The sequence below is a fragment of the Hymenobacter lucidus genome (genome assembly GCF_020447265.1).
Classification (GTDB): domain Bacteria; phylum Bacteroidota; class Bacteroidia; order Cytophagales; family Hymenobacteraceae; genus Hymenobacter; species Hymenobacter lucidus.
Genome location: NZ_JAJADR010000001.1, coordinates 1,432,821 through 1,490,491 on the forward strand (window position 1 = coordinate 1,432,821; position 57,671 = coordinate 1,490,491).

General features: G+C 59.9%; 43 protein-coding genes (1 of these 43 only partly in view). 23 read left to right on the forward strand and 20 right to left on the reverse strand.

Annotated features, from left to right (window positions below; genetic code table 11):
- The 11 genes from cyoE to LGH74_RS06185 all read left to right on the forward strand — a co-directional run.
- A protein-coding gene (gene cyoE / locus LGH74_RS06135) for a heme o synthase (protein ID WP_226173386.1) crosses the window boundary here: on the forward strand, positions 1-382 show its end. 470 nt of this gene lie to the left of the window's left edge; 382 of the gene's 852 nt are visible here — the last part of the coding sequence; the start codon falls outside the window, past its left edge; it ends in the stop codon at positions 380-382.
- A 9-nt stretch (positions 383-391) separates the two neighbouring features.
- Positions 392-979: a cytochrome c oxidase subunit 3 gene (locus LGH74_RS06140; RefSeq protein ID WP_226173387.1), complete on the forward strand. Its 588-nt coding sequence runs from the start codon at positions 392-394 to the stop codon at positions 977-979.
- 22 nt (positions 980-1,001) lie between these two features.
- Entirely contained in the window at positions 1,002-1,775 is a 774-nt protein-coding gene (locus LGH74_RS06145; protein ID WP_226173389.1) for a cytochrome c oxidase subunit 3, read from the forward strand.
- A 65-nt stretch (positions 1,776-1,840) separates the two neighbouring features.
- Positions 1,841-2,182 carry a cytochrome C oxidase subunit IV family protein gene (locus LGH74_RS06150; RefSeq protein WP_226173390.1) on the forward strand — a complete coding sequence of 114 codons (342 nt, stop codon included), beginning with the start codon at positions 1,841-1,843 and terminating at the stop codon, positions 2,180-2,182.
- Positions 2,183-2,186: 4 nt separating this feature from the next.
- Complete coding sequence (locus LGH74_RS06155; protein WP_226173392.1) at positions 2,187-2,861, forward strand: SCO family protein; 675 nt, start codon at positions 2,187-2,189, stop codon at positions 2,859-2,861.
- Positions 2,836-3,393: a DUF420 domain-containing protein gene (locus LGH74_RS06160; RefSeq protein ID WP_226173394.1), complete on the forward strand. Its 558-nt coding sequence runs from the start codon at positions 2,836-2,838 to the stop codon at positions 3,391-3,393. The genes LGH74_RS06155 and LGH74_RS06160 overlap by 26 nt, the downstream gene beginning before the upstream one ends.
- A gap of 40 nt (positions 3,394-3,433) precedes the next feature.
- On the forward strand, positions 3,434-3,679 hold the full coding sequence (locus tag LGH74_RS06165) for a hypothetical protein (protein ID WP_226173396.1): 246 nt from the start codon (positions 3,434-3,436) through the stop codon (positions 3,677-3,679).
- A 68-nt stretch (positions 3,680-3,747) separates the two neighbouring features.
- Positions 3,748-4,059, forward strand: coding sequence for a DUF983 domain-containing protein (locus LGH74_RS06170; RefSeq protein WP_226173398.1), 312 nt, complete (start codon positions 3,748-3,750; stop codon positions 4,057-4,059).
- A gap of 127 nt (positions 4,060-4,186) precedes the next feature.
- Positions 4,187-7,945 carry a sensor histidine kinase gene (locus tag LGH74_RS06175; protein ID WP_226173400.1) on the forward strand — a complete coding sequence of 1,253 codons (3,759 nt, stop codon included), beginning with the start codon at positions 4,187-4,189 and terminating at the stop codon, positions 7,943-7,945.
- Between the two features lie 21 nt (positions 7,946-7,966).
- Positions 7,967-8,491 (forward strand): flavodoxin family protein, encoded by a 525-nt coding sequence (locus LGH74_RS06180; protein WP_226173402.1) that lies wholly within the window; start codon positions 7,967-7,969, stop codon positions 8,489-8,491.
- 92 nt (positions 8,492-8,583) lie between these two features.
- Entirely contained in the window at positions 8,584-12,105 is a 3,522-nt protein-coding gene (locus tag LGH74_RS06185) for a DUF8818 domain-containing protein (RefSeq protein WP_226173404.1), read from the forward strand.
- Between the two features lie 98 nt (positions 12,106-12,203).
- On the opposite strand, the gene LGH74_RS06190 is transcribed toward LGH74_RS06185, so the two are convergent.
- Complete coding sequence (locus tag LGH74_RS06190) at positions 12,204-14,327, reverse strand: beta-N-acetylhexosaminidase (RefSeq protein WP_226173406.1); 2,124 nt, start codon at positions 14,325-14,327, stop codon at positions 12,204-12,206.
- A gap of 138 nt (positions 14,328-14,465) precedes the next feature.
- Here LGH74_RS06190 and LGH74_RS06195 point away from each other — a divergent pair, with 138 nt between their 5' ends.
- Entirely contained in the window at positions 14,466-16,262 is a 1,797-nt protein-coding gene (locus LGH74_RS06195; protein WP_226173407.1) for a hypothetical protein, read from the forward strand.
- Positions 16,263-16,279: 17 nt separating this feature from the next.
- Here LGH74_RS06195 and LGH74_RS06200 read toward each other — a convergent pair whose 3' ends face one another.
- The 6 genes from LGH74_RS06200 to LGH74_RS06225 all read right to left on the reverse strand — a co-directional run bounded on the left by LGH74_RS06200 (position 16,280) and on the right by LGH74_RS06225 (position 23,163).
- Positions 16,280-17,629, reverse strand: coding sequence for a DUF58 domain-containing protein (locus LGH74_RS06200; protein ID WP_226173408.1), 1,350 nt, complete (start codon positions 17,627-17,629; stop codon positions 16,280-16,282).
- Between the two features lie 72 nt (positions 17,630-17,701).
- Positions 17,702-18,763: an AAA family ATPase gene (locus tag LGH74_RS06205; protein ID WP_226173409.1), complete on the reverse strand. Its 1,062-nt coding sequence runs from the start codon at positions 18,761-18,763 to the stop codon at positions 17,702-17,704.
- 165 nt (positions 18,764-18,928) lie between these two features.
- The gene (locus LGH74_RS06210; protein WP_226173410.1) at positions 18,929-20,353 is read right to left on the reverse strand and encodes a DUF4350 domain-containing protein; all 1,425 of its coding nucleotides are present in this window, start codon (positions 20,351-20,353) and stop codon (positions 18,929-18,931) included.
- A 13-nt stretch (positions 20,354-20,366) separates the two neighbouring features.
- On the reverse strand, positions 20,367-21,095 hold the full coding sequence (locus LGH74_RS06215; RefSeq protein ID WP_226173411.1) for a DUF4129 domain-containing protein: 729 nt from the start codon (positions 21,093-21,095) through the stop codon (positions 20,367-20,369).
- A 132-nt stretch (positions 21,096-21,227) separates the two neighbouring features.
- Positions 21,228-22,196 (reverse strand): hypothetical protein, encoded by a 969-nt coding sequence (locus tag LGH74_RS06220; protein ID WP_226173413.1) that lies wholly within the window; start codon positions 22,194-22,196, stop codon positions 21,228-21,230.
- Between the two features lie 13 nt (positions 22,197-22,209).
- Positions 22,210-23,163, reverse strand: a complete 954-nt coding sequence (locus tag LGH74_RS06225) for a stage II sporulation protein M (RefSeq protein WP_226173415.1) — start codon at positions 23,161-23,163, stop codon at positions 22,210-22,212.
- Positions 23,164-23,403: 240 nt separating this feature from the next.
- Between LGH74_RS06225 and LGH74_RS06230 the strand changes: the two genes are divergently transcribed.
- Positions 23,404-24,123, forward strand: a complete 720-nt coding sequence (locus LGH74_RS06230) for an RDD family protein (protein WP_226173417.1) — start codon at positions 23,404-23,406, stop codon at positions 24,121-24,123.
- Positions 24,124-24,286: 163 nt separating this feature from the next.
- Here the strand turns inward: LGH74_RS06230 and LGH74_RS06235 are convergent, their stop codons facing one another.
- Both LGH74_RS06235 and LGH74_RS06240 read right to left on the reverse strand, forming a co-directional pair.
- Positions 24,287-26,284 (reverse strand): DUF4394 domain-containing protein, encoded by a 1,998-nt coding sequence (locus LGH74_RS06235; protein ID WP_226173419.1) that lies wholly within the window; start codon positions 26,282-26,284, stop codon positions 24,287-24,289.
- Between the two features lie 241 nt (positions 26,285-26,525).
- Positions 26,526-27,257 carry an SDR family oxidoreductase gene (locus LGH74_RS06240; RefSeq protein WP_226173421.1) on the reverse strand — a complete coding sequence of 244 codons (732 nt, stop codon included), beginning with the start codon at positions 27,255-27,257 and terminating at the stop codon, positions 26,526-26,528.
- A gap of 147 nt (positions 27,258-27,404) precedes the next feature.
- On the opposite strand from LGH74_RS06240, the gene LGH74_RS06245 reads away from it, so the two are divergent.
- From LGH74_RS06245 to LGH74_RS06255, 3 genes are all read left to right on the forward strand, one after another.
- Positions 27,405-27,698: a hypothetical protein gene (locus LGH74_RS06245; protein ID WP_226173423.1), complete on the forward strand. Its 294-nt coding sequence runs from the start codon at positions 27,405-27,407 to the stop codon at positions 27,696-27,698.
- A gap of 268 nt (positions 27,699-27,966) precedes the next feature.
- Positions 27,967-29,418, forward strand: coding sequence for a T9SS type A sorting domain-containing protein (locus tag LGH74_RS06250; RefSeq protein ID WP_226173425.1), 1,452 nt, complete (start codon positions 27,967-27,969; stop codon positions 29,416-29,418).
- A 638-nt stretch (positions 29,419-30,056) separates the two neighbouring features.
- Entirely contained in the window at positions 30,057-32,606 is a 2,550-nt protein-coding gene (locus tag LGH74_RS06255) for a T9SS type A sorting domain-containing protein (RefSeq protein WP_226173427.1), read from the forward strand.
- A gap of 413 nt (positions 32,607-33,019) precedes the next feature.
- On the opposite strand, the gene LGH74_RS06260 is transcribed toward LGH74_RS06255, so the two are convergent.
- Positions 33,020-34,561: a bifunctional GNAT family N-acetyltransferase/carbon-nitrogen hydrolase family protein gene (locus tag LGH74_RS06260; protein ID WP_431357442.1), complete on the reverse strand. Its 1,542-nt coding sequence runs from the start codon at positions 34,559-34,561 to the stop codon at positions 33,020-33,022.
- Between the two features lie 307 nt (positions 34,562-34,868).
- The gene (locus tag LGH74_RS06265; protein WP_226173431.1) at positions 34,869-35,978 is read right to left on the reverse strand and encodes a T9SS type A sorting domain-containing protein; all 1,110 of its coding nucleotides are present in this window, start codon (positions 35,976-35,978) and stop codon (positions 34,869-34,871) included.
- 233 nt (positions 35,979-36,211) lie between these two features.
- On the opposite strand from LGH74_RS06265, the gene LGH74_RS06270 reads away from it, so the two are divergent.
- Complete coding sequence (locus LGH74_RS06270) at positions 36,212-39,775, forward strand: hypothetical protein (RefSeq protein ID WP_226173433.1); 3,564 nt, start codon at positions 36,212-36,214, stop codon at positions 39,773-39,775.
- 74 nt (positions 39,776-39,849) lie between these two features.
- Here the strand turns inward: LGH74_RS06270 and LGH74_RS06275 are convergent, their stop codons facing one another.
- The 8 genes from LGH74_RS06275 to LGH74_RS25065 all read right to left on the reverse strand — a co-directional run bounded on the left by LGH74_RS06275 (position 39,850) and on the right by LGH74_RS25065 (position 50,251).
- Entirely contained in the window at positions 39,850-40,509 is a 660-nt protein-coding gene (locus LGH74_RS06275; RefSeq protein ID WP_226173434.1) for a CoA transferase subunit B, read from the reverse strand.
- 118 nt (positions 40,510-40,627) lie between these two features.
- Entirely contained in the window at positions 40,628-41,326 is a 699-nt protein-coding gene (locus tag LGH74_RS06280; protein WP_226173436.1) for a CoA transferase subunit A, read from the reverse strand.
- A gap of 301 nt (positions 41,327-41,627) precedes the next feature.
- Complete coding sequence (locus LGH74_RS06285; RefSeq protein ID WP_226173438.1) at positions 41,628-42,581, reverse strand: bifunctional riboflavin kinase/FAD synthetase; 954 nt, start codon at positions 42,579-42,581, stop codon at positions 41,628-41,630.
- Between the two features lie 50 nt (positions 42,582-42,631).
- On the reverse strand, positions 42,632-43,444 hold the full coding sequence (gene truB, locus LGH74_RS06290; RefSeq protein WP_226173440.1) for a tRNA pseudouridine(55) synthase TruB: 813 nt from the start codon (positions 43,442-43,444) through the stop codon (positions 42,632-42,634).
- Entirely contained in the window at positions 43,441-44,229 is a 789-nt protein-coding gene (locus tag LGH74_RS06295) for an undecaprenyl-diphosphate phosphatase (protein ID WP_226173441.1), read from the reverse strand. Before LGH74_RS06295 ends, truB begins: the two co-directional genes overlap by 4 nt.
- On the reverse strand, positions 44,230-44,559 hold the full coding sequence (locus LGH74_RS06300; protein WP_226173443.1) for a DUF3098 domain-containing protein: 330 nt from the start codon (positions 44,557-44,559) through the stop codon (positions 44,230-44,232).
- 94 nt (positions 44,560-44,653) lie between these two features.
- On the reverse strand, positions 44,654-45,547 hold the full coding sequence (locus LGH74_RS06305) for a cell division protein FtsX (RefSeq protein WP_226173444.1): 894 nt from the start codon (positions 45,545-45,547) through the stop codon (positions 44,654-44,656).
- Between the two features lie 90 nt (positions 45,548-45,637).
- Positions 45,638-50,251 carry a translocation/assembly module TamB domain-containing protein gene (locus LGH74_RS25065; RefSeq protein ID WP_226173446.1) on the reverse strand — a complete coding sequence of 1,538 codons (4,614 nt, stop codon included), beginning with the start codon at positions 50,249-50,251 and terminating at the stop codon, positions 45,638-45,640.
- Positions 50,252-50,492: 241 nt separating this feature from the next.
- Between LGH74_RS25065 and tsaD the strand changes: the two genes are divergently transcribed.
- From tsaD to LGH74_RS06340, 6 genes are all read left to right on the forward strand, one after another.
- Positions 50,493-51,503 carry a tRNA (adenosine(37)-N6)-threonylcarbamoyltransferase complex transferase subunit TsaD gene (gene tsaD, locus LGH74_RS06315; RefSeq protein ID WP_226173448.1) on the forward strand — a complete coding sequence of 337 codons (1,011 nt, stop codon included), beginning with the start codon at positions 50,493-50,495 and terminating at the stop codon, positions 51,501-51,503.
- Positions 51,504-51,625: 122 nt separating this feature from the next.
- Complete coding sequence (gene smpB, locus LGH74_RS06320; RefSeq protein WP_226173450.1) at positions 51,626-52,099, forward strand: SsrA-binding protein SmpB; 474 nt, start codon at positions 51,626-51,628, stop codon at positions 52,097-52,099.
- A 169-nt stretch (positions 52,100-52,268) separates the two neighbouring features.
- A complete protein-coding gene (locus LGH74_RS06325) occupies positions 52,269-53,072 on the forward strand; it encodes a C40 family peptidase (protein ID WP_226173452.1) in 804 nt (267 codons plus the stop codon).
- 354 nt (positions 53,073-53,426) lie between these two features.
- The gene (locus LGH74_RS06330; protein ID WP_226173454.1) at positions 53,427-53,924 is read left to right on the forward strand and encodes an HNH endonuclease; all 498 of its coding nucleotides are present in this window, start codon (positions 53,427-53,429) and stop codon (positions 53,922-53,924) included.
- A gap of 257 nt (positions 53,925-54,181) precedes the next feature.
- A complete protein-coding gene (locus LGH74_RS06335) occupies positions 54,182-55,249 on the forward strand; it encodes a fatty acid desaturase family protein (RefSeq protein ID WP_226173456.1) in 1,068 nt (355 codons plus the stop codon).
- A 195-nt stretch (positions 55,250-55,444) separates the two neighbouring features.
- On the forward strand, positions 55,445-56,512 hold the full coding sequence (locus tag LGH74_RS06340) for a fatty acid desaturase family protein (protein WP_226173458.1): 1,068 nt from the start codon (positions 55,445-55,447) through the stop codon (positions 56,510-56,512).
- 84 nt (positions 56,513-56,596) lie between these two features.
- On the opposite strand, the gene LGH74_RS06345 is transcribed toward LGH74_RS06340, so the two are convergent.
- Complete coding sequence (locus LGH74_RS06345; protein ID WP_226173460.1) at positions 56,597-57,478, reverse strand: alpha/beta fold hydrolase; 882 nt, start codon at positions 57,476-57,478, stop codon at positions 56,597-56,599.
- Positions 57,479-57,671: the final 193 nt, after the last annotated feature.

Consider the following 57,671-nt stretch of genomic DNA (forward strand, 5'->3'; position numbering starts at 1 on the left):
GGGCACTGAGGCCTGGGTGTTGTTTGGTATTCAATTCATGTGGCAGTTTCCGCACTTTTGGGCCATTGCCTGGGTTTTAGATGATGACTACAAGAAGGCCGGCTTTAAGATGCTGCCCACGCCCGGTGGCAAAGATCTGCGGACGGCTTTCCAGATCATGACCTACACGCTGCTCCTGATTCCGCTGAGCTTGCTGCCCCTACAGCTGGGCATGGCGGGTAAAACCTCGGCCCTGATTGCTGTGGTATGCGGTGTGCTGTTCTTAATGCAGACCTTTTACCTGATGCGGACCTGCTCGAAAAAAGCGGCCATGCGCATTATGTTCGGGTCGTTTCTCTACCTGCCAATCGTGCAGATTGCGCTGGTTTTCGACAAAATTTAACGTTTCAGGATGGCAACTTCCGAAATATTGCAAGACAAAGAAGCCGGTACGGGCACGCACCCCAAGCGGCTGCTACTGTTGCTGATGATGATCAGCATTACCATGATTTTCGCCGCCTACACCAGTGCCTACATTGTGCGGCGCGAGGAAGGAAACTGGCTGGAATTCGACCTGCCACCCGGCCTGCTCTACACCACCGTTGTTATTCTGTTCAGCAGCGCCACAGTGCAGTGGGCTTGGTTTGCAGCCCGTAAAGATGAAGTACGCCAAGTGCAAATCGGTCTGGCCCTGACATTTATCCTGGGTCTGGTATTCCTGATCGGCCAGTGGAACGTGTGGGTTGACTTGGTGGCTCACAAAATCCACTTTGGGGGCGTTGACGCCAACCCATCGGGCTCTTTCCTGTATGTGCTGACCGGCGTGCACGGTTTTCACCTGATTACGGGCCTTATTTTTCTGCTTATCGTATTGCGTAAAAGCCTGAACTATCAGGTGCATTCCCGCCAGATGCTCTCCATTGGCAATGTCACAATCTACTGGCACTTCCTGGGCGCGCTTTGGTTGTACCTGTATTTGTTCCTACTTTTGAACCACTGATTTCGTTTTCACTTCGCTCGTTATGTCCACCACCTCCACGACGCAGACGCTTCCCCACAACGCCTCCATCGAACGGCCCCGCTCCGGGACCTGGGATGGCGGCAACGAACCTTTCAAGGCTAGCTATGGCAAGCTGATGATGTGGTTCTTCCTGCTGTCGGATGCCTTCACGTTTGCCGCCTTCCTGACAACCTACGGGTTGATGCGCCACCGCCACCTCGCCTTCACCGGCGACCATGCCAAGTTTGAGTTCTCCACGGCATACTGGCCCATTCCGGACAAGGTATTTAACTCCTTCCCCGGCCTGCACGGCATGGATTTGCCGCTGGCTTTCGTGGCGTTGATGACGATGATTCTGATCTTCAGCTCCGTAACGATGGTACTGGCCGTAGAAGCCGGCCACCGCATGGACAAGGCCGACGTGCAGAAATGGCTGTTGTGGACGCTGCTCTTCGGTGCTACATTCGTAAGCTGCCAGGCTTGGGAGTGGAGCCACTTTATCCACGGCACCGAGGAAGGCACCAAGATGCTGGACGGCACTATTTTCCACGGCGCCAACCTGCAGATGAACCAGTACGGCCCCGTGCTGTTTGCCGACCTGTTCTTCTTCATCACCGGTTTCCACGGCACCCACGTATTCAGCGGCTTGGTATTGCTCACCTACTGCTTCATTGCTACCACCAACGGTACGTTCGAGAAGCGCGGCCACTACGAGATGGTAGAAAAAGTAGGTCTGTACTGGCACTTTGTAGACCTGGTGTGGGTATTCGTATTTACCTTCTTCTACCTCGTATAAGTACGAGTCAGAAGTCTCTCGTTTCCGACCTAGTCGTTCCTCTTTGTTTTTAACCTACTACCTATATGGCTCATCACGCAACTGACCATAACCAGCCAATCGGTGAGATTCCAAAGCCCGTCACGGGCTGGATCTGGAAGACGTTCTTTGTTCTGGTTGGTGTTACGGCGCTGGAATTCGCGGTGACGTTCATCATGGACCCTAGCACGTTCCGCAATTCCATCTTGATCATCCTCACCATTTTCAAAGCCTTCTTCATTGTGGCTGAGTTCATGCACTTGAAGCATGAAACCAAAGGCCTGATCTGGTCGATTCTGGTACCTATGGCCCTGCTGATCTGGCTGATGGTGGCCCTGATTACCGAGGGTTCGGCCATTGGCGAGGCCATTTACAGCGCCTTTAGTTAAACTAATGCGGCCCAAGCAAACCCTGATTCTGGGCCTCATTCTGCTGTTGCCGGTACTGGCGTTTTTGTTTCTCAAAACTTTCGGTACCAATCGTTTCGCGCTGCCAACGTACCTGCCCGACCGTGTCGATTCGACGCAGGTTGGCGGGAAGTGGCAGCGCGATACTGTTTTTCATACCCTAGCTGATTTTCGGCTGCCGTCCCAATCGGGGCGTGTGGTGAGCCAGCAGGATCTGAATGGCGGGCTCTATGTGGCTAGCTTCTTTTTTGCCACCTGTCCCGGTGCCTGCCCGCGCATGAACAGCCAACTGATGCGGGTGCAGGAGAAATACCGCAAGGAACCCCGGGTGAAGCTCGTATCCTTCACCGTCGACCCCGAGCACGACTCGGTGGCCGTGCTGGCTCGCTACGCCGAGCAGTACGGCGCTATTGCCGGCAAGTGGTTCTTCCTGACTGGCAACAAAGCGGAATTATACCGGTTAGCAACGGAGGAGTTTCGACTGCCGGCTCCCTCGGGCGCGGCACCGGGTATCGTGCACAGCCAAAACCTGTTTCTGGTCGACCGGGACAAGCGGGTGCGGGGTATTTACGATGGCACGAAGGCGAAGGAAGTAGAGCGCCTCATCACCGAAATCAGCGTTTTGCTGTACAACTATGACCACGACAAGTCCGGCCAATAATCCTGCTGGCAGCAATGCCCGGATTAAGACCATCATGCTCATCCTGGCGGCCGTGGTGCCGCTGCTGGTGGCAGTTTTGCACTATTTTCCCGAGTCCTTCCGGATTCCTGGGGCTCAGGTGAAGTTTCTGCCTGCTCTGAATGCCGTACTGAATTCTTTGACGGCGGTTTGCCTGCTGCTGGGCTTCTATTTCATCCGGCAGAAGCAGGTGCTGAAGCACCGGGCCATGATGGGCACGGCCTTTCTGTTGGGTTCCCTGTTTCTGGTATCCTACGTGGTATATCATTCACAGGTAGCCTCTACCAAGTTTGGCGGGGAAGGATTGATTCGGAGCGTATATTACTTCGTTCTGCTCACCCACATTCTGCTGGCGGCCGTGACGGTGGGGTTAGTGCTGTTCACGCTGTACTTTGCCCTCACCGAACAGTTTGCCAAGCATCGGCGGATTGCCCGTTGGACCTTCCCGATCTGGCTCTATGTTTCCGTAACGGGCGTTGTCGTGTACTTCATGATTTCGCCGTACTATACGTAGCCTGTAAGAACCTTTCCGCTCGTAGCTGGTTGATAAAGAGATGAAAAAGACTGTAGGAACCGGATTATTTGCCTTGCTCGTAGCCGTGCTGCTGAGCCTAGCCCCGCTGGCCGCCCAAGCCCAGTGCACTATGTGTAAAACGCAGGTGGAGTCGGCCCGCACCGAGAAGGACTCATATGATACCTCGGGTCTGAACAAGGGTATCGTGTATCTGATGACCATTCCGTATTTACTGATCGGCACGGTGGGCTACCTGTGGTACCGCAACAGCCACAAGAAGAAATAGTGGCCGAGCCTTCTTCCACGGTACTGGCCCTGCTGCAATTGAAGTGCCCGCGGTGCCACCGCGGGCCTTTGTTTAAGTACTCAGCGCTGAGTCTGACCAAGTTCGACGACATGCATGAGGCCTGCCCCGAATGCGGGCAGCACTACGAGCCGGAAGTGGGCTTTTACTGGGGCGCCATGTACGTGAGCTACGGCTTCTCGGTGGGTATCGTGGTGTTGGTGGGCGTGCTGCTTTATTATCTGGCCCACGACCCGCCGGTGTGGGTGTACGTGAGCACCGTGGCCGTGACGGTACTGCTGCTCACCCCACTGCTGTTTCGCTATGCCCGGGCCGTAATGCTCTACTTCTTCGGCGGTATCGACTTCCAAGCCACCCGCTGAAAAGTCGCTTCAGCTGCTACCGTCGTAACGGGCTAAGAATAGGAAATGCCGCCGTTTGGCGGCATTTTTGTTTGGGCTACCTCTTGTTTTTATCTGTTGCGCCCACCCATTCCAGCTCCCTCCACTATTGAAGTCGTCCCGCTTTTCTCCTTTCGTATTGCTGCTGGCGGCCTCCATCTGTTTTGTGGGCGCCTACCTCAGCAACCGTTTCGGAACCCGGGCCTCCGGTGTGCTGGTGCATACCGATGTGGTGCGCCTGCAGAACCTGATAGAAGGAGCGGAGCGCGTGGCCGAGCGGGACGGGGCTGAAGTAGCCCGACAGCTGCAAAGCGGGGAGCTCAACTTCAGCTCTCTGGTGGGCCACAGCACGTATCCGTGCTTTGTGTTTCGCGGCGAAAAGCTGCTCTACTGGTCGGATCATACCACCCGGCCCGAGCCCGAAAACGCCGGGCAGAATTTCCGGGAAAAGCTCGTGGAAATGCGCTTTGGCCACTATCTGGCTCTGCGCCGCCCGGCCGGCCCCTACGTGGTGCTGACCTACGTGCCGCTGGAAAAACGCTACGGTATCAGCAACCGCTACCTGCGGGAAGGCTCCGAAAAGGCGCTCTTCAAGGGCCTGAATGTGCGCATCATGCCCAATATGCCCGGCTCCCGGCTGCCGTGGCTGCGCTCAGCCGAGGGCAAGTACCTGTTTTCGGTGGAGAGCCTGCAACCCAATCCGGTTACAGGCAAATACCTGCTGCTGGCGCTGCTGGCCCTGGGCACGGGCCTCTACGTAGCGGGCTGGCTGCTGCTGGCCAGGCGGCTGCTAGCCCAGGGGTGCATTGTAGAGGGCGCGGCCAGCATTGTGTTGCCCCTGATGGCCTACCGAGCGGCGCTGCTGTATCTGGGTCTGCCCTTTTCAGTAGTCGAGCTGCCTTTGTTTGACCCGCGCGTGTATGCCGCCTCCTGGCTTTCCCCGTCTCTGGGCGACCTGCTCATCAATGCGCTCCTGCTGATGCTGACGGCCTATTACGCGCTGCTGCTGTTTCGGCGCTACGGGGTGGTGCGGCAGGTGCGGCACGTGGAGAGTTTAGCGGGCCGTACGGCGGTGGGCACCTTGGTGGTGTTTGCCTTCTTGGGAATGCTGGAAATGCTGTTCCAATTTTATTCCAACAGCTTCAACAACTCCCAGCTGGTGCTGGATATCACCCAGAACATCCAGGTTTCGGGGTTTAAATTACTGCTCGGCCTGGCCATTGTGCTGCACACCGGTGGGTATCTGGTAGGGTTTTACATTCTTTCCCAGCTTTTCATTGCCATTGGCCGGCCCGTTACCAAGCGGCTGGGTGCCGGGCTGCTAGCCGTTTCAACGCTTATTTTTCTGCCGGCCGGCATTGTGCTGGGCGAGGCGCATATTGTGCTGCTGGGCCTCACGCTGCTCTTTTTCGTGGTGGTGCGCATTACCGGGCTCAAGCAGATTGCGTCTATCATGCCCTATCAGATTTACCTGTTTATCTTTCTGATGCTGGGTATCAGCTCGGCGGTGGGCGCGCTGGCCCTCTATGAGCATTTCGACCGGCAGCTGGTGCTTACCAAGCAGAAAATAGCGGGCAATCTGCTCGTCGACAACGACCTGCAGGGCGAGTACCTGCTGGCGGAGCGCACCCGCGAAATGGCCGCCGACCCGGGTATCCGGACTATGCTGGCCAGCCCGTTTGCCAACCAGGACGTGGTGCGGCAAAAAATCGTGAAGTACTACCTGCGCGGCTACTTCGATAAGTATGAGGTAAGCGTAACCTTATTTGACCCCGCCGGCAAGCCTATTCAGGAAGCCCGCACTAGGCCAAACCTGGCGCCTACGCGCCGGCAGCTGCTACGCGCGGCCCTGCCCACCGACCAGCCTAACATCTACCTGATTCGCAACCCCAGCTCGTTTAGCACACGGCGCTACGTGGCTTTCGTGGGCGTACCCGGTACGCGGGCAGCAGTTGGCGGTGCGGGCCGGGCGGGCGTAAGTACAGTGCTGCTCGAGCTGTCATTGAAAAAGCTCACTACCAACAGCGTGGTACCTGAGCTACTCGTCGACCAGAAATTCTTTCAGCCCAGTCTGGGGCCCGAGCTAAGCTACGCCGGCTTCGAGCAGGGGCGGCTGGTGTACAACGAGGGCGACTTCGACTACGTGAATCAGCTGACAGCTCAGCAGCTGCGCGACCCGCGCCTCTACAGCATCGGCTTGTCGGTAAACAACTTCCACCACCTGGCCGTGCGCGGCCCCCAGAACCGCACGGCGGTAGTCACAACGGCCACGTACTCGTTTACCAACTGGCTGGCCAACTTTTCCTTCCTGTTTCTGCTGCATACTTTCTTCTGGCTGCTGGCCATTGGGGTGTATATGCTGGCCCGGGGCCGGTATTTCGAGGCGTTTCGCACCAACTTCAGCACCAAGATTCAGCTGTTTCTCAATTTCGGCATTCTGGTGCCACTCATCGTGGTCAGCATTGCCACGGCCAGCCAAGTAACCAACTCCTACAAGCGCGACCTGCTGCGCACGTATGAGCGGCGCGGCAAGGCAGTGCAGGAAAACCTGCTGAAAAACCAGGCCGTGCTGGCCGACTCTGCCAGCCGCACCGCCCTCGTGGACTTGGCCGAAAACGTGTCGGGCCTCACCGAAACCGACCTGAACCTCTACAATGCCCAGGGCGAGCTGCTGGTGAGCAGTCAGCCGCTCATTTTTGAGTCGGGCCTGCTGAGCCCGTTGATGAACCCGGCCGCCGCCGCCGCCCTGGCCGAGCAAGCCCAGCCCCGCGTACTGCTCACCGAGCGAGCCGGCTCCCTGTCGTTCAACTCGCTGTATCTGCCGCTACGGGCCGTAATGGGGCCCGAGCGGGCCAACGTGGTGGTGGGCTATGTAGGCATTCCGTTCTTCGACTCGGAGAAGGAGCTGGACAACAAGCTGATTGAGCTCATTTCGACCATTCTGAACATCTTCACCGTGATGTTCATCCTGTTTCTGGTACTCACCTTCATTGCCTCGCGCCTGCTCACCTCGCCGTTGAAAGTGCTGACCGAGAAGCTTAAACACACCACGCTCACGGGTCAGAACGAAATGCTGGCCTACGAGTCGTCGGATGAAATCGGGCTGCTGGTGCGCGAGTACAACGCCATGCTGCTGAAGCTGGAGGAAAGCAAGCAGGAGCTGGCCACCCAGGAAAAAGAGGCCGCCTGGCGCGAAATGGCCCGGCAAGTAGCCCACGAAATCAAGAACCCGCTGACGCCGATGAAGCTCAGTCTGCAGTTCTTGCAGAAGGCTATTGCCGAAAACCGGCCCAACGTGGAGGAGCTGATTGGCCGAATTTCCCAGACGCTGATTACCCAGGTAGATGTGCTGAGCGACATTGCCACCTCATTTAGCAACTTCACCAATCTACCCGCCATGCGGCCCGAGCGCCTCGATGTGGCCTCTATTCTGCGCCGCTGCGTAGGGCTGCACCAGGGTGGGGCGCGGGGCGGCAAAATTGAGTTGGAATTGCCCGCCGAGGCGGAAGCTGGCGAGTATGTGGTATTTGCCGACGAAAACCTACTGGTACGTACTTTCAACAACCTGCTCATCAACGCGCTGCAGGCGGTGCCGGAAAGTCGCCGCCCGCTGATTACCGCTTCCCTGCAGCTCGTGCCCGATTCGGATCGGGTGCGGGTCTGCATTCAGGATAACGGGGCCGGAATTGCGGAGAACGTGCGCGACAAGGTGTTTGTGCCGAACTTTACGACCAAAGAATCCGGCTCGGGCATCGGCTTGGCAGTAGCCCGGCGTGGCATCGAAAGCGCGGGGGGGCGCATCTGGTTTGAGACGGAAGAAGGCGTAGGTACCCTGTTTTGTATTGAGCTGCCGCTGGCTCCGGCGTAGCGGGTTAGATTCTGAAAAGACATGAAGCAGCCAATTCTGATTCTGGGGAGCGCCCGGGGCGAGAGCACAACCCGCGGGTTTGCGCAGCAGCTCCTGGGGGCAACGCCACACACGGTTATCGATTTGCGGGAGTATGCCGTTGCGCCCTACAGTTACCAAAGCAACTACCCGGCGCAAGACGAGTTTCTGGCCCTAATCGAGCGGGTACTCGAGCATGACCCAGTGATTTTTGCCACGCCCGTGTACTGGTACTCGATGAGCGGGTCGATGAAAACCTTCTTCGACCGGATTACCGATCTAACTAGAATGCGCAAAGACCTGGGCCGCCGCCTGGCCGGCAAGTCGGTGCTGCTGGTGGCTACGGGCTCCGACGCCGAGCTGCCGCCGGGCTTTGCTGTGCCCTTCGAGCTGACGGCCGCTTACCTGAACATGCCGTTCGGCGGCGCGTTTTACTACTCCGACAAAACGCCGCTGCCGGAAAGCGTGGCAACTCAACGGCCCCGCTTCGTAGCCGCGCTGACAAAACCCAACCCGAATAATTCCTGAGCCGGGGCCAGTTCATTGGCACGAAACGCCCGGCTTCGCGCGTTGTTGAGCCGCCCCGTTACCTTCTGCCCCCAATCCGCTTTCAGCACCGAATGATCAGCAGCAATACGCTTCGAATCCTGCGCATTTGCCTGCTGCTGCTCGGAGGAGTGCTGGGAACCATAGCGGCGCAGGCCCAGCAGCAACAGAATGTGCCTTCGTCGCGCCGGTGCCGGTGGCTGCGCCTGCCGCCCAACCGCGCCGACACGACCAGCTTTGCCCTCACTGATTCGCTGACCATCGTGCCTTCCTCGGTGAGTGTGCAGGGTCGCTCGGTGGCCTACGATTTTCGCACTGGCCGCTACCGGCTAACCCAAGCTGCTGCCGCTGACTCGTCCGCCCCCGCCGGGCCCGACTCGGTGCTGGTGTGCTACCGGGTACTGCCGCTGCAGCTCGCCGCGCCCCGGTTTCGGCGGCCCCGCGGGCTCATGGACAGCGTGAGCTTCGGCCGTAAGCCGTTTGGCTACGACGATTTCGCGGTGAAGGAGCAGATTCTCAACACGCCCGGCATCAACAAAACCGGCAATTTGTCGCGGGGCGTGTCGTTTGGCAACACCCAGAACGTGTTTGTCAACTCCTCGCTCAACCTGCAGCTCGACGGCAAGCTCACCGACGACATAACCCTGACGGCTGCCATCAGTGACCAGAGCGTGCCGTTTCAGCCCGAGGGCAACACCCAGCAGCTCCAGGAATTCGACCGGCTCTATATTACGCTCACCCACCCACGCTGGAATCTGACGGCCGGCGACGTGGTACTGCGTAACAAGCCCGACTACTTTCTGCGCTTCTACAAAAATGTGCAGGGCGCCGCCATTGAGGGCAATGTAAGCGTGAAGCCCGGTTACCGCAGCACCACTACCGTGGCGGCGGGCGTGGCCAAGGGCAAGTTTGCCTCCATTGACATTGCGCCCATCGAAAACGTGCAGGGGCCCTACCGCCTGCGCGGACCCAACGGCGAGCAGTTTATCATCGTGCTGGCCAACTCCGAGCGGGTGTACCTCGATGGCCGCCTGATGACGCGCGGCTTCGATTTCGACTATGTTATCGACTACAACCAGGCCGAAGTCACGTTTTCGCCCCAGCACCTGATTACCCGCAACTCGCGCATCAAGATTGATTTCGAGTATTCCGACTTCAACTACGCCCGCTCGCTCTACCACCTGAGCCACTACCAAGAAATAGGCAAGCTGAGCGTGCACGCCAACTACTACCGCGAAGCCGACAACCCCGACAACTCACCCAACCTGACTCTGGACGACTCGACGCGGGCCCAGCTGCAGCGCGTGAACGAAAACGTGAGCCAGGTGAGCGTGCCCGGGGCCACGGCCGACTCCTACGACCGGCGGAAGCTGCAGTACAACCAGGCCATTATCCTGGACCCGACCACGCAGCTGCCGGTGGAAACCTACACCTACCCGCCCGATTCGACCAAGCAGGTATACACGGTGCGCTTCACAGATAAGGGGCCGGGTGGCGGCAGCTACAACCTGAGCACGCGCTACACCAATGCCAATGGCCGCGTGTACGAGTACGTAGGGCCGGGTCGGGGCCGTTACCTCGACGAGCGGCTGCTGCCTACACCCTTGCAGAAGCAGATGGTGACGATGGGCGCCACCTACCGGCTCGACTCCACCACCACGGTTTTTGCCGACGTGGCTTCTACCAATCTGGACCTAAACCGGTTTTCGCCCGCCACCGACCAGGGCCAGGCCATGCGCGTGGGCTACGCCGTGCTGGACCGCACCCTGAGCTTGCCGGTGCTGAAGTCCTACAAGTTTCGCAGCGCCCTGGATTACGAGTATACCAGTCACCGGTTTGCGCCCATCGACCGGTACCGCGACATTGAGTTTGACCGCAACTGGAGCACTGCCAGCACCGTGCAGGGCAACGCCACGCGCCGCGCCGCCCGGGAAGACAACGTGCTCAACTTCTCGGTAGGGGCGGTGAAGGATGCCAACAACCTGATCAACTACCGCGTGACGCGCCGCTACCGGGCCGGCGAGGTGAATGGCCTGCAGAACTGGCTGGATGTGGCCCAGAAGCTGGGCGATGTGGAAGTGCGGGCCGGGCTGTTTTTGCTCAGCACCGACGCCGGGCGGTTCCGCTCGCAGTGGGCCCGGGGCGAGGCTACGGCCCGCTACAACCACGGCGCGGTGGTACCCGGCTACGCCTACCGCTTCGACAAAAACCGCGTGGCCCTGCCCGATGGCGACTCGCTGAGCTCGGCCAACTACTTCGACGAGCACAATGTGTTTCTGCAAAGCCGGGACAGCGCCAAAACCCGCTACCGCCTCGATTACACCTACCGCCGCGACCAGACGCCGTTGCTCAACGAGCTGCGCACCCGCGGCCAGGCCCAGACCTGGCAGGGCACCTTCAGCAGCCGCCTCGGCAAAAACCAGGATTTGAACCTGCTGGCTACCTACCGCGACCTGAGTGCCCGCGACAGTGCCCGCCAAAGCACCGTGCTGGGCAAAATCGACTGGAACGCCTCGTTTCTGCAGAACGTGCTGCGCTCGGAGCTAAGCTACAGCGTGGCCACCGGTCGGGAGCTGCGCCGAGACTTTTCGTTTTTGCCGACTCAGCCGGGTCAAGGCACGCACTACTACCAGGATACCGACGGTGACGGAATTCAGGAGAAAGACGAGTTCTTTGAAGCCCAGACCCCCGACGCGCAGTACCGCACCTATATCAAGGTGTTTTTGCCCACCGACGACTACATCGTGGCCTTCACCAACCGTTTCAGCTACCGGCTCACGCTCAGCGCCCCACGCCAGTGGCGCGACCAGGCCGGCCTGCGCAGCCTACTGGCCCGGTTTTCCACCATCAGCAGCGTCACCCTCGACCGGCGCACTATCGACCGGAACTTGGTGTCGCGCCTTAACCCGTTTGCCTTCCAAACCGAGGATACGCTGCTGCTCTCGTTGAACAAGCTGCTGCGCAATACATTGTACTTCAACCGCTCCAACCCAATTTTCGGGGGCGAGTTTACCGTGCAGCAAACCCAGCAGAAAGTGCTGCTCAGCCAGGGCTTCGATGTGCGCAATCTGGCCAGTCAGTCGGTGCTGCTGCGCCGCACGCTGGCCCAGCAGTTTACCGGCCGCCTCACCACCACGCGCAGCATCCGGGAAAGTGTGTCGGACTACTCCAAGGACCGCAACTTCCGGCTCTTGGTGTACGAGGCCACGCCCGAAGTAAGCTACCAGCCCAACAGCACGCTGCGCTTCACGGGCACCTATCAGCATGTCAACAAGCGCAATACAGCCGGTCCCGATGCCGATATCAGCGGTACTTTCGACGAATTGGGCCTCGAAACCCGCATCAGTCAGGTAAACAAGCGCACCATGAGCGGCACGGCCCGCTACGTCAAAGTCGGCTTCGACGACGACCAGACATCGTTAGTGGCCCTGGAAATCCTGAATGCCCTGCGGCCCGGCAGCAACTTCACCTGGAACCTGAACGTGGAGCAGCGCCTTAGCAATGGCCTGAACGTGACCCTGGCCTACGACGGCCGCAAGCCCAACGGCCTGGCCCCGATTCACACCGGTAGAATGCAGGTTTCGGTGCTGTTTTAAGGTGTTGGTAACGTGCTTCTTCAGCTTTCATCTTGAGCTTGCGCAGGATGACAGACCAAACAGCGGCGACAAAACGCAGAACAACCAACCTCAATAACCTACAATGTCAGCAGCTTGCGCAGGTGTGTTACCACGGCCAGCTCGGCCTGGCCGGCGGGGGCTTTGGCGGCATCCAGCTGCTTGAGGGCGGCCGCCTGCCAGGCGGCCGACGGCTTCTGGCCTTTCTCCAGCATCTGCAGCCGCTCCAGGCCCAGGGCCGAAATGAGCCGCAGCTGGGTGGAAAGCGGGGCGTATTCCCACAGGCTGGAGCCTTTCAGAAACAGGGGCTGCAGGCGCTGGTCGTTGGTTTGCCAGGTGCGCAGCTGGGCGTTGAGGAAGGCCAGCAGCGACTTGGAGCTGGCGCCTTTAAACCGCTCGGCCGCCGGAGCCAGCTGCAGATACTGCACCAGGCCTTCCACAGCTACCCCAAACTGCCGCCCCGCTTCCGACTCGGCCGGGGCCGCGTCTACCAGGCGGTTCAGGGGCGTGGCCGTCGAGTAAGTGAAGCCCTGGAAGTGGCGCTTGTACTCTTTTACGGGCTCCAGCACGCCGGCCAGGGTGCGCAGGGCCGAGGCGTCGCGGCTGCCGGCCAGCTGGGCCAGCAGTCGCTCGGGAGCCTTGCGGTGTTGCAGGCCCAGCGTCTCCAGCTCACTCGAAACCAGGGCCAGGCGGCGGTACATATCGGGCACGTCGCGCACGTAAGCGGCCGACCACAGCCGCTCGGCCACGGCCGCCGCCCGGGGCCAGATGCGGCTTTCAATGATGATACTATCCGCGAATTCGGCCCACATGGTGGCCTCGCCGCCCAGCACCAGGTTTTTCTGGCTGTCGGTCAGGGGCGCGTCGGTGGGTAGCGGGTCGTTGAGGTAGTAGGTGGCGGCACTGTAGTTCAGGTCGAGGTAGTAGCCATTCGACAGGATGGCGGCGTGGCCCTGCTTGGCCGCGTCGTACAGCCCTTTACGGCCCCGCCAGCTCTGAATAACGGCATCGGCGGGCAAACCCGGACCCAGGATTTCGTCCCAGCCCACCATCTTCTTGTGGTATTTGGTTATAAACTGCAGAATGCGGCGGTTGAAATACGTCTGCAGGCCATGCTTGTCGAGTTGGCCGTTGTCTTTCAGGAAGCCGTTTTCCTTCGACCAGGCCATGATGCGCGGACTGCGCCGCCACTGCCGCCCGTCGTTTTCGTCGCCGCCGATGTGGAAGTAAGGGTCGGGAAATAGGGGCGTCATTTCAGCCAGCAGCTTGTCGATGAGCTGGTAAGTGGTTTCCTTGGTGGGGTCGAGGGCAATGTTGAGCGTGCGCCAGGTTTGGGCCGGGCCGTAGGCTGAGTCGATGGAGGCCAGCTCGGGGTAGGCCGCCATCCAGCTGGTGGTGTGGCCGGGCATATCGAACTCGGGCACCACCCGGATGCCCCGCGCCGCCGCGTAACCGATAACGTCGCGCACCTGGGCCTGGGTGTAATATTGGCCGCCTACCTGGTGCAGGCGGGGCAGCGCCTTGCTTTCTACCCGAAATGCCTGGTCGTCGGAGAGGTGCCAGTGCAGCACGTTGAGCTTCACAGCGGCCATGGCGTCGAGGTTGCGCTTCACCACCGCCACGGGCATGAAGTGCCGGGCCGCGTCGATGAGCAGCCCGCGCCAGCGGAAGCGGGGCGAGTCGGCAATATCCACCTCGGCAAACCCGTAGTCCTTTTTCTCGGTACTCAGCAGCTGGCGCAGCGTAGCCAGGCCGCGCAGCACGCCCAGGTGGGTATTGGCCGAGAGCAGCATTCCCATCGGCGTCACGCGCAGGCTGTACATCTCGTCTTCGCCCAGCAGATCGAGCTTGCCCAGGCGGCCGTAATAAATGGTCAGGTCGGCGGCCCCGGAAATAGTCAGGCTGGGGTTTGCGCCGGCGGGTACAAACTCGGTTTTGAGGCGCTTGTCGTTGGTTTGCTGGCTTAGCCAAGTGCCAAACTGCAACATGGTGGGCCGCAGGGCCGAGTCGGCTTTGGGGCCCTGCAGCTGCACGCGCCACTGGCCTTTAAGCGCAAACCGGCTTTTGCCCCACTGGGCCATGGAGGGCACCGGCAGCAGGGCGCGCGTATCCGTCACCGGGTTCTGGGCCAACAGCAGGTGGCTACCAGCGCCTAGCAGAAACAAAACCAGCAGCAAGCGCGACAAACAAGGAGGAACCGACATAGGCAAACAAAGCAGGAGGGAGGCTAAAGGTAAGCAACGACTAGGCCCGAATGCTCCGGAATCGGTCAGTATCGCTAATTTGGGGCTTTATTGGCTATTCGCGCCAGCTATTCGGCTTCGTCAGCTCTTCTTTTTTCTATGAACTCTCCTTCCCGTATTGCGTGGCTGATAAGCGTGGGACTGATGCTGTGGGTGGCTTTTTACCTGTCGCCGGCGCTGCGGGGAGGCGTCAAGATTCTAAGCTCCGACAGCGCCGGCTACTACCTGTATTTGCCGGCCACCTTCGTGCATCACGACCTGCGGGGGCTGCGGTTTCGGGATGAGATGATAGCCCAGTACCACCCCACGCCGCAGTTTGAGCACGCCACGCTCGACTCGGCCAGCCAGCATTTCGTGCTGAAATATTCCTCGGGGCTGGCCTTGCAGGAGCTGCCGTTTTTCCTGGTGGCCCACGCGCTGGCCGAGTCGCTGGGCTACCCGGCCGACGGCTATTCGCAACCTTACCAGTGGGCTATACTGCTGGCGAGCTTGCTGGTGGCGGTGCTGAGCTTGTGGCTGGTGCGCCGGGCGCTGCTGCCCCGCTTCGGCGAGTGGCCCACGGCCCTCACCCTGCTCATTCTGGTGCTGGGCACCAACTATTTGAATTACAGCGCTGCCCAGGGCGCCATGACGCACAACTGGCTCTTTGGCTGGTATGCGGTGCTGCTGCTGCTCACGCCCCGTTTTTACGCCCGTCCTACGCTGGTGCTGGCCCTCGGCATCGGGGCCACCGTGGGACTGATGACTCTGACGCGGCCCACCGAAATTCTGGCCGTGCTGCTGCCTTTGCTATGGGGCCTGAGCTTCAGTCGGGCAGCTTTGCGGGAGCGGCTGGCGTTCTGGCGTCAGCACGCCGGGCTACTGGCAGCGGCGGTGCTGGCCGGCGGAGTGGTGGTAAGCATTCAGCTCTTCTACTGGCACTACGCCATCGGCTCCTGGATTTACTATAGCTACGGCGACGAAGGCTTCAACTGGCTCAAGCCCCACCTCTGGGAAGGCATCTTCAGCTTCCGTAGCGGCTGGCTGATGTACTCGCCCATGCTGCTCACGGCCCTGGTAGGGTTTGGGCCGCTGCGCCGGCAGCAACTCGCCGCTTTCTGGCCCATGCTGGTGTATCTTCTCCTGTTTCTCTACGTCACGTTTGCCTGGGAGCAGTGGACCTACGGCGGGGCGCTGGGACAGCGGGCTATGGTGCAGAGCTACGCCGTGCTGGCCTGGCCCATGGCGGCGGCGCTGCGGTGGCTGCTGGCTCGGCCGCGCTGGGCGGCGGCCTATGGCGCGCTGGCCGTGGTGGGCTGCTACTATGGTTTCTGGCTCATGCTGCAGGCCCAGGGCGGCGGACTGCTGGCTGCTGGCGACATGACCCGCTCATATCTCTGGCGCATCCTGTTTCGCTACGAAGTACCCATCGAAACTCGCCTGCTGCTCGACAGCAACTCCGAATTTACGGGCCAGGCAATCAATCAGCGCACGTTGTGGCAGCAGGACTTTGAGCACGAGCCAGCCGTCTTCTGTGGTACGCCCGCGTTGCAGGGCCGCTGCTCCCTGGTGCTCGACTCGCTGCATCCGCAAAGTACCGAGTACGTGATACCCGCCCGGCCCGGCGACTTTCAGTGGGTGCGTGCTTCAGCCCTGGCCCGCACCGAGTACACCGAGTGGGACATGCCCCGCATGACGCAGTATGTAGTACGTTTCCGGCGCGGTACAACGGTGGTAAAGGAGCGCACCGTGCGGCTGCAGCGGGCTTTGGAAGACGGGTGGCTGCGCGAACTGCACTTTGATATGCGCCCGCCCCGCGAGGATTTCGACAACGTGTCGGTGGTGTTTCGCTACTACGGCACCCACACCGGCCTGCTGCTCGACGATGCCAAGCTCACCGTTTTCGACGAGCAGTAGCGGCTCAGGATATTAATCTAAATCAGGCCGCGGGACTTGAATTCCAGGTAGCGGTTGATGGTGTTGACCGTGAGTTGCTGGGGCGGCGTGAGCAGGCTGTAGATGCCGTAGCGTTGCAATTCGCGCACAATCTGGCGCTTTTCTTGGGCGAACTTCTCGGCAATAGTTTGGTTGTAAACGTCCTCGGTGGTAGCGGCGGGCTGGTCGAGATAGTGCTGCAGCTCGGTATTTTCGAAGAACACGACCAGCAGCAGATGGTCTTTGGCCAGCCGGCGCAGGTAGGGTAGCTGGCGCTGCAAGCCGTTCAGGGTTTCGAAGTTGGTAAACAGAATCAGCAGGCTGCGCTGCCGGATTTTGGCTTTGATGTTGGAATAGAGCAGCTCAAAATCGGTTTCCAGATACTTAGTGCGCTGCTTGTAGAGCACCTCCAGAATCTTCTGCATGTGCCCGGCGCGCCGCTCGGCCGGCACCACGGCGCTCAGCTTATCGGCGAAGGTGATAAGGCCGGCCTTGTCGTGCTTGATCAGAGCTATGTTGCTCACCACCAGCGTGGCGTTGATGGCGTAATCGAGCAGACTTAGGCCTTCAAACGGCATCCGCATCACCCGGCCTTTGTCAATGAGGCAGTACACCTGCTGGGCGCGCTCCTCCTGGTAGTGGTTTACCACCAGCGTGTCGGAGCCAGTGCCGGCGCGGCGGGCCGTGGCTTTCCAGTTGATGGTGCGCGGGTCGTCGCCGGCTACGTAGGGCCGGATCTGCTCGAACTCCATACTGTGGCCCACCCGCCGGATGCGCTTCACGCCCACCTCCGTAAGCCGGTTGCTGATGGCCAGCAGCTCGTACTGCCGCATCTGCAGAAACGAGGGGTACACCGGCACCATCTTGTCTTGCTCGAAGCGGAAGCGCCGCCGCACCAGCCGCAGCGGCGAGGCTACAAACACGTTCAGCGTCCCAAACTGGTACTCACCCCGCTTCACCGGCCGCAGCTGGTAGCGGATAACGGTGGTTTGGCCCGCTGGCAACGCTGCCTTAAACAGCACGTCGCGGCGCTGAAACTGAGCCGGAATCTCGTCGATGGTTTCGGTGCTGATGGGGAAGCGGTAGTGGTTTTCGAGGTAGATGGCCACGTCGTTGTCGCTACCGTTGGCGAGCTTATCGCCCATCACGCGTCGGCCGAATACCGCGCCCGCGCCACCTTTTGCCGGGGCATACAGCAGCAGCAAGTCCAGCAGGGTAAGCACCAGCAGCAGGCCCGCCGCGAGCTGCAGCGGTGCCAGCAACACGGGCAGGAAAAACGCCACCACCAGTCCCACCACTACGGCGGCGAGCAACACAAAAAAGCGCGTGGTAAGAAACAGAGACTTCAAATTCGGGCGGAAAAAGGGCTTCGCCGGTAAGCAGTTGGCCGCTTAGGCATTAAATTCAAAGCGAAACGTCGGTTAGCGTGGTACCTCAATCAGCTGCACAATCTGCTTCACGACATCGTCGGCGGTATGGCCTTCCATTTCGCGCTCGGGTGTGAGCAGAATGCGGTGGCGCAGCACATGGGGCGCCAGGTACTGCACGTCTTCCGGCGTCACGAAGTCGCGGCCACGCAGGGCAGCCAGGGCCTTGGCGCCGTTGAGCAGTGCCAGCGAGGCCCGGGGCGAAGCGCCCAGGTAGAGGCCTTTGTGCACGCGCGTCTGGCCCACGAGGCGAGCAATGTATTCGAGCAGCTTGGGCTCTACGTGCTGGCGCTGCACCTGCTGGCGCAGTTCGCGCAGGTCGTCGGCCGTCATCACCGACTGCACTTTCTCCAGCGCCGTGCCGCCGAAGCCGGCATGGTGCCCCTGCAGAATGGCTACTTCTTCCTCCATTGTGGGGTAGCCCACGTGCAGCTTAAACAGAAACCGGTCGAGCTGGGCCTCGGGCAGGCGGTAGGTGCCTTCCTGCTCAATCGGGTTTTGGGTGGCCAGCACCACAAACGGGTCAGTCATGGGGTAGCGGGTGCCGTCTTGGGTTATCTGCCGCTCTTCCATCACCTCAAACAGCGCCGACTGCGTCTTGGCCGGGGCCCGGTTGATTTCGTCAATCAGCACGATGCTGGCGAAGATGGGACCGGGCCGAAACTCGAATTCCGCCTTGTTGGGCAGAAAGACGGCCGTCCCCAGCACGTCGGAGGGCATCAGGTCGGGGGTAAACTGCAAACGGCTGAACGGCACGGCCAAGGTGCGGGCCAGGAGCTTGGCGGTAAGGGTTTTGGCCACGCCCGGTACGCCTTCCAGCAGCACGTGTCCATCGGCCAGGATGGCGGTAAGCAACAGTTCGGCCAGTGCGTGCTGCCCCACAATGACTTTGCCCAGCTCCTGGCGAATGGCCTCCGCGTGGCGGCTCAGGCGGCTCAGGTCGGTGCGCGGAGCAAAGGCCGCCGCAGGTTCGGGGGTAGCTTCGGTGGTGTCAGAGGGCGTTACCGGCAGAATTTCATCGGCGGAGGAGGAAGGCGGAAGAGGCGTATTTTCCATGAGTAAGGGAAGACAAAGCGAAAGTTGGAAGCAGTAGAGTAAAGCGGAATTATTTAATTAGCATTGCCATATGTATTAATAAATACCCCTATTAGATGCTTAGAAAGGCTATAATGGAATAGTTATAAAACGGAAAAATTATATTTTCGGGCATAGTGCAATAATTTACACAGCAGCTTTGCGAAACTCGGCCAGGGCCTTGCTGAGTAACAGCAGCTCGTGGTCGGAGACGCGCGGAGCGGTTAGAATCAGATTGATGCGACGCACCAGCTGCTCGACTTGCGTGAGCGGCAAACCGGTTTTCTGGGCCAGCCGCTCCCGCGCCTCGGCTTCGTTCAAATCGAGGCCCGGCTCGTGGAAGCGGGTGCGCAGAAATTCCAGAAACAGCCCGATTTTCTTCTCGGCAATCAGAGCGTGGTTGCCGCCCTGCTGGTAGAGGCTGGCTACGGTGCGGGTAAAAATCAGCGTGGTATTGGGCAGAGGCCGCAGAATCGGAATGATGCGCTGCCGGCGCTTGGCCTCAAACAGCACGAACAGCACCGCGCCAAGCAGGCTCAGGTAAAAGGCCCGGCGCAGCGCATCGTGGGCCAGCAGCACCCGCAGCAACGACTGCTCGCCCTGCCGGCCCTGCTTCTGGTATTCATCCCACCACACCGGGCGGCCCACGGGCAGGTAGGAGAGGGTGGCGAATGCGAAGTTGCTGGTGCGGGGCTGCAGCACGAAATAGTTGGTAAACGCCAGCGGCACCGAGCACAGGTACACGTGGCCCCGGCCGTAGGGCACCCGCACCAATACTGCCCGGCCCTGGTCGTCGGCAGCTAGTTGGGTAGCTTGCATGCTGCTGTCGGGCAGAATGCGGTAGGAGGCGCCCAGTGTCGGGAGGCGGAAGCCGCGGCCGGCGGCTCTGGCCAGGCCGGGGTTGCTGAGCACCAGCCGCACGGAATCGGTGAGCAGGGGCTCATCGGAACCGCCTTTCAGCAGGGGCTTGCCCACGAAAGGTGCGGTACGAAAATGTAGGGTATCGGCCAGCAGCCGGTCGAATTGCTCGGCGGCAATGAATACGTCGTTGCCCCGCGCTACGTGGCGCAATAGCGCCCCCCGGTCAGCCTCGCTGAGGCTAAAGTCGTTGTTAACGAACAGGTACGTGGCCTTGGGGTAGTCGGAATCGGCCAGGCCGGCTTCGTAGTCGTCTTCGTTTTCGTCGGACCGCTGGCTGGAATTCGACTCGTTGGTAGGCGCATCAACCAATGCAGCAGTCGAGTCTTCGGCCTCCGGCTCGGCAGCGGCTACCGAGTCGGTGGCCGATGATTCTTCCTGCTCCACGTACACCCCGGCTTCCGACTCGGGCGTGATTTCCTCTTCGCCCTCCAGCTGGCTGTATACCGGCACGCGCACGGGCCGCACGTCGCGGGCGGCTACGCCCAGCACGTCGGGCAGCACTTGGTAGAGCACGTAGGTGCCGTAGGGAATCTTGTCCTTGTTTTCGAAAGTGGGGCGCCAGTCCAGAGGCTTGGGGCGGTAATATTCTGCCGCCACGTAGGCCCCAAACAGCAAAACCAGGCCCAGCAGATACCAGCGAAAAGTTGTCATATAAGGCGGGGAGCTAGGCGGCGTGGCGGGTGGTGGCGAGCTGGCGCTGGAAGGCCACGCGGGCGTCGCGGGCCAGCGCGTAGTGGGCCGCCGACAGGTCGTTCTGCTCGCCGTACCACACGTACTCAAACTGCTGGGTCAGCTCCCGGAAAGCCGGCCGTAGCGTGCCGGCCGACAGCTCGCGTAGGTAGTCGTGGTTGGTTTTATCAGGCTGCCATTGCACCAAGCCCTGGTCGGTGAGTTGCTTGAGAACGAACAGATAGCCCAGGCGCACGGCCAAGCGGTAGTTGCCGGCCGCTTCGGCCTCGCCGAGCAGGGCGTTGAAATCGAGGGCGTGAATGTCTTCGGCGGCCGTGTCGTAAAGCAGCGGCGAGCGGCGCGGGGCCCGGCCCAGAGCGCGGGTTATATCCACCTGCATCAGCTTCAACACCACGAAAACCAGCAGCACGACCAGCAGGGCATAAATGCCGTATTCCCATACCACTTTGCCGCCCCGGGTCTGGAGCAGCTCGCCGAGCCAGTGCCACAGCCGGGCCATAAACAGGTCCCAGCCGCTTTGCTCGCTCTTCACTTCCACGTAATGAAACTCGTGCTGCTCCCGAAACTCGCGTAGCTGCCCGGCTGTGGGCTGCCGCAGCGGCACGCGGGTGGTGCGGTCGGCGGGTAGCACGCGCCTGGCTAGGTCGTGCTTGCGGGCCGGCTGGCCCGCCACGGGCGAAGCGGCCAGCAGCAGGAGCAACACAAGAGCGGGAAAAAAGCGTAACCGAATACGTAAGGACACAGGCAAACGAGCAGATAGGACAGAAAATTCGCCGGGTGCGGTTCGGGCAGCACTCATTGGGCAAGATAGGGCAGAAGCTTTTTACCGGCCCGGCTAATATTCGCCTTCATCATCGGCACGGTAAGCCTCGTTGTAGGCTACCGGCGCGGGCCCCTGCCCAATGCTGTCGATAAGGGAGCGGAGTCCCATGCCTTCCTTGCGCTCCACGAGGTTGAAATACTGGAACACTACGGCCATGAGCGGAATCGTGTAAGTGAACATGATGCCCAGCGCGTACAGACACTGGGCGATGATGCCCAGTGCGTCTGACTCCAGGCCGGGAATCTTCAGCATTTTGCCAAACATGACGGCGTACTGCGGCAGCGCAAACATCATGGCAATCATGCCCTGAATCATGGCCGTAACCATGAGCAGGCCGAAAGTAGACCACCATTTACCCTGAATCAGGTAGAAGCAGCGGCGCAGGGCGTGCCCCAGGCTGCCATCTTCCAGCCAGAGCACCGGGAAATACAGCGACAAAGGCACCATGACGTAGAAAGCCAGGGGAAACAGTATGAACAGCAGCAGGGCAAACGACGTGCTGACCGCCATTAAACCCCCGATTACCGCAAACAGCACCGCGTAGAGGGCCACCACAAACAGGAAGGCCAGCAGCATACGCCCCCCTCGGCTTTTGATTTCCTGCCATACCTGGCCCGGCGTAGGCGTGGTTTCCGTGGCCAGAACCAGTCGAATATACCCGTACACCGTGCTCAGCAGCAGCATAAAGCTGAGGATGCCAGCCAGCATGGCCAACCCGACCCCCGAAAAAGCACTGACCAGGACGGCGTCGGTGGCAACAGCCGATTTGCCCGTTGCCTGCCCGGCGGCCATGTTAAACATGGTATTGGTCATCAGGCCCATGCCCACGCCCGCCAGCATGGTAGGCGGCAGCACGAAATACAGCAGGCACTTGCCCAGCGGACGAAAGTGTGCGGCAATACACTCGAACGTGGCACTTATTTTTTTGCCAAAATCCCGCTCCTGGTGAAAATCGGCGGCGTGGGTATAGGTAGGCTTCATAGGGGCAGTTGAATCAGGCGGGAGAATGGGCGCGGCGGGCCAGCTGCCGCGGATACAGGATGAAGTACCAGATGATAAACGCGGCCGAGCTGCCGATAATAAGCAGGCTGAGCAGCACGGGCATCTCGGTGTGGCGCGTCACGAAGCCTTCCAGAAAGCCGGCCACGATGAAGATGGGCACCAGGCCCAGGGCCAGCTTGAGCCCGTCGCGGGCACCCTGCCGGAAGGAGTCGGCCCGGGAATAGGTGCCGGGAAAGAGCATGCTGCGCGCCATCACCAGGCCCGCGCCGCCGGCCAGCACAATGGCCGATATTTCGAGTGTGCCGTGAATCCAGATGGTAAGCAGGGACGGCAGCAGCACGCCTTTCTGGTAGAAGAAATACTGAAACGAGCCCAGCATCACGCCGTTGTTGAACAGGGCCCATACTGTGCCCGCGCCCAGCGTAGCCCCCAGCGCATAGGCCACCAACGACACATAGATGTTGTTCATGGTGATGTAGAGAAACATCGGGGCCTCACTGCTGCCTTTGTACACGGCCATCGGGTCGCCGCGCTCAATGTTTTCGATGGTGCGGTTCACGTAGGCGTCGCCGAGTACCACCCGCACAAACGTCTCGTCGTAGGCCGCCGACAGCGCCCCAACCAGCGTGAAGACCACAAACAGCAGCAGCGACCAAGCCAGGGTGCGGTGGTGGCGGGCTACGAGCAACGGCAGCTCCTGCCGCCAGAAGAAGCTGAAGCGGTTGGTCGTTTCGCTCTTGTTGCGGTAAAGCGCCTGGTGCAGCTTGCCGGCCAGGTCGTTGAGGTAGCGCGTGGTAGCCGAGGTGGGGTAAAACGTCTGGGCGTAGGCCAAATCGTCGGTCAGCTCGATAAAGCGGGCGGCCAGCTCGTCGGGGCCGGCGGGGGGCTGGGTTTCGTATTGCCGCCATTTAGCCTCGTTCTGGCGCAGAAATACCGCTTCACGCATACACTAAAGAAAGGAATAACAGACCGTGAAATAGCGCAGAAATAGCCCTGGAGCCTACTGCCTGCCAACCACCACAAGCAGCGGACCAGGCGGCCGGAATCGGGCGTTGCGCTGGTCCTGGGTTTGCGAAGATTGGGAAAATTTTCGACCCAATGCCCATGCCTACCGACTAAATTCCGTCATTGGAGCTTTCTAGCCAGCTCCCGAGCTCATTTATTCCTTTTCAGTCCCTGCTTTACCATGAGTACTATCCGCATCCAGACCACGCAAAACGTTACGCTCGAATACGAGGTAGCCAGCGTTGGGGAGCGAATCGTTGCTGCGATTATCGACGACCTTATTTTGTTTGGCTGGGCTGTGGCCTGCATGGTGCTGCTCTCGGCGGTCGGCGTCGACGAAGGCATGCCCGCGTTGGGCGTGCTGCTCGTTGGCATTCCCTTTATCTTCTACCACCTGGCCTGCGAAATCCTGTTTAATGGCCAAAGCCTGGGCAAAAAAGCCCGGGATATCAAAGTCATCCGTCTCGATGGCACCCGGCCCCGGGTGGGCGACTACCTGCTGCGCTGGGTACTGCGCATCGTTGATACGGGCTTTTTCGGCGGCCTGGTAGCGGTGGTGGTTATTGCCTCCAACGGCAAGGGGCAGCGCGTAGGTGATTTGGCGGCCGGCACGGCGGTAGTAAGTACCCGGCCCCGCCAGGGCGGTGGGGCACTGGCCCCGGCCATGACGGATGCCAACTACGTGGTAGTGTTTCCGCAGGCCGCCCAGCTCGCCGACCACGACGTGGCCACCATTCGCCAGCTGCTGGCGAAAAGTCTGGAACACGAAAACTACCTGCTGCTCAATGAAGTGGCCAACAAAGTAAAAGGCCTGACCGGCATCCAGACCGACCTGGGCGACGAAGCTTTCCTGCGCACCATTCTGCGCGACCATGCCCACCTGGCCGCTATGAACGGCTAGTCATCTTCAGTTACAAAGAAAAGCCTGGGCTCCGCTTACGATAAGCGGGGCCCAGGCTTTTTCCGGTAGTAGAACCAGCTACGCAAAAGGCCCTCTGCCAATGACAGAGGGCCTTTTTAACAAGCAGAACGATAAGCAGAATAATTACTGCCCCTTCTCAGCGCTACTTCAGCAGTACGCCGCGGCGGGTGCCGGCGGGTTGGCCGTCGAGGAGCAGAGTGAAGAAGTACACGCCCTGACGCTGGGCGGCCTTGGTGTTCCAGCGCAGCGTTTGAGGGCCGGTGGCCAGCGTGCCGGCATCCAGGGTTTCAACTTGGCGGCCCAGGGCGTCGGTTACGACCAGCGTGACCTGTGCGGGGCGGGGCAACGTGAAGCTCAGCTGGGCCGCATCGGCTACGGGGTTAGGATAGAGGCTCAGACCGGCTACCAGCTCTTCGCGGTTGCGGGCGCCGGTGGCAACGCCCGTAGCAGCGGCCACAGCAATATCGCGCACGGTAATACCGTTGCCGATAGTGCCTACCGAGGTAGCGGCACCCGTAGTCAGATTTACGGTGTAGAAGCTGCTGTTGGCAGAAGTGCCGGTAGTAGCTACCAGGTAGGCAGTATTCACCCCTACGCCAGTGCTGTAGATATCCAAATCCACGTTGGCCGGAGCCAGATTGGCCGTAATGCCGGAGCTGCCAACGGTGGTCAGCTGGCCGTCGGCCGGTGGGTTGAGGGTGCTTTGCGTGTTGAGCAGGTTCAGCGCTTCGTCGTAGCTGTAGAGGGTGGTGCCACTGGTAGCGTTGGCGCCGGTGAAGCTGTTGGTGTAAGCAACGGCCCCGATGGTAGGCGTATTGGTGCCGCTGGTGTAGGCTACCGGGCCATCGGTAGCGGCCAAGGTGCCCGTCACGGGGTTGAGGCGGTAGTTGTTGCGGTTGGCGCCCACCACCCGAATCCGGTCTACGGTCGGGTTGAAGTCGAAGCCGATGCTGCCCGTGCCCAGGGCCAGGGCAATGGCGGCGCTGGTTGGGGTAGCTACGCCGGTCGTGGCATTGATGGTGTAAAGCTGGCCGGTTTGGGTGGTGGCGTTGTAGCCCAAAGCATACAGCGCGTTGTTGAGCGGCCGTACATCCAGGCCCACCAGCGTCTGGGCAGCGTCCACACCGGTGATGCCTGTTGCGGTGCGTACCAGGGTAGGCTGGGCCGAGTCGAAGGTAATCAGGTTGGTACCGGCCAGCGCATACACCAGCTGGCCCGTAATGGCGGGCAATGTAGCGGGACGGTTGATCTGGAAGGCAATATCGAAAACGGCCACAATAGGGCCGGAGCCGACGGCGCCTACCAGCGTGGCGGCTCCGGTAGTGGGATTCAGCCGGTAGAGGTCCGTGTTGGCCTGAGTAGGGGAGGTAGAGGTGGCAACGGCCAGGTAGAGCGTATTGGCTTTGGTGGCCTCATCGAAGTAAATATCGAGGTCGGTTACCTTGCTTACATCGAGTGCAATGCCCAGGGGCCCTACCGTATTGAGCGTACCGGCATTCGGCGGGTTCTGGGTTACGAGGCGGCTGGCAGCTTCATCGATGTTGTAGAGCGTGGTGGCCGAGCTGCCGATATAGCTGTTGGTATAGGCGGCGGCTCCTACCTCCGGCGTCTGGCCGGCGTTGGGGTCGGTAGTGGCGTAGGCCAGGTTGCCGTCGGTGGCGGCCAGCGCGCCGTTTACCGGGTTCAGCCGGAAGTCGGTGCCAATGCCGCTCACCACCCGGATGCGGTCCACGGTGGGGTTGAAGTCGAAGCCGATGCGGAACAGGTTGGTGCCCAGGTTGAGCGTGAGCGGGGTGCCCACGGCCGTAGCCAGGCCCGTCGTCCGGTTGATGACGTAAAGCTGGGCCTGAGTGGTGGCAATGTTGTAGCCCAAGCCGAAAAGCTCACCGGTGTTGGGCCGGAAGTCGATGCCCACCAGCGCCTGGCCCACCGGAATGCCCGTAATGGGTACGGGCGTCGAAAGAGTGCCGGGTGAAGTCAGGTTAAACGAAACCAGGGAACGGTCGTTGGTGCCGGCCGCCGATACTGAGAGGCCATAAACCGTCTGGGCCTGGGCCGCTCCGGCCATCAGCGTGCAGCAGGCCAGGCCCAACATGGTTTTGCGCAGGGAAGGAAAACGCTTGGTAATGGTTGATTTCATGGTCAGCAAATTGAAATTGGGTGTAGAAATAGCCCCGCCGGCAGTCTGCCAGGCGGCATGAGTAAAACCCTACGGAGATATAGCCGGCCGCGGATTGTATTTAATTCGCTTTTAATATTTCTGGGGCAGATGCTCAATGCTCCCGGCTGCTTTCAAGAACTGCCTGACAGCGCCGCCCAAACAAAAAGGCAGCCCCTGAAGGCCGCCTTTTCTGATGCTGTATGTGCTGCTGCAACCCGCCTTACCAGGCCACGGGCTTGCCCTGCCAGGTCATAAAGCTGCCGTTTTCCTCGGCGTGCAGTTGGTCGGTGATACGGATGATGCCCCGGGCCGAGTCGGCGGCGGGCAGAGCCGCGCCGGTGCCGCCCATGTCGGTCCGCATCCAGCCCGGGTCTACCATAATCGAGATGATGCCGTAGTGACCCGCTTCGGCCGCCAGCGTGCGCATATACATGTTCATGGCGGCCTTGCTGGCGCTGTAGTGGTAGTGGCTGCCCGAGGCTTTGAGCTCCAACGAGCCCAGGCCCGACGACAAGCTCACCACGCGGCTCTTACGGCCGGCCCGCAGCAGGGGCATAAATTGCTGCGTTACCAGCAGCGGCCCCACGGCATTGGTGCCGAATACCTGCATGGCATCCTCGTAGCGCAGGTTGCCCAGCTTCTGGGCTTCCGATACGTCGTCGATGCCCGAGCCGGGGTGGCCGGGCAAAATGCCGGCGTTGTTGATCAGAATGTCGAGGTGGTCGGTGGCGGCGGCTACCTGCTGGTAGGCGGCAGCCAGGGAGTCGGCGCTGGTTACGTCGAGGGGCAGCAGCACCAAGCGGCCCTCGTGGGCCTGGCCCAGGGCGTGCAACTCGGTGGCGGTATCGGGCTGGCGGGCGGCCGCGAATACCTGGTCGCCGCGCTCCAGATACTGGCGGGTCAGCTCAAGGCCCAGGCCGCGGTTGGCGCCGGTGATAAGAACGGATTTCATGGGTGTGGGAGGCTTTAGAGTAAACGAGGAAGAAAGATGGCAAAGCCGGTTTGTCTCCGGAAGTTTACTTAAATAAAACCCGGTTTTCGGCGCGTTAGCCGGCCACTGCACAAAAAAACTGTCCGGGAACGTTCCCAAACGGTTTTTTTGTGCGGTTCTACCGGGTCAGGCCGGCAGCGCATCGTGGCGGTTTTGCACGTCGTCGATGACCTTGCTGAGCAGCGCTACCTAAGCTGCCACCTGGCCGGAGCCAACCTGACCCGGAAACTCGGCTGGGCCCCCGGCGTCGACCGAGTGGTTTTGCAGCCGGGGCTTTTGGTAGTTGGCCGTCAGCAGCTGGTGCTGGTAGCGGATGCGGTCCTCGTCCGAGAGGTTGGGGCCATCCAGCCCGGCTTCGGGGCTGGTTTTGGCCGTCAGGCACTAGACCCGGGCTTTGAATAGTATTCACATCGTACGCCATGCTAAGCTTGCATAACGTTCTGAATAATTGAATGTTGAGCCGAAAAGATGCAAAAGTGTTTACTGTTTGCACAGCCTGACACGAGTAATGGCGAGTGCGGCAAAATACCCAGAACTGGGTATGGGAATGCGTCGGAATCGGGCATAAATTTGGGGTTTACAGGCCGGCAGCTAAGTCACTGGTTTCACTTTTTCTGTTGGCTGCATGCCCCACCTCTCCACATTCTTTTCCCCTTCCAGGTCCCGTCACTTGCCCCGGTTCCTCCGTTGGCTGCCCGTGCTGCTGCTGGCCCTGGGAATGGCCTCCTCTGCCCACGCCCAAACCTGCGACCTGCGGTTCGATACGCAAGCTGACCTAGACAGCTACCTAAGCTCCGGAACCCGCTGCTCCACGGCCGGGTCCATCTTCATCCGGGGCTACAACCGCAGAGACAACGGGACGCCCGACGGGGGCGTAATAGACGTCAGCGGCTTGCTGCACATTACTGCCGTGACGAGGGATGTCATCATCCAAAAGAACCAGCTGGCCAGCTTGGCGGGTCTCGATAATATCGGCCAGATCGGGGGAGGGCTGATTATCCAAAGTGGAGTGGGCACGTTCGATGACTTCTTGTTCCTGGTCAGTGCGGGCGCCGTGGACATCTACGGCACGTCCTTCACGGAGATTAGAGGGTTTGGGCTGTTGTCCAGCGTGGGGACTGTCTCCATTTCGCAAAACCCCGTCCTGCGCACCGTCAACGCCTTTAACAACCTGCGCACGGTAACGAACCGGCTAAGTATCACCAATAACCCAGTACTGGAAAATATTCCGGCGTTTGGCTCGCTCACCTCCGTAGGCGACATTCAGTTTCAGAGCAATCCTCGACTGCAATCAGTATTGGGATTCAATCAGTTGCGCAGCCTAGGTTCCGTCAATATTACCACAAACACGGCCTTGAGCACCGTGTCGGGTTTCAATGGAGGGCTGGTGGCCACGGGGCAAGTGGGCATCATGGAAAACCCGGCGCTGGAAACCCTCAGCGGCTTTAATAACAGCGAAATCTCACTCGTAAACATCAGCCGCAATCCTCTGCTGCGGGATATTTCCAACTTCAACAACAGCCGCTTCGGCGTGTCGATATTCGTGGGCTACAATGCGGGCCTGAAGAAGATCAGTGGATTTAATACTATAGTAGCTCCCCAAAATATATCAATTACGCTGAATCCTCTACTCGACAGTATCAGTGGCCTCACGGGCTCCATGGCCCCCTATGGCCTCTCCATAGATGAGAATCCGGCCCTGCTTTCGCTCGGGTCTGGTTTGGTGTTTACTGACTATTCGAGGATTGGCTACCTCCGGCTAATCAATAACAGTAGCCTGGCCACGTGTACCGCATCCTGGCTCTGCCAGGTTATTGCTCGTGGCGCCAACGTTGCTATCAGCGGAAATGCGCCCACCTGTACGGATGCGACCATCCGGCAGGCCTGCACAACCCTGGCCGTGCAACCAGCCGCCGCGCAGCGGCCCGCGCCCTACCCGAACCCGGCGGACGACGTGCTGCAGCTGCCCGACCGCGGCTCCTACCGCGTGAGCGACCTGACGGGGCGGGTGTTGCTCCACGGCACCGGGGGCCACGTGTCACTCACGGAGTTGCCCGCCGGCATATACGTGGTGCACACCGGAGCCGAGTTCCAGAACCGCTTCCGTATCGTGAAGCGTTAGCTTCTACACCAACCACGCAAAGCCCCGAAGGAATTCACTGGCGCAACCGTAGCGTGAACCAGACAGTTCGTGCTACTGCCCGCCCACAAAAAAGGCTCCGTACCCTGCCAGGATACGGAGCCTTTTGCTTAGCTACTTCCAACACTTACCCCGCCGCAATAGCCTTGCGCTTGCTCACGCGGGGGTGGCGCTCATCGGTGCAAGTGGCTTGGCAGCCTGACGGCTCACGCATAGTCATCACCCGGCACGGTCGAGCGACTGTATGGCTAAGCTGGTATATGGCGTAACTGACGCTTGGTTGAACGATGGTGCTTCGCGTAAAAGTACTATGTAAACGTCTCGTTGTGGATTGTAGCCTATTCGTGCTCTCAGCCTACCTGTATCCCGCTGTAGAAACCAGTAGCTTACTATAATTTGGGTTTTTCATGCGTTTGAACAGGAAGTATCGAACGTCATGATGTACTTTTTGTCAAATGCTGATACAGTGGAGCAGGAATGCTCATACGTTGCCGGGTTGCTCCTTGTGCTTGTATGTATTGAAATAATGCAAAAAAACCGAAATACCCAGAAGTAGGTATTGACATCCTTTGCTGGGTGTTTAATCTTTGCATGTTCTCTTTACTCGTCGTCGGACTCCTATGCACACACCTGCTACCCTGCTACTGCTAACCAACTTCCTTAAGCGCTGGACACTGTTGCTCTGTCTGTGCTGGGGCGGGTCCAGTTTTGCTGCTACTTCGCCAAGTGCAGAGGGGCCACAGGCTACTTCCCTGGCCAACGCACTAAACCCCGATGGAACGTTGCGGGCCGGCATTACGGGCTCCTTCGATGCCCGGGATTTCACGATGAGCACCGCCCCGGATGGACGCCCCATCTTTCATACTGCTTCTGCTGCAGGAGCCGGAGACCAGTTTTGGCAGGACGGATTTGCGCTGGCCGGAACCAATGGCCGGGTAAATGCCATCGTTGCCTCGGGTAATACTGTGTATATCGGAGGAATCTTTACCGCAGTGGGGAATACTGCTGCTCGGAACATTGCCAAATGGGATGGCACTTCTTGGTCTGCGCTAGCAGGAGGAACAAACAGGGGAACCGGTATCGGGGTTAATGCTTTGGCCCTGGCCGCTAATGGAGACCTCTACGTGGGCGGCACTTTTACCCTCGTTGGAAATCTGGCGGCTAACCGAATAGCCAAATGGAATGGTACTGCCTGGAGCTCCCTGGGTGCTGGAGTGAACAACACCGTACTTGCTTTAGCCCTGGATGGCACTGACCTGTATGTGGGCGGGAGCTTTACGCAGGCCGGGGGCAGCCCGGCGAACCGAATTGCCAAATGGAGTGGGAGCAGCTGGAGCGCATTGGGAGCGGGCGTCAATGACAACGTGAATGCTCTGGCCGTGAATCCGATGGGGGTCTACGTGGGCGGCCGGTTTTCGCAGGCTGGCGGGATAGCCGCGGGTGGGGTAGCTTTATGGGCAGGTACCTGGCAGGGGCTTGGCACGGGCGTAAATGGCGAAGTCAAGGCCTTGGCCGTTGCCGGCTTTGCCGTGTATGCAGGAGGCGGATTCAGTCAAGCCGGCGGTGTAGATGCAAAACAGATTGCAAAATGGGAAAACGGCGCGTGGCTTCCACTCGGCGTTGGAATTGATGGCGGAGGCGTGTTGGCGTTGGCGGTGCAGGGCACAGATGTGTATGCAGGCGGCACCTTCTCTCATGCCGGGGGTGCCCCAGTCAGAAGGGTAGCAAAGTGGAATGGTAGCGCTTGGAGCTCGGTGGGAAGTGGCGTTGACGAGGATAAGGGTGGCGGAGACGTATTTGCCTTAGCCAGAAATGGTCTTGACCTGTATGCCGGAGGTAATTTTCCCGCAGCAGGGGGCATTACCGCGTTTTTCATCGCCAAATGGAATGGTTCAGTCTGGAGTGCAATTAGCCCAGGAAACGGAGGGACTATTCGGGCTGTAGCGGTGAGCGGAACCCAGGTCTACGTCGGCGGTACGTTCGACCGGATTGGAAATATTTTTACCGGTTGCGTAGCCAAATGGGACGGAACTGCCTGGAGTGCACTTGGTGGTGGCTTGGCATTGTACCCTGGCTTTACGGGAGGCGTCTACCACTTAGCGGTGAGCGGCGCTACCGTCTACGCCGGCGGATCATTTCAAAGCCAGACTACTGGTCCCGCACCTACTAATAGAGTAGCCCGATGGAATGGTAGCACATGGGTAGATCTAGGTGACATTGTCTCAATAAATGCCATGGCAGCAGGGCCTAGCGGCCTTTACATTTCAGGTAGCATCCCCGTATCCCCTACGATTTCAGTCGGTGGGGTATTCCGGTGGAATGGCGCTTCCTGGATTAGTATTGGCTGCTTGGAAGGAGCCGGAAGTGCAATGGTTTTTATTGGCCCCGACTTATACGTTGCGGGCGCTGCAGGCCCGTGCCTGCCCGCGTGCCCGGTTGCCAAGTGGGACGGCAGCGTGTGGAGTGCGTTGGGCGTGGGCAGTGGAAGAGTGCTGGCAATGGCAGCCAGTGGCTCTGACCTTTATGTTGGTGGTGACTTTTCTCTGATTGCCGGGGTGCCTGCCAACCGCGTAGCCAAATGGAATGGCAGCACCTGGAGCGCATTGGGGGCAGGAGCGAATCAAACCGTTCGGGCTATTGCTACCCATGGCGCCAACGTATACATCGGGGGCTCCTTTACTTCCGTCGCGGCACCACCAGTATACGAAGCCATATACATTGCCAAGTGGGATGGGGCAAACTGGAGCAGCCTGGGTTCCGGATTGAACGGGTCGGTTGAGGCATTGGCTGTAGGGCGGGATGGAGAAGTCTGTGCAGGTGGAAACTTTACGACTGTGGGGGGAGGGTCAATTTTTGGTGCTAGTGAAACCAATAAGGTTTCAGCTTTTTTCGGGATTTACAGAGAGCCTCAAGGCCCACTGGCCACAGTTCTTTCCCGCCGAGCAGTGCTGGGAGTGCATCCCAACCCGGCCCAGACCAGCGCAACATTGAGTTTGCCCGCCGTGGCCCATAGCCGTCTGGTGCAAGTGCTTGACGGGTTGGGGCGCGTAATCCAGTCCGCTACGCTGCCGGCTGCTGCCAGCTCACTGAAACTGGACCTGCGTGAGCTGGCTGCGGGCATCTACACGGTGCGCTGCGGCAAGGCGACTGCTCAATTAGTAGTGGAGTAGTGCCTGTTCAGCCCCATTTAGAAGGCCCGATGCAGCTATATACCCTTAACTATTGTCCCACAAGAGTTCCGACACATCATCGGAGCTCTTGTGGGGTTACACAATCCTTGGTTTTCCTGAGCTGCTGCACAGCAGCGAATTTCTGACGGCTGAGTGCCCTCTACGGCTCAGAGTGAGTTCAAGAAACTCGTTCACCTTTCAACGTACCCAAAACTTGAAAGAGAGCTGAGTGTCGGGTACTGCTTTGGGAGACGTTACTCATTCATTCATTCGGCAGGCTCATTGACCAACTCAGTTGTTGCCTACACACAGGCCCCGGTACGCTAACCACACAGCTCGCGCTACTGCCCGCCCGCAAAAAAGCCCCCGCACCCTGCCAGGGTACGGAGCCTTTTGCTTATACACTTACAACATTACCCCGCCGCAATAGCCTTGCGCTTGGTTACGCGGGGGTGGCGCTCATCGGTGCCCTGGGCCAGCAGCTCGTCGTCGCGGTCCGACTTCTTAATCGTCCAGCTCAGCGAGTAGAGGTCTTTGCGCCGGTCGCGCAGGTTGCGCACGGCCCCGCTGGTGTTCAGGTCCTTGAGCAGGTCCAAATCCAGGTCGGCAATCAGGGTCATCTCCGTGTTGGGCGTGGCCTCGGCCACAATGGCATCGTGGGGGAAGGCAAAGTCGGAGGGGCTGAACACGGCGCTCTGCGAGTACTGAATGTCCATGTTCTCGACGCGGGGCAGGTTGCCCACCGAACCGGTAATGGCTACGTAGCACTCATTCTCAATGGCCCGGGCCTGAGCACAGATACGCACGCGCTGGTAGGCGTTCTTGGTATCGGTCCAGAAGGGCACGAACAGGATTTTCACGCCTTCGTCGCTCAGCATACGGGCCAGCTCGGGGAATTCCACGTCGTAGCAGATCAGGATACCGATTTTGCCGAAATCCGTGTCGAAGCAGCGCAGTTTGTCGCCGCCGCGCATGCCCCAGTAAGAGGCCTCGTCGGGCGTTACGTGCAGCTTATACTGTTCGTCTACGGTACCGTCGCGGCGGCAGAGGTAGGCCACGTTGTGCAGCTTGCCATCCTCGTAGAGCGGCATCGAGCCGGCAATGATGTTGATGTTATAGCTCACGGCCAGCTCCATCATCTTGGCCTTAATGGGCTCGGTGAAGGCCGCCATAGCCCGAATGGCCACCGAGGGCGAGTCCTCGTTGGTGAGGGCCATGAGCGGGGCGTTGAAGAACTCGGGGAACATCACGCAATCCGACTTATAGCCCGACACGGTATCGACGAAGAACTCAATCTGCTGGAGCAAGTCTTCCAGGCTGCGGGTGGCGCGCATCTGCCACTGCACAATGCCGATGCGGACGTTGGATTTGGTGTTGCCAATCAGCTTTTCCTCTTCCTCATAGTACACATTGATCCACTCCAGAAGCGTGGCGTAGGCCTTGCTCTCGGAGTCGTAGGGCAAATAGCCCCGGATGATTTTGCGGACGTGAAACTCGTTGGAGAGCTGGAAGGTGAGGATGGGGTCGACCAATTCCTTGTTGCGCACCATCTCCACGTACTTGGCCGGCGTCATCTCGTTGGCGTAAGTGTTGTAGCCCGGAATCCGGCCGCCGGCCACCATGGCGCGCAGGTTCAGGTTTTCGCAGAGTTCCTTGCGGGCATCATAGAGGCGGCGGCCCAGGCGCAGCGAGCGGTACTCGGGGTCTACAAACACATCCACACCATACAGCGTGTCGCCGTCGGCGTTGTGGGTGTCGAACTTACCGTGGCCCGTGATTTTAGCGTAGGTGTGCCGGTCGCCGAAGTCGGAATACTGCACGATAATGGCCAGGGCGGCGGCTACTACCAGGCCGTTGTCCTCGATGCAGATCTGGCCCTCGGGGAATTTGCGCAGCAAGGCGCTGAACTCCTCGGCCGACCAGGCGCCTTCCATGTTGGAATACACCTTGTCCATGATGGCCTTCACCGACTTGAAGTCGGAGCGGCGTAGCGTGCGCAGTACCAGCTTGTGGGCCGGAATGGCCGTGGGCGTGAGCAGCTCGGGGTGAGTGGTGGGCTTGTCTATCTTTTTGGCGTGGCTGCCGCCAGCCTTGCCGTTTGAACTCGTGGCCATATCAGTCGGGAAAAGAAAAGTGTCGAAGCAGAAAGCACAAAGATACCAGCGCCGTGCGGGCCGGCTGCCGTTGTGCCTCTAGTACGGCGGTAAAACAACTTGGGTGGCAAAAAGGCTCAATTGCCCCCGACCAGCGCCTGCCGGCCGCTCAGTGCCGCACCACGCGCCGCACGGCCACGCCGGCCGCCGTTTGCACCCGCAGCAGCACCACCCCGCGAAACGGTCCAAACACTTCCGCCGGCAGGGAAATGGTGGGGGAAACAGCCAGCAGCTCCCGCTCAAAAAGGCGGCGGCCAGCCAAGTCGGTAGCCGTAACCGTGACGCGGCCCGCCGCCGGCAGCGTCAGCCGGAGCGGGGCCGTGGCATCGGCTGGGTTGGGGTACACGGTTACGGCAGCTTCGGGCAGCGCCGCCGCCGTGCCCAGCGGGTTACGAAACGGCCGGTAAATGTCGCGGTAGCGCACCTGCGTCACTACTTCCTGGCCGCCGAGCACCTGCGTAGTAACTTGCAGCAGCGGCAGACCCTGGCTTTTGCCCAGCCACTTATACTCCCGCGTCAGAGGCCGCTCGATGCCTGGCCCCGGCACCCCGTTCACTGCCAGCGAGTCGCGGCCGGTGAGGGTGCTTACTACCCGCAGGGCCTCAAACGTGCCGAAGGGTGTAATGAGTGTGCCGGCACCGTCTACCACGTTCACGCGCTTGCGCTTCTGGTGCAGCGCCGCCGTATTGGGCAGGTTCACGGTGAGAGCCGAGTTGCTCGAATCTTTCTGTAGAAAGGCCAGCGGGAAGCGGTAGAGTACATCCTGTAGCTGCGCACTCTGGTAGACGGCCGGTACCCACTGCCCGTTGAGCGTAGCACCGAAGCCCACCTGCCGGTAGTCGGCCGCCGACTCATTGAAGAAAGCATAGGTGTTGGCCACGTCCAGGCCCGTGGGCACGAAGGGCAGCTCCTGGTGAGTGGCAATGGTAGCGCGGTGGGGGCTGAGCGGCGACACGAACAGCAGCTGAAAAATGGAGGGGAAGCCGGCCAGAGAGTGGTAGCCTTCCACCGTTTGCAGCAGCGGCCGTAAGCCGGCGTAGTTCCAGGTTTGGTTAAAGCCCGTCTGCGTCAGCGGCGGCCCGCTCAGCCCCGCGGCCTGACTTACCCGCAGCGTGTCGTTCAGGTTGGGCATATCATTACGGTCGATGATAATAGGCGTCTGGGCTCGGGCGGCGGCGCTGAAAGCCAGGAAAAGAGCGGTGTAGAGGTAGCGAGTCATAGGCAGGCGGGGAGAGTTGGCAAAGTAGAAGCAAAAAGCGGAAGCTGCTACCGGAAGATGGAAACTAAGCCACCCTTAGCTGGTTTTGGCCGGCCGCATGACTTTCACAGGTTTAAATATTGATGCAACGATATTTAAACCAACCTGGGGTGTAGTAGCTGCGGCTGATTGTGTACTTTCGGGGCTATTTACACTTTGGTTTAGCAATACTACTGCATTCATCACGTCATCGAATGGAAAAAAAGTACTCTTGGCTTATCCTGCTAAGCCTACTACTGCTGGCCGGCCCAGCCAGCCGGGCGCAATTGCTGTTAGGCTACCAGTTTCAGGCGCAGAGCAGCCCATACGTGCCCCTGGGCACTGGAGCCACCCGTCTGCCGGTGCTGGAAGCCGACGAAGCACTCGCCAACAAAGTGCCGCTGGGCTTTACCTTCGTTATGGGAGGCCGCTTCTATACCGATGCCGCGGTTTCGTCGAACGGCTGGCTGGGCCTGACACCCACGGTACTGCAGTATCCATCTCCTTCCTCCAGCGGACTGCTATCCGGCGGGGGCGGCAACAGCCATCATACCATTGCGCCCCTCTGGGCCGACCTCGACGGACAGGGCGGCTCGGCCTGGTACCAAACGACGGGAGCCGCGCCCAACCGGGTGTTTACCATGGAGTGGCGTGAATACCGCTGGGACCGGCTGGCCACGCAGCCCGTCGTGTCATTTCAGGCCCGGCTCTACGAAGGCTCCAACCGAATTGAGTTTAGCTACCGGGCGGAAGCCGGCAGCGTCAGCAGTGGCAGCGGCAGCTACACCTCTGATGCCCGCGCCGGCCTTACTATCCTGAATTATTCCACCGGCCTTCACTCCCCTATTATGATCGGGGGGCTGGGCACGGCCCCGCAGCTGAACCCGGCCGACAGGAGTGGCACGCTAGTGAAACCCGCTACCGGCCAGCTCTACCAGTTCAGCCCCACTCCGAATACCATTCCGGCCTGCGCCGCCCCGTATTATTCTGTGCTGGGGCGCCTGGGCCAAACCACGGCCCGGGTCGACTGGTCTATCAACCCACAGGTAGCCAGCGGTATTCCCCGGGTGCACTACGGTCCCCGCGGCTTTGTGCTGGGCAGCGCCGCCGACCGGATAGCACCCGGGTTGCCCGGCGACTCCGCCCACCTGACGGGGCTGGTCCCCGATACCGATTACGAGTTCCTGGTTGAGACGGACTGCGGCACTACCACGGCGCCCGGCCGCACCAGCCGCACGGCCTTCCGGACTTACACGCCCCCCTCCAACGACGAAGGCCACCGGGCCCTCTGGCTCCCGGTACTAGGGGCCCAGCAGCAGGCTTACCTCACGCCGGGCTTCACCGAAAATGCTTCTACTTCCCTGCCCGCCAGCACCAGTTGCACCCAGCCCGCCGGAAGGGTGCGCGACGTCTGGTATGCCTTTCGGGCCACGGAAGCCAACCACCGGGTGGTGGTCAGCACGGGCGGGCAGCCGGGCACCTTTGTGCTGGAGCTGCGCAACGGCTATGGCGGCAGTTCGCAGGCCATAGCTTGTGCCACGAGCCCCACGCCTATGCAAGTCGGCGGACTGGTGCCGGGGCAGCCATATTTCATTCGGGTTTATCCGCTTACTTCCTATTCCTACTTCGAAGTAGGGGTACTCTCGGGTAGCTCCGTACCGCCGGCCAACGACAACTGCGCCAATGCCCAGCTCCTGCCCGTAGCATCGGAGCCCGGCGGCCTGCCGCCAGCCAGCGGCACGGTCCGCAATGCGACGCCCAGTAACCTTGGGCCCGGCGGTATCGGATCGTGCGGGCTGGGCGGTGGTGCTTCCAAAGACGTTTTTTATCAGTTTGTGGCGCCGGGTCCTGGCGCCGAAGTCCAGTTTGCCCCGGCATTTCAGGCCGGCGTAGACGTGATGAGCAGCTGCGGCGGCGCCCAGTCGAACTACCAGAATTGCATGCTCGTACCCGGCGGCAAGCTGGGCCGCCTGGCCCTTACCGGCCTCACGCCGGGTGCCACCTATTTCCTGCGCGTGTACAACCAGCAGGAAACCGTTGTGCTGCAGGATGCTACCTTCTCTATTAGCGTAAGCGCCCCCGCATCAGCGCCGGCCAACGATGCCTGTGCCGGCGCGCTGCCGCTCCCCGTGACGCCGCCCGCTGTCGTGGGCGCTACGGGCACGTTGCTGGGCGCAACTTCCTCGGGGGTGCAGCCACCCACTACCCTGTGCTACGCCGCCCCCAGCAGCGGCAACCCCTACACAGCCCCCAGTACGGCGCGCGACGTGTGGTACCAGTTTACCGCCACTGCTCCCCGCCATGCGCTGCAGCTTCATTCTACCTGCGACGCGGTTCTGGAAGTGATGAGCACTAGTGGAGGTACTCCCTGTGCTTCTTCAGCCACGGTGCAGCGCCTGGCCTGCGCCCTGGCCCGGGCCACCGACCCAAACTACGTCGGAGCGGCCCCGCCGCTACCGGGGCGACTGTTGCTGAATGACTTAGTGGTAGGCGATACGTATTGGGTGCGGGTATTCGAGCTGAGCGACCCTACCGCTATCCGGCCAGCTGGCAAAACTTCGTTTACTCTGAGCTTGAACGCCTGGGAAGTGCCCGCCAATGACGAGCCCGCCCAAGCCGTACCCGTTACGCCTTCCGCCACTCAGCAGCCGTGTGCTGCCAGCGTCCAGTTTTCGTTGGATGGAGCTACGCCCACGTTTCCAGCTGCTTCTGGCAACTCCTGGACGGAGCGCGACGTGTGGTTTTCGTTTGTCGCGCCGCCCGCCCCGGCTGGCAAAACCTACGCGACGGTGATACTGCGCCTTGGGGAAGATGAAGAGCACATGCTGCATGGCGGCGTACAGCTGCGCGAAGGCACTACCGCCACTTCGGCCATCTTGGCTGCCGACGGCTGGTCTAGCGCGATTCGCCTGCTGCGTCCCGGCTTCTCGTATACGCGCCTGACGCCCGGCACCACGTATTATCTACGCTTCTTCAGTTCCCTGCCCAACCCTGAGCCTCTGACCCGGTTTAGCTTCTGCTTTTCCACGGGTATTAACGATGAGCCGTGTGATGCCGTGCCGCTACCACTTAGCGCTACGGGCCAATGCCTGCAGCCGGTACAGGGCACCACATTCGCGGCCACCAAGAGCACTATTAACGCCGGGCTACGCCTGCCCGTGCCCAACTGCGGCGACGGAACGGCCTCCGCGTATGACGTTTGGTACAGCGTAGTGCCAACGACAACGGCTTTCACCCTGCACACGGATGATGTAACAGTGGGCCTGGCCCGACTGTATCAGCCGGTAGCAGGCTCTTGCAGCGGGGCTATGCAGCTGGTAAGTTGCCAGAGCAGCCACGGCGCCGCCAACCAGAGGCGGGCACTGGGCACCGTCTTCTTCGACAACCTGACGGCTGGGCAGACTTATTATCTAGCCGTGTCGAACAGCGGCAGCGGGTTAGACCCTATCGGCCCTTTTACTCTGTGCGGCCAAACTGGTATCACCTTGCCCACGCGCGCTAAAGCCGTTGCTCACCCATTGAACGTGTGGCCTAACCCGGTGGCCATCGGAGAGCAGCTGCAAGTGCGGCTGCCCGATGCTCTACCGCTGAACACCCGCGTGCGAGTAGAGTGGCTCTCGACCCTGGGGCAAACGCTGCCCGAAGCAGGGGAAGAGCATGCCGCGGCCGATGGCGTGCTGCACCTGACTACGGCGGGCCGGGCGGCGGGCCTATATCTGCTGCGGTTGTGGTTGCCTTCGGGTCAGCCGCTGCCGGTACACCGGGTTTTTCTGCGTTAAGCTATTCTGGTGAAAAGAGAAAGGGCCTGCTGAGACATCAGCAGGCCCTTTCTCTTTTCGGATGGAAGGCTAAACTACACGCCCTGCATTTCGGGTACACCGGCCGCTGGAATCACCAGCTTGCCGGCCGTAGCCGCCTGAATCTGCTCCACGCTCACGCCGGGGGCCCGCTCGCGCAGCACGAAGCCGTCGGGTGTCACGTCGAGCACGGCCAGTTCCGTTACTATTTTCTTCACGCAGCGCAGCCCCGTAATGGGCAGCGTGCAGGCGGGTAGCAGCTTGCTGCTACCGTCGCGGGCCACGTGCTGCATGGCCACGATGATGTTTTTGGCCGAGGCTACCAGGTCCATGGCACCGCCCATACCCTTTACCATCTTGCCCGGAATCTTCCAGTTGGCAATGTCGCCGTTTTCGGACACCTCCATGGCGCCCAGAATCGTCAAATCGACGTGCTCCCCGCGAATCATGCCGAACGAGTCGGCCGAGCTGAAGAGGCTGGAGCCGGGCAGGGTGGTTACCGTCTGCTTACCGGCGTTGATGAGGTCGGGGTCTACTTCGGCGTCGGTGGGGAAGGGGCCCATGCCCAGCAGGCCGTTTTCGGACTGCAGCACCACGTTGATGCCCTCAGGAATGTAGTTGGCCACCAGCGTGGGAATGCCGATGCCAAGGTTGACGTAGGAGTTGTTCTGTACTTCCTGCGCGATGCGCCGGGCAATGCCGTGTTTGTCTAGCATATTATTAATGTGCTGAAGTGCTAATGTGAAAATGTGGGAAATGATTGGAAAGAGGTGCCGAAATGAGCGACAAGCAAACAAGCCTTTAGCACATCAGCACATTTCTCACAATCGCACATTAGTTTGCCCGTACCGTGCGCTGCTCAATGCGCTTCTCGTAGTTTTTGCCCTCGAAGATGCGCTGCACGAAAATGCCAGGCGTGTGAATGTGGTTGGGGTCCAGCTCCCCGGCGGGTACCAGCTCTTCCACTTCGGCCACGGTGATTTTGCCGGCTGTGGCCATCATGGGGTTGAAGTTGCGGGCGGTGCCTTTGAAGATGAGGTTACCAGCCGTGTCGCCCTTCCAAGCTTTCACGAAGGCATAATCGGCGTGCAGGGCGGTTTCGAGCAGGTACATCTTGCCGTTGAACTCGCGGCTTTCCTTGCCTTCGCCCACCTCGGTGCCGTAGCCGGCCGGGGTGTAGAAGGCCGGAATGCCCGCCCCGCCGGCCCGGCACCGCTCGGCCAGGGTGCCCTGCGGAATCAGTTCTACTTCCAACTCGCCCGAGAGCAGCTGCCGCTCAAACTCAGCATTTTCGCCTACGTAGCTGGAAATCATCTTGCGCACCTGCTTGGTTTGCAGCAACAGCCCGATGCCGAAGTCGTCGACGCCGGCGTTATTGCTGATGCAGGTGAGGTTGCGCACGCCCAGGCGCAGGATTTCCTGGATGGAGTTTTCGGGAATGCCGCACAGGCCGAAGCCGCCGAGCATCAGCGTCATTCCGTCGGTGAGGCCGTGCAGGGCAGCCTGGGCATCGGCTACAACTTTATTGATCATAGGGTGGGAAAGGAGGGTTTGCGGGTCGAAAATAGCAGGTTACCCGCGAGTAGGCGCGGCAACACGCAAAAAAGCTGCCCCGCTACGCCTGTGAACAGCTAGTTTGCCCTAAAAAGCAGCAAGTCCGGCCGCCTCTTCATAGGCCACCGGACTTGCTTTTTGTATGTTTTAGAAGAAAAAGAACGTCATTCCACGCTTGCTGAGGAATCTCGCGTGCCATGGTAATCAGATTACCGTGGCAACGTCAGCCCGCGAGATTCTTCGGTTTCGCTCGGAATGACATTCTATGGTAGACGTTGCCTCAGCCGCCTACCAAATGTTGGCGGGCCGCCTCGGCGTCCTGAGCCAGCTGGGCTTTCAGCGCATCGAGGCCGTCGAACTTCTGCTCGTTGCGCAGGCGGGCTACCAGCTGCACCGTGAGCGGCTGGTCGTACAGGTCACCGTCGAAGTCGAGCAGGTGAGTTTCCACGGTCTGGTCGAGGTTGCCGGCCACGGTGGGGCGCACCCCGATGTTGAGCATGGCCTGGTGGTGGGTGCCGGCCGCCGTGGTGGCCATTACGGCATACACACCCCGGGCCGGAACCAGCTTCAGGGGCTCTTCCACGCGCATATTGGCCGTGGGAAAGCCGATGGTGCGGCCCAACTGCCGCCCGCGCACTACGGTGCCGGTAAGTGGGTAGCTGTAGCCCAGGTAGCGGTTGGCTGTCAGCACATCACCGGCCAGCAACGCCCGGCGGATGCGGGTGCTGCTCACAGCCACGGCGTCCACGTCTTCGCGCGGAATTTCCTCGACACTCATCCCGTAGCGGTCAGCATTCTGGCTCAGGTACTCAAAGCTGCCCTCCCGGTTTTTGCCAAACCGGTGGTCGTAGCCAATCACCAGCTTACGGGTGCCTACGGTATCGAGCAGAATCTGCTGGATGTACTCTTCGGACGTCAGCTGGGCAAATTCCCGGGTGAAGGGCACGATGAGCAGGTAGTCGATGCCAAAATCGGCGAGCTGCGCAATGCGTTCCTCCAAAGAAGAAAGCAGGTGCAGATCCATCGGCTGCGGGTGGGTGGGCGGCGGGGCCAGCACCAGCCGGGGGTGGGGCCAGTAGGTGATAACCACCGAGGGGCCGCCGGTTTGGCGGGCTACTTCCAGCAGTCGCTTCAGAATCTTCTGGTGCCCCAGGTGCAGGCCGTCGAAGGTGCCAGTCGTGACGCTGGCATTGCCAAGGTGCGGAAACTGCGCCGGGTCACGAAAAACTTGCATCGGTGGAAAAGGAAAAGAATGGGAGAGAACCAGCCGCGAACCAGCCGGAATTACAAAACGGAATCGGTGGCGTCCGGGGTGCTGTTGGCCTGAAAATATTCCAGACCAGCGCGTTGCTCGGGGCGGCGCTGCTTTTGCTGGCGGGGCGGGCGGGCCGCTTCGCCTTCGGGTCGCGGGGGGCGCAGGGCTTCCAGCGTTTCCATCGTCAGGGCATCTTCCACGCGGTACTCGCCGATGCGGGTGCGCACCAGCTTGGTGAGGTGAGCCCCGCAGCCCAGCTGCTGACCAAAGTCGCGGGCCAGGCTGCGAATGTAGGTGCCCTTAGTGCACACCACCCGGAACTGCACGTCGGGCAACGCAATGCCGGTCAGTTCAAACTCTTTGATGGTAACTTCCTTGGACTTGATTTCGGCCGTGTCGCCGCGGCGGGCCACTTCGTAGGCGCGCTCTCCATTTATTTTCACGGCCGAGTATAGTGGCGGCGTTTGCTGAATGAGGCCGGTGAAAGCCTGCGCGGCGGCGCGAATCTGCTCCTCGGTGATATGCTCGTAGGGCAGCTCGGCATCCACGGGCGTTTCCAGGTCAAAGCTGGGCGTGGTCTGGCCCAGGCGAAAGGTGCCGGTGTATTCCTTTTCCTGAGCCTGAATCAGGTCAATCTGCTTGGTTTTCTTGCCGGTGCAGAGAATCAACAGGCCGGTAGCCAGCGGGTCGAGGGTGCCCGCGTGGCCGATTTTCTTGATGCGCAGCGTGTTTTTCACCTTACGTACCACGTCGAACGAGGTCCAGGTCAGAGGCTTGTCGAGCAGCAGCACCTCGCCGGTTTCAAAGTCGAACGTGCGTTGGGGAGCAGTATCCTGACTCATATCAGTTGCAGATTAATGCCCAGGGCAATCATCACCAGAATGGTAACGCCCACAATGATGCGGTAGAAGCCAAAGGCGCGGAAGCCGAACTTCGACACGAAATTCACGAACGAGTTGACGGCCAGCAGCGCCACGATAAAGGCCACCACGTTGCCAAAAACCAGCACCTTGATGTCGCCGGCCAGTGGTGCGTTTACCTTGTAGGTTTTGTACATCTCGTAGGCCGTAATAACGAACATGGTGGGTACAGCCAGCAGAAAGGAGAAGTCGGCGGCCGAGCGACGGTCGAAGCCCTGGGCCAGGCCACCCACAATGGTAGCCGCCGAGCGCGACACGCCGGGCACCAGCGCCAGGCACTGAAACAGGCCGATTTTGAGGGCCTGCAGGGTGCTGGGCGTGGTCACCTGCTTGCGCGACTCGCTAAACCACTTGTCCACAAACAGCAGCACGATGCCGCCCACTACCAGCGACGAGGCCACGACCGTCACGCTTTTCAGCAGCTCGGCAATGACGTCTTTGAGCAGGAAGCCCAGTAAGCCGAAAGGCACAAACGCCACGGCCAGCTTCACATAAAAGTCGAAGCTCTGCAGGAAGCGCCGCCAGTAGAGCACCACCACCGACAGGATAGCGCCAAACTGGATGGACGTAATGTAAGTTTCAGTGAATGGTAACTGGCCGATACCGAGCAGGTTGGCCACGATAATCATGTGGCCGGTGCTGGAAACGGGTAAGAATTCGGTTAAGCCTTCGACGATGGCCAGAATCAGGGCGTGCCAGTAGCTCATCTAGGGGCGCTTGTAGGTAGGAGCCGCAGTAGGGGCAGGTGCAGCCGGAGCTACGGGCGCGCCGTACTGGGGCGCGGTTTCGGCGCGCGTGATGGGGTCGGTGGCAATGGGAGCGGGGCCACCGGGCTTGGCCATAATGGCCCAGAACTCGATGATAAAGCCCACCGCCAGCAGAATCGGGCCCAGGGTAATGCCCAGGAATCCTTCCCCGTAGTCGGCCGAATCGAGCGTCATCGTGATGAAGCCGGCGGCCAGAATGGCCAGGCCCACCCACATCAGGCGGTAGTTGCGCGGCCCGAAGGCGAAGCGGGGAGTTTGAGTCGGTTCCATATTAGGTTAGTTGTTAGTTGCTGGTTGTCAGTTGTTAGGTTATGCTGATGCCAGTCTCTAACAACTGACAACCAGCAACTAACAACTAAAAGAGTTAATACAAATCATCGAGCGACATGCCCAGATACTTGCGTACGGCGCGGTAAGAGCTCAGAAAGCCGATGCCGCAGCCCAGCAGCACCATGCCCACCATCAGGGCCCCAATCATCCGCTCGTCGCGCAGCAGGCGCAATTCCTCCAGCTGCAGGTAGGCGTATTGGAGCAACGCCAGCAGCAGCAGCGCGGCAATGGCGCCGCTGGCAAAGCCCTGCCAGGTGGCCCGCCGCAGAAACGGCCGCTGAATGAAAAAGGAGGTGGCCCCCACCAGCTGCATGCTTCGAATCAGGAAGCGCTGCGAGAAAAGGGCCAGCTTGATAGTGTTGTTGATAAGCACTGTAACCACCAGCGTGAGCACCAGCGCAAAGCCCAGCAGTACCAGACTGATCTTGCGCAGGTTCTTGTTCACCGAGTCGATAAAGCTCTGCACGTATTCCACCTCAAACACGCCTGGCTCGGCCCGCAGCTCCTGCACGATACGCCGCATCTGGGTAGAGTCGGTATATTCGGCGCTGATTTTCAGTAGGTAAGCATCCCGCAGCGGATTGTCGCCCAAGAACTGCTCGGGGTCTTCGCCGGTTTGGTCCAGAAACTGCTTAGCGCCTTCCTCTTTGGAGAGAAACCGCACCTGGGGCTGGTCGTTCTTGTAGGCAATGTACTTTTTGCGGCTCAAATCCTGCTGCAACCGCAGAAGCTGGGTTTCGGGCAGGTCCCGGTCGAGGTACACCTGCATTTCGATGTTTTCCTTGACCAGGTTGCTGAGCTTGTGAGCGTGAATCAGCAGCAGGCCAAACAACCCGATAACCAGCAACGACAGCGTGATGCTGAACACTACCATCAAATGTGGGTAGCTGCCGAGCTTTTTCTTACGTGTCGGGCGGTTTTGGGCCATGCGGGCAAAGGTAAGGTTGATTGGTGATTGTTGGGAGTTGATTGTTATTGTTCAGCGGCCAACAAGCATCAATCAACAATCAGCTGCAAATTAGAGCACCGTGCGCGGGTCATCGTCCACATTTAGCACCTCGCGGGCTTTGCGGGCGGCGGCGGCGCGGCGGCGCAGGCGCTTACGCGAAAACAGCTCCCGAAACGTGTCGAACTGCTCGGTGTTCAGCAAGCTGACGCCGGCCCGGGCCTGGTTGGTGAGGTTGGAAAGGTCGTTGAAGTCGCGGGGCGTGGTTTCGTAGCGCAGCTTAGCCCGGAACTTCCCGTCGGGGCGCAGGTAGTACTCCAGGCTCAGGTCGCCGAGCAGTGAGGCCTGCCCCGTGCCGTTCGGCGTCGTTTCGCCCGTTCCAGTGCCGGTTCCAGTGCCCGTACCCGTTGCCGTGGTGGCGCTGGTGTTGAAGCCGCCTTCCCGCGTTACGCGCAGGCGGCCGTTGAGGAAGCTGTAGCTCAGGCGCACCTGCAGGGCCTGGAGCTGCTCGGCCGACAGCCCGTTGATGTTGAAGTCGATTTCCAGGTTCTGGTCAATCTGGGAGGTGAGCAGACCGAGCTGGGTGCTTAGAATCTGGCCCAGGCTGTTTTGCACCGTGTTGTCGTTGCCGCGCAGGCTGATCTGGGTGAACTGGCCGGGTGGGGAAAGCTGCTTGAACACGAGCAGGCTGAACACCTGCCGGTTTAGCTCCTGCTCATCGTTGCGCAGCGACGAAGTGAAGGCCGTTAGGTCGCCTTCCAGCGACGAAGGTGCGTCGTTGAACTCCAGACTCAGACGAATGGTAGGCAGTAGCAGCGGGCCGGTCAGGTTCATTACGGCCGTTACCGGCACTACGCCCCGGGTATTAATGGCCGCCTGGCCTAGAATAGGGGCCAGTGACGTGCGCTGGGTGTAGGCGGCCGTCACGTTCATTTCGCCGGCCAGCGGGTCGCCGTTCCAGGCAATGGTACCACCAGGCCGCACCACGAATTCCTTGTTGATGAGGCCCTGCAGGGTGAAGTTATAAGCGCCCCGTACAATCTCGATTTGCCCGAACATATTGAAGTCGCCGCGGGTGTCGATGTTGAGGCGCAGCTGCCCGGCGGCCGTGCCCCGGATAACGTCGCCGGTGCTTTCGTCGAGCAGAATTTCCACGTAGGCGTCGGGCGTCACGTCCAGGTTCATATTTAGCCGAATGCCCGACAAGTCGATGCGGCCCGCGGCGGCCGTGGGCACTTTCACGGTCGTGAGCGTATCGGTCAGGTTGCGGTTTACAAACTTGATGTAGCTGGCCTGTTGCGCTTTTGCTGCATTGTCGAGTGGCAGCGACAGGCGGGTGCCCGCGTCGCTACGGGCCCGCACGTTCACCACCAGGTTGTCGGTGGGGCCGAATACCACGGCGTCGCCGGTAGCGTAAGCCGTGCCGAAGTATAGGTCGTTGTCTTTGCGGGTGGTATTGAGCACGAGCAGCTTGGTGAAGCTGGCCCGCAAGCCCAGGCGCATATTCTGGAAGCCTTTGTGGTAGATGTTGCCATCGAGCACGCCCGAATTGCCGAGCGGGTCGCGCAGCCGGATCTGGCGGAAGTTAATGCGGTCCTCGGTGAAGCGAATCCGGTCGGCGAAGGTGTAGGTGGTGCCCAGGTAGATGAAGGTGAGCTTGCCGTCGGTCACGTCCACGTTGCCCACCAAGTTGGGCGAGGCCAGCGGCCCGGTAAGGCGCAGGGTGCCCACGGCCGTGCCGCTCATGTCTTTGAGCAATGTGTTGAGCAGGGGCTCGGCCAGCTTCACCGGGGCATTGTCGAGCACAGCCGTCAGGTTGAGCTGGTCTTTGGCACTGGGCGCGTACGTGCCGGCCACCCGTACCACCCGCTGCTGGTCGCGCAACACGTCCATGTCAATCAGCAGCTGGCCGTTGCGGTTGTTCCATTCGCTGCTGCCGCGCACGTTGCCGATCAGCACGTTGTCAAACTGCAGTGAATCGACGTCCAGTGTACTGTTGATTTTGAGCGGGCCATACACGCCGCTGATGGTGCCGGCCGCATTCACCCGGCCCGCAATGTTCTGCTTGGTCAGCGAGTTGAGCGTGGTCAGGTCCAAATCCTTGATGGCCAGCTGCAGCTGCTTGGCGGGGTCGTTGGAAAGGAAGCCCTGGGCACTCACGCTCTGCGCGCCGTTGCTCAGGGTCAGGTTCTGAATGTTGAATTCCTTGCCGCCCCCCGAAATGCTCACCGAGTTGTCGGCCGCAATGGTCCAGTCCTTGCCCAGCAGGTTCACGCCCGACTGCCGGAACACAATCTGCACGGCTTCGGGCAGAAACGCCAAAGAGCCGTTGATGGCCGCCTTGTTGGTCGAGTTGGTTTGGGCCAGCGACGTCGAGAAATTGATGCGCTCCTGGTCCCAGACGCCTTCCACGTAGAACTTCTCGGTGTTGCCCAGGCCCGGCAACACCTGCCGCTCGGAGGTGATGTTGGCCTGCGCCAGCACCTCGGGCTGGTAGGGCAGCTTACTGGTGTTGAATTCGAAGTCGGTATTGAACGCCCGCACGCTGTCGTATTGAATGCCGTTGAAATGCCCGGCCAGCGCGAAAATGGACGTGGGGCCATTGCGGAACGAGCCCTCTATCCGCGAGAAATCGGAGAGCGTAAGGCTGGGCAGAAACAGGTGCAGCACCGGGTTGGCCTGCTTGAGGTAGAGGTCGAGGGCAATGGCGTAATCGGCAATGGGGCGCTGCTGCTTACGGCGGTAGTAGCCGGCAATGGCCGCGTCGTTGCTCTCGAAGTTGAGCTTGTACTCGGTCAGCAGCGTCTGCACGTCGCGGGCCACGGTGGTGAAGTTGAAGTTGCCGTCGGCCGTCAGATTCAGCACTTCCGAGCGTACCGTGACGCGGCGCTGCCGGCCGGTGCGCTGGCTCACCACGTCGAAGGTATCGATGGGTACGGTGCGGCCGGCGTAGCTCAGGCGGGAGTCGCGCAGAATGATGCGGCCGATGAGGTCGTCGAGCTTCAGGCCCTGGAATTTCACGTCGGCGGTGGTGGCCACTACCACGCTTTGCTTGGTCAGGCCCAGGGCGCGCAGGTCGGCGCGCTTCACCCGGGCTTCCACATCAAAGGCCTGCCGGGCCTTGTTCAGGTCGATGGTGCCGTTGGCGTCAATCTGCAGATTGGGGTCATTCACGGCCAGCTTGCCGTCAAACGACTGGCGGCTGAACTGCCCGTTGGTGGTGATGTTGCGGAAACGGTAGCCGTTCAGCCAGATGCTCTGCACACTGGCATTGGCTTTGAGGCGGGCCCGCTCGGGCGTGAAGCCCACGCCTTCCACGCGGCCATTCATGGTAATATCGCGCACCATGCTTTCGTCGCCAAGGAGCTTGCCCAGCTGAAAAGCGGTGGTTTTTACCTGGCCCTCATAAGTAGAGTAAGCCGGGTCAGTCTTGAACTTGATGTTAACGTCGGACACAACATCGCCCAGGGCGGTGCGGAAGGCGCCGTTGGCCACAAAGTCGTTGTAGAAGCCCAGAAACTGCCCATTGAGCCGCACCGTGCCCAGGCGCGCCACGTAAGGCCAGCCCGAAGCCGGAATGTAGCGCTTGATGTCGCGGCCGTCAATAACGGAGGGCTTAAGGCGCATTTCCACGAAGCTTTCCTTCAGGTTGGGCAGGCCCTGCACGTTGATGTTGCCGGCTACGTGGGTATTGCGGCCGTAACGTATATCCAGATTTTTGGTCGTAAAATTCTTCACGTAGCCCTTGGCCTCGCCCGAAATCAGCACCGTTTCCTTCAGGTCCCGGATGAAAGGCTGGGGCGCAAACAGGGCAATATCATCGGAATACACCCGGCTCGAATCGAGCCGGGCCGTTACTTTCACCGAGTCGTTGAAGTCGACGAAGTTCAGGAAGTGCTTGAAATCGAATTTAATATAAGGACGCAGTCGACTGTTGCCCACGCGCAGGTCGAGGCCCGCAAATTCCCAGAACTTATCGGCGTAGGTCATGTTGGCCGTCAGCTCTTTCAGGCGGGTTTTCGACGGCGTGTCTACGGCCCGAAGGTCGTCAATCTGGGCGTGAATCGTGTCGCCGCGTAGCCACAGCTGGGTTACTTCGCCGTAGATGCTGTCGATGTGCATGTGGGCGTAGTCGATGGTGCGGCCGTAGCTTTCGGCGCGGGGCGTGGTTTGCCGGTCGAGCACGAAGCGGCCGTTACGCAGACTGATAGCCTCAATCTTAAAGTCAAAGGGCTTCGAAACCTTGGTCGTGTCGCTGGGACCAATCAGGCGTTTGACGGCCGTTAGAAACTGCGAGAGGTTGGTCGAGTCGGGCTGGTTGGCGTAGGTTATCTGGGCAAACCGCGGCTCTTCCAGCGTAAGCTTGCCAATGTGCAGGTGGCTGGGGTCGAAAATCGAAAACAGCTTGATGTCGGCGTCGGCTTTACCGATGTTGAACAGCTCGCCACCCTGGCGGTCGAGCACCCGCACACCTTCCAGCACCACCCGCGAAAAGGGCCGCACGTCCACGCTGCCCACAATTACGCGCTGCCCGAGCTTCTCGGTGAGAATGGTGGCGGCCTTACGCGCCAGGCTGGTTTGCACGCTTGGAATGCGCAGGGCTATCAGCGCGCCGCCCACCACCAGCCCTAGTAATAGGAGCAGGCCCAGCAGGACTTTAAGCGTGATAGAGAGAAACCGGGGCACGGAAAACGGGCTGGAAAATGTTGAGCGTGAACACGAAGATGCGGGATTTGGCGCAATGGCTGCCTGGGGGCCGAGCTATTTTAACAAATCAGGCCGGCGGCCGCCTCAATTGCCCTGCCGAAAACCCAACGAGGGAGAAACGTATTGGTTACCGGTTTTAAACGACCTTTGTACCAGATTATGCGGCCCGCGGTGCAAGAACCGCGCTTCGGACCCATTCCTACTTTCTGAAATCAACCGTATGCCTTTTCCCGTCATTCTGGCCATTGAGTCTTCCTGTGATGATACGTCGGCAGCCGTAATGGCCGGCGGCGAAATCCTGGCCAACGTGGTAGCCACGCAGCAGGTGCACGAACAATACGGCGGCGTGGTGCCCGAGTTGGCCTCGCGCGCCCATCAGCAGCACCTCATACCAGTGGTGCAGGAGGCATTGCGCCGGGCAAAGGTAGACAAATCCGCCCTCGACGCGGTGGCCTTCACACAAGGACCGGGCCTGCTGGGCTCGTTGCTGGTGGGCAGCATGTTTGCCAAAACCTTCGCCCAGGCCCTGGATAAACCCCTGATTGCCGTCAACCACATGCGGGCCCACATTCTGGCCCACTTCATCAGGGCCCCGCGGCCGGCGTTTCCATTTTTGTGCCTCACCGTCAGCGGCGGCCACACCCAACTCGTCATCGTGCGCAGCCCCATGGATATGCAGGTTATCGGCCAGACCATCGACGACGCGGCGGGGGAGGCTTTCGACAAAACCGCCAAGCTGCTCGGCCTGCCGTATCCCGGCGGCCCCCACCTCGATAAGCAGGCCCGGTTGGGCAACCCCACGCGCTTCCCGTTCCCGGTGGGCGCCATGCCCGGCTACGACTTTTCCTTCAGCGGCCTGAAAACCTCGGTGCTCTACTTTTTGCGCCAGCAAACGGCCCAGAACCCGGATTTTGTGGCCGAAAACCTGCCCGACCTTTGCGCCAGCATCCAGCACACCATCATCCAAACGCTGCTGCGCCAGCTCATCCGGGCGGCGCAGGATAATGGCCTCACCCAGATTGCCCTGGCCGGCGGCGTGGCCGCCAACTCGGGTCTGCGCGAGGCTCTCACGCAGCTCTGCGCCGAAAAAGGCTGGGAGGTATTCATTCCCGACTTCGAGTTCTGCACCGACAATGCCGGTATGGTGGCCATGACGGCCCATTTCCAGTTCGAAGCCGGCGACTTTGCCGCCCCGCTCGTCAGCCCCGACCCGCGCCTGAAGCTGACGTAACGTTGCGCGGCACGGAATACTTCGCCCAATTCGGCTAATTTCCGTACCTACGCTACTCTTATTATAGTACCAGTACCCGCCGCGCCGCCGGAAAGCAGCGTTGGCGGCCTTTGCATCCCATCATGGCCAAACAAAAAGACGATACGCCTAAGCGCGTCAACATCCTGAACCGCCGCGCCAGCTACGAATACAGCTTTCTGGCCAAATACGACGCGGGCATGATGCTGCAGGGCACCGAAATCAAGAGTATCCGCGACGGCAACGTGAACATGCAGGACGGCTTCTGCGCCTTCCACGCCGACGGCAGCCTGTGGGTGCACAACCTGAGCATTTCGCAGTACACGCTGGGTACCTACAACAATCACGAGCCCAAGCGGGAGCGGAAGCTGCTGCTCAACAAGAAGGAGTTGCGCCAGCTGGCCAACAAAACCCAGGAACAGGGCGTCACCATCGTGCCCATTCGCCTCTTCGTCAACGACCGGGGCTTTGCTAAGCTCGAAATTGCGCTGGCCAAGGGTAAAAAGCTCTTCGACAAGCGCGACGACATCAAGGCCAAAGACCAGAAGCGCGAAATGGACCGCGCCCGGGAGTATTAAGTGAAGGAGCGAAGTGGGGAATGAGTGAATGCAGTTTTTGCGGCGCTTGTTTGCCCGACTGGTATTTAAAGGAGAGCTTCGCGTACGGCTCGCCGAAACAGAGCCCTATCCTACTTGAGTGGAGTTCTAAAACGACAATTCACTCATTCACTCATTTACTCATTCACTCTTGAACCACGGAATCTGCGCTCTGAGCGCCGTGCCGGTGCGGGCCGAGCCGACCGATAAAGCCGAACTCGTTACCCAGCTTATCTTCGGCGAGTGCTACACCATTCTGCTTACCCAGGGCAACTGGCACCAGATCCGCATTGCCGCCGACCAGTACGTGGGCTGGATTGACTTCAAGCAGCACACGCCCGTGTCGGAAGAGTATTTCCAGGCCTGGCACAAGCAAGACCACCCGCGCAGTCTCGACGTGGTGCAGATGGTGAGCGACGCGGCCACCCGCATTCCCGTCACGCTGGGCAGCCGCCTGCCGTTTTTCGACGGCATGACCCTCAGGCTCGGCGACCAGAAAATGTTCTACAACGGGGCCGCCACCAACCCGCTCAACGGCCATGGCCCCCTCGGCCCGGTGGATAAACGGCTGGTGCTGATGCTCAAAATGGCCCAGGTGTACCTGAAGTCGCCCTACGTGTGGGGCGGCAAGTCGCTGTTCGGCATCGACTGCTCGGGCCTCATGCAGCAGCTCTACGGCCTGATCGGGGTGCAGCTCCCCCGCGACGCCCGCCAGCAGATTGACCACGGCCTGACCGTGCATTTCGTGTCCCAGACCCAGCCCGGCGACCTGGCTTTTTTCGACAACGCCGACGGCAACATCGTGCACGTAGGCCTGCTGCTCGAAGACCAGCAGATTCTGCACGCCAGCGGCGAGGTCCGCATCGACCCGCTCGACCACAACGGCATATTCAACCGTCAACGCCAGAAATACTCCCATAAGCTGCGCCTCATCAAGCGGATTCTGGCCGATTAATGTGCTTAAGTGCTAATGTAGAAAATGTGTCATTGCGAGGCGTGAGCCGAAGCAATCCGTCCTCTACGCAGTGATCAATGAACTTTTACCAGAAAGCCCTTTATTCCAACCGGAGTAAAGGGCTTTTCACTGAAGAGAGCTTTCTACATTTCAGAGGACGGATTGCCGCGCTTCGCTCGCAATGACACGGCTTAGTATAGCATTGCATTCAACCGTATGCCGCACTTTAAAATCTGCTATATAGTAGCGCTTGTCAATCACCTTTTGCGCGAGGAAACTTAAGCCAGCGGGTATTGTTAATACGCTTAGAATCATCTAGCTTTCGCTGTACCAGATGATTTATTCACCGAGCGTATGGACCAAAAAGTGCTAGTTCTCAATGGCGACTACACCGCCATTACGTTGTGCAGTGTGCAGAAGGCTTTCGTGCTCTTATTTCTCGACAAAGCCGAGATGATAGCCAAGTCGGAGCACGGGGTGCTGCGCACTATTTCCAGTGCCTATCCCAAGCCCAGCATTATCCGGCTGCAGCGCTATGTGCGCGTGCCTTACAAGGGCATTGCCCTGAGCCGGCACAACATTATGAAGCGCGACCATTTTGAGTGTCAGTACTGCGGCTCAACCCGCAACCTGACGCTGGACCATGTGCTGCCCCGCTCCCGTGGCGGCGACTCATCGTGGACCAACCTGCTGACGGCCTGTGCCCGCTGCAACCACGCCAAGGGGCACCGCACGCCCCAGGAAGCTGGCCTTACCATCAGGCAGATGCCTAAGAAACCGACGCTGTCGGGCTTTCTCAGGCTCAGTGCCGGAACCATCGACCAGAACTGGCACCCTTACCTAACTAACTAGAGCCGGAAGCAGCTGCTTCCGGCTTTTTTTTGCCCGGCCCGCTACTGGTCAGCTGCTTAGTGCCGCCGATGGTATTGGAACCGAGCCAGTAGCGCCGGTTGGTAGGCTGCTTTCCAGCCGGTTAGGTGGGCGTTAGGCGCGTTTTTACGGCTGAGCTACTGAGCGGAATTGTACAAAATCCGGGGATGGGCGCACCAATTACCGTGCAGCTGCTGTTAGAACCAATATCTTTGCAGTAGTCCACCCAGCATTTGTTCATGTCAGCAGTACCCAAGTTTGCGGCTTCCCGCTCTTTTCACACCGAGTTAAAAAACCGCATCAACGCCTATTTCGAAGAATCGGGCCAGGAGCCGACAGGTACCACCAGCCTGTTTGTGAAGGCCATTGTGCTGACCGTAGCCTTCGTGGCGCTTTACATCCACGTGGTATTCTTCACGCCCTCGACGCTGCTGGCGCTGCTGGAATGCGCGCTGATGGGCGCGGTAGGTTCGGCTGTGGGCTTCAACGTGATGCACGACGGCTCGCACGGCTCGTTCAGCAAATCGAAGTTCGTGAATCAGTTTGCGGCCTTCACCCTCAACGTGCTGGGTGGTAGCAGCTTTATGTGGAACATGAAGCACAACCTGATTCACCACATGTATACCAATGTGGATGGCTTCGACGATGACATCGACGCGCAGCCCTGGCTCCGGCTCAGCACCACACAGCCGCGCCACCGCTTCCACAAGTTTCAGCACCTGTACTTCTGGTTTTTCTACGCTCTGCTCTTCATTGCCTGGATTTTCTTCATGGATTACCAGAAGTATTTCAAGGGTAAGATAGGGGAGGTAGCTATCAAGAAAATGACGGCCACCGACCAGGGCGTGTTCTGGGGATTCAAGGCCCTGCACCTGTTTCTGTTTATGGGTCTGCCGATTTACCTGCTCGGCTTCTGGACCTGGCTCGTGGGCTTCGTGGTTTTCGCCACCGTGGTTGGCTTCACGATGAGCATCGTGTTTCAACTGGCCCACACCGTGGAGCACGCGGCTTTCCCCATGCCCCACGAAACGACCAACAAGCTGGAAGACGAGTGGGCCATTCACCAGATCAAGACGACGGCCAACTTCGCCACCGACAACAAAGTCATTAGTTGGCTGGTCGGCGGCCTGAACTTTCAGGTAGAACACCACCTGTTTCCCAAGATTTCGCACGTGCACTATCCTGAAATCAGCAAGATCATCAAGCAGATGTGTGAGGAGTTTGGAGTTACCTACAACGAATATCCCAAGATGCGCTACGCCGTGGCGTCGCACGTGTCGTTTCTGCGCCAGATGGGCCGGGCCTAAGCTGCACAGAGCAGAATACAAAAGCCGGGCGGCAAACTAGCGGCCCGGCTTTTGCGTAGATAGAATTGAGTACCAAAAGAGTAGCGTGGATATCCGCAAGGTGTGGACGTCAGAATAAGTGCCGGAGGCCGCCTGCCTCAGCGCTGACTCGGGTTGCCTGGCAGCCGGGTCGCACAACCGATTTCCCCCTGTTTGATGTCTCTTCCCAAATTTGCTCCTCCGCGTAACTTCTACGCCGAGCTACGCGCCCGTACCAACCAGTATTTCGAAGAAGCCGGCAAATCCAGCACCGGTGGCTTCAGCATCGTGGGCAAGGCTTTGCTGCTGACGTCGGCTTTCGTGCTGCTGTATGTGCACTTGGTGTTTTTTACGCCTGCTACGGCCCTGGCCTTGCTGGAGTGTGTGGTGCTGGGCGGCGTTATTTCCGCCATCGGCTTCAACGTGATGCACGACGGCGCCCACGGCTCGTTCAGCAGCCACAAGTGGCTCAACCATTTTGCGGCCTTCACCCTGAACATTCTGGGGGGCAGCAGCTACATGTGGAACGCCAAGCACAACGTGATTCACCACATGTACACCAACATTGAGGGCGCCGATGACGACATCGATATTCAGCCCTGGATGCGCATGAGCGTGGGGCAGCCCCACCACAAGCTGCACCGTTTCCAGCACCTGTACTTCTGGTTTTTGTATTGCATGCTCTACATCTCCTGGATTTTCGTGATGGACTACCAGAAGTATTTCACCCGTAAAATCGGGGCTATGCCGCTCAAGAAGATGGATACGGCCGACCACCTCATCTTCTGGGGTTTTAAGGTGCTAAACCTCTTCCTTTATATTGCCCTGCCGATTTACATGGTCGGTTTCTTGGGCTGGCTGGCCGGCTTTGCCGTTACTACCTGCTTTGCGGGCCTAGTGCTGAGCCTGGTATTTCAGCTGGCGCACACCGTAGAGCACACCGCCTTTCCCGTGCCCCACGAAACGACCGGTAAGATGGAAGACGAGTGGGCCATCCACCAGATCAAGACGACGGCCAACTTTGCCACCGAAAGCCGTCTTATCAGTTGGCTGGTAGGTGGGCTCAACTTTCAGGTAGAGCATCACCTGTTTCCCAAGATTTCCCACGTGCATTACCCCGCTATCAGCAAGATCATCAAGCAGATGTGCGGCGAGTACGGCGTAGAGTACATCGAATACCCCAAGATGCGCTACGCCGTGGCTTCCCACGTGTCGTTTCTGCGCCAGATGGGCCGGGCTGCCTAGCCGCCCGCTTAGCCGAACAGCACAAAAAAGGTCCGTTCATCGAGCGGACCTTTTTTAGTTACTGATTGATTGCAAAACGTAAGCTTAATATGCCGCACTGCTGGAACCGGCAGCGGCGGCAGTGGTAGAGTGTGCTCCGGCAAAGGCCAGCAGGTCGCTGTTAAGCCGGTCTTTCTCGGTTACGAACAGGCCGTGAGGCGCACCATCGTATTCGATGTACTGCGCCTGGGGCACGAACTGCGTCATCCGCTCCCCACTCACTTTGGCCGGCACAGTCTCGTCGGCGCTGCCGTGAATTACGAGCGTGGGCACTTTAATGCTTTGCAGGTCTTGGCGGAAATCGGTGGCGGCAAAGGCATACACATCCTGCTCGGTGGCGCGGGGCGAGGCAATCTGGCACAGGCTCTGCATCCAGTCCAGCGTAGCCTGGCTGACGGGGTGGCTCATGGCCCCCACGCCGTAGAACTGCTTGCCGAATGTGGCCAAGAAGTCGAACCGGTCTTTGCGGATGCCCTCAATCATCTTATCAAAATTTTCCTTGGGCGCGCCGTCGGGGTTGTCGTCGGTTTTGAGCAGGTAAGGCGTCACGGCGGCTACGAAAGCCACCCGGCTTACCCGAGCTCCGCCGTGGCGGCTCATGTAGCGCGCCACTTCGCCGCCACCCATCGAGAAGCCAACTAGCGTTACGTCTTGCAGGTCGAGTTCGTCGAGCACGGCTTTCAGGTCATCGGCCAGCGTGTTGTAGTCGTGGCCTTCCCAGGTTTTGCTCGATTGGCCAAAGCCCCGGCGTGTGTATGCAATGACGCGGTTGCCGTGCTTGGGCAGCTCAGCCAGTTGGTATTCCCACATTTCGTAGGAGGCGGGCCAGCCGTGAATCAGCACGATGGGCTTACCCTGACCCTGGTCGGTATAGTGCAGTTTAACGTCGTGGCCATTGGCGTCTTTGCCGGCGGTGATGTAGCTCATGGAATAGGGTTGGTTGTTGGTAGAAGAACAGTTTTGCAGGTGTCTACTGTCACTGTATACCATGAGTTTCAAGCGGCTGGTTTGCCGCAAAGGCCATAATCCCGGATTCTACCCGTGAAACAGCTGTGCTAGTCGGCTAACTTGGATTATAACCCGGTGAAATATTATTCGTCTTTCATTGCATAACCCGGCC

Excerpts from the sequence above, each read along its gene's own strand:
- LGH74_RS06140 (WP_226173387.1), top strand. The coding sequence starts at position 392 with ATGGCAACTTCCGAAATATTGCAAGACAAAGAAGCCGGTACGGGCACG.
- LGH74_RS06145 (WP_226173389.1), top strand. The coding sequence starts at position 1,002 with ATGTCCACCACCTCCACGACGCAGACGCTTCCCCACAACGCCTCCATC.
- LGH74_RS06150 (WP_226173390.1), top strand. The coding sequence starts at position 1,841 with ATGGCTCATCACGCAACTGACCATAACCAGCCAATCGGTGAGATTCCA.
- LGH74_RS06155 (WP_226173392.1), top strand. The coding sequence starts at position 2,187 with ATGCGGCCCAAGCAAACCCTGATTCTGGGCCTCATTCTGCTGTTGCCG.
- LGH74_RS06160 (WP_226173394.1), top strand. The coding sequence starts at position 2,836 with ATGACCACGACAAGTCCGGCCAATAATCCTGCTGGCAGCAATGCCCGG.
- LGH74_RS06165 (WP_226173396.1), top strand. The coding sequence starts at position 3,434 with ATGAAAAAGACTGTAGGAACCGGATTATTTGCCTTGCTCGTAGCCGTG.
- LGH74_RS06180 (WP_226173402.1), top strand. The coding sequence starts at position 7,967 with ATGAAGCAGCCAATTCTGATTCTGGGGAGCGCCCGGGGCGAGAGCACA.
- LGH74_RS06185 (WP_226173404.1), top strand. The coding sequence starts at position 8,584 with ATGATCAGCAGCAATACGCTTCGAATCCTGCGCATTTGCCTGCTGCTG.
- LGH74_RS06190 (WP_226173406.1), bottom strand. The coding sequence starts at position 14,327 with ATGTCGGTTCCTCCTTGTTTGTCGCGCTTGCTGCTGGTTTTGTTTCTG.
- LGH74_RS06195 (WP_226173407.1), top strand. The coding sequence starts at position 14,466 with ATGAACTCTCCTTCCCGTATTGCGTGGCTGATAAGCGTGGGACTGATG.
- LGH74_RS06205 (WP_226173409.1), bottom strand. The coding sequence starts at position 18,763 with ATGGAAAATACGCCTCTTCCGCCTTCCTCCTCCGCCGATGAAATTCTG.
- LGH74_RS06210 (WP_226173410.1), bottom strand. The coding sequence starts at position 20,353 with ATGACAACTTTTCGCTGGTATCTGCTGGGCCTGGTTTTGCTGTTTGGG.
- LGH74_RS06220 (WP_226173413.1), bottom strand. The coding sequence starts at position 22,196 with ATGAAGCCTACCTATACCCACGCCGCCGATTTTCACCAGGAGCGGGAT.
- LGH74_RS06225 (WP_226173415.1), bottom strand. The coding sequence starts at position 23,163 with ATGCGTGAAGCGGTATTTCTGCGCCAGAACGAGGCTAAATGGCGGCAA.
- LGH74_RS06230 (WP_226173417.1), top strand. The coding sequence starts at position 23,404 with ATGAGTACTATCCGCATCCAGACCACGCAAAACGTTACGCTCGAATAC.
- LGH74_RS06235 (WP_226173419.1), bottom strand. The coding sequence starts at position 26,284 with ATGAAATCAACCATTACCAAGCGTTTTCCTTCCCTGCGCAAAACCATG.
- LGH74_RS06240 (WP_226173421.1), bottom strand. The coding sequence starts at position 27,257 with ATGAAATCCGTTCTTATCACCGGCGCCAACCGCGGCCTGGGCCTTGAG.
- LGH74_RS06255 (WP_226173427.1), top strand. The coding sequence starts at position 30,057 with ATGCACACACCTGCTACCCTGCTACTGCTAACCAACTTCCTTAAGCGC.
- LGH74_RS06260 (WP_431357442.1), bottom strand. The coding sequence starts at position 34,561 with ATGGACAAGGTGTATTCCAACATGGAAGGCGCCTGGTCGGCCGAGGAG.
- LGH74_RS06265 (WP_226173431.1), bottom strand. The coding sequence starts at position 35,978 with ATGACTCGCTACCTCTACACCGCTCTTTTCCTGGCTTTCAGCGCCGCC.
- LGH74_RS06270 (WP_226173433.1), top strand. The coding sequence starts at position 36,212 with ATGGAAAAAAAGTACTCTTGGCTTATCCTGCTAAGCCTACTACTGCTG.
- LGH74_RS06275 (WP_226173434.1), bottom strand. The coding sequence starts at position 40,509 with ATGCTAGACAAACACGGCATTGCCCGGCGCATCGCGCAGGAAGTACAG.
- LGH74_RS06280 (WP_226173436.1), bottom strand. The coding sequence starts at position 41,326 with ATGATCAATAAAGTTGTAGCCGATGCCCAGGCTGCCCTGCACGGCCTC.
- LGH74_RS06285 (WP_226173438.1), bottom strand. The coding sequence starts at position 42,581 with ATGCAAGTTTTTCGTGACCCGGCGCAGTTTCCGCACCTTGGCAATGCC.
- truB (WP_226173440.1), bottom strand. The coding sequence starts at position 43,444 with ATGAGTCAGGATACTGCTCCCCAACGCACGTTCGACTTTGAAACCGGC.
- LGH74_RS06295 (WP_226173441.1), bottom strand. The coding sequence starts at position 44,229 with ATGAGCTACTGGCACGCCCTGATTCTGGCCATCGTCGAAGGCTTAACC.
- LGH74_RS06300 (WP_226173443.1), bottom strand. The coding sequence starts at position 44,559 with ATGGAACCGACTCAAACTCCCCGCTTCGCCTTCGGGCCGCGCAACTAC.
- LGH74_RS06305 (WP_226173444.1), bottom strand. The coding sequence starts at position 45,547 with ATGGCCCAAAACCGCCCGACACGTAAGAAAAAGCTCGGCAGCTACCCA.
- tsaD (WP_226173448.1), top strand. The coding sequence starts at position 50,493 with ATGCCTTTTCCCGTCATTCTGGCCATTGAGTCTTCCTGTGATGATACG.
- smpB (WP_226173450.1), top strand. The coding sequence starts at position 51,626 with ATGGCCAAACAAAAAGACGATACGCCTAAGCGCGTCAACATCCTGAAC.
- LGH74_RS06330 (WP_226173454.1), top strand. The coding sequence starts at position 53,427 with ATGGACCAAAAAGTGCTAGTTCTCAATGGCGACTACACCGCCATTACG.
- LGH74_RS06335 (WP_226173456.1), top strand. The coding sequence starts at position 54,182 with ATGTCAGCAGTACCCAAGTTTGCGGCTTCCCGCTCTTTTCACACCGAG.
- LGH74_RS06340 (WP_226173458.1), top strand. The coding sequence starts at position 55,445 with ATGTCTCTTCCCAAATTTGCTCCTCCGCGTAACTTCTACGCCGAGCTA.
- LGH74_RS06345 (WP_226173460.1), bottom strand. The coding sequence starts at position 57,478 with ATGAGCTACATCACCGCCGGCAAAGACGCCAATGGCCACGACGTTAAA.